General features: G+C 43.4%; 37 protein-coding genes. 17 read left to right on the top strand and 20 right to left on the bottom strand.

All coding sequences use genetic code 11. The features are described 5' to 3' along the window. Positions 1-40: 40 nt before the first annotated feature. Positions 41-265, bottom strand: coding sequence for a response regulator (locus DLD82_RS17640; protein WP_181391520.1), 225 nt, complete (start codon positions 263-265; stop codon positions 41-43). Positions 266-345: 80 nt separating this feature from the next. Next, positions 346-4,203: a methyl-accepting chemotaxis protein gene (locus tag DLD82_RS17635; RefSeq protein WP_109942448.1), complete on the bottom strand. Its 3,858-nt coding sequence runs from the start codon at positions 4,201-4,203 to the stop codon at positions 346-348. Positions 4,204-4,322: 119 nt separating this feature from the next. Between DLD82_RS17635 and DLD82_RS17630 the strand changes: the two genes are divergently transcribed. Together DLD82_RS17630 and DLD82_RS17625 are read left to right on the top strand one after the other, a co-directional pair. After that, complete coding sequence (locus DLD82_RS17630) at positions 4,323-5,816, top strand: PAS domain S-box protein (protein ID WP_109942447.1); 1,494 nt, start codon at positions 4,323-4,325, stop codon at positions 5,814-5,816. A 12-nt stretch (positions 5,817-5,828) separates the two neighbouring features. Beyond that, positions 5,829-6,344: a YkgJ family cysteine cluster protein gene (locus DLD82_RS17625; protein WP_342764581.1), complete on the top strand. Its 516-nt coding sequence runs from the start codon at positions 5,829-5,831 to the stop codon at positions 6,342-6,344. Positions 6,345-6,372: 28 nt separating this feature from the next. Here the strand turns inward: DLD82_RS17625 and DLD82_RS17620 are convergent, their stop codons facing one another. Further along, positions 6,373-7,710, bottom strand: a complete 1,338-nt coding sequence (locus DLD82_RS17620; RefSeq protein WP_109942445.1) for an MBL fold metallo-hydrolase — start codon at positions 7,708-7,710, stop codon at positions 6,373-6,375. Positions 7,711-7,849: 139 nt separating this feature from the next. Between DLD82_RS17620 and DLD82_RS17615 the strand changes: the two genes are divergently transcribed. Beyond that, positions 7,850-9,334, top strand: a complete 1,485-nt coding sequence (locus tag DLD82_RS17615; protein WP_281268024.1) for a catalase — start codon at positions 7,850-7,852, stop codon at positions 9,332-9,334. Positions 9,335-9,359: 25 nt separating this feature from the next. Here DLD82_RS17615 and DLD82_RS17610 read toward each other — a convergent pair whose 3' ends face one another. The 7 genes from DLD82_RS17610 to DLD82_RS17580 all read right to left on the bottom strand — a co-directional run bounded on the left by DLD82_RS17610 (position 9,360) and on the right by DLD82_RS17580 (position 16,327). Further along, positions 9,360-10,886, bottom strand: coding sequence for a response regulator (locus tag DLD82_RS17610; RefSeq protein ID WP_109942444.1), 1,527 nt, complete (start codon positions 10,884-10,886; stop codon positions 9,360-9,362). Between the two features lie 227 nt (positions 10,887-11,113). After that, positions 11,114-14,227, bottom strand: a complete 3,114-nt coding sequence (locus tag DLD82_RS17605) for a hypothetical protein (protein ID WP_109942443.1) — start codon at positions 14,225-14,227, stop codon at positions 11,114-11,116. Beyond that, positions 14,224-14,490 carry a hypothetical protein gene (locus DLD82_RS17600; protein ID WP_109942442.1) on the bottom strand — a complete coding sequence of 89 codons (267 nt, stop codon included), beginning with the start codon at positions 14,488-14,490 and terminating at the stop codon, positions 14,224-14,226. The genes DLD82_RS17605 and DLD82_RS17600 overlap by 4 nt, the downstream gene beginning before the upstream one ends. Beyond that, positions 14,487-14,825: a hypothetical protein gene (locus DLD82_RS17595; protein WP_109942441.1), complete on the bottom strand. Its 339-nt coding sequence runs from the start codon at positions 14,823-14,825 to the stop codon at positions 14,487-14,489. The genes DLD82_RS17600 and DLD82_RS17595 overlap by 4 nt, the downstream gene beginning before the upstream one ends. Continuing rightward, entirely contained in the window at positions 14,818-15,123 is a 306-nt protein-coding gene (locus tag DLD82_RS18775; protein WP_109942440.1) for a hypothetical protein, read from the bottom strand. Before DLD82_RS18775 ends, DLD82_RS17595 begins: the two co-directional genes overlap by 8 nt. A gap of 367 nt (positions 15,124-15,490) precedes the next feature. Continuing rightward, positions 15,491-15,817, bottom strand: a complete 327-nt coding sequence (locus DLD82_RS17585; protein WP_219968499.1) for a nucleotidyltransferase family protein — start codon at positions 15,815-15,817, stop codon at positions 15,491-15,493. Positions 15,818-15,853: 36 nt separating this feature from the next. Beyond that, a complete protein-coding gene (locus tag DLD82_RS17580; protein WP_109942439.1) occupies positions 15,854-16,327 on the bottom strand; it encodes an EVE domain-containing protein in 474 nt (157 codons plus the stop codon). A 37-nt stretch (positions 16,328-16,364) separates the two neighbouring features. On the opposite strand from DLD82_RS17580, the gene DLD82_RS17575 reads away from it, so the two are divergent. The 6 genes from DLD82_RS17575 (at position 16,365) to DLD82_RS17545 (ending at position 26,608) form a co-directional block, all read left to right on the top strand. Then, positions 16,365-17,963 (top strand): class I SAM-dependent DNA methyltransferase, encoded by a 1,599-nt coding sequence (locus tag DLD82_RS17575; RefSeq protein ID WP_109942438.1) that lies wholly within the window; start codon positions 16,365-16,367, stop codon positions 17,961-17,963. Further along, positions 17,960-19,084, top strand: coding sequence for a PDDEXK nuclease domain-containing protein (locus DLD82_RS17570; RefSeq protein ID WP_109942437.1), 1,125 nt, complete (start codon positions 17,960-17,962; stop codon positions 19,082-19,084). Before DLD82_RS17575 ends, DLD82_RS17570 begins: the two co-directional genes overlap by 4 nt. Further along, positions 19,085-20,200 (top strand): PDDEXK nuclease domain-containing protein, encoded by a 1,116-nt coding sequence (locus DLD82_RS17565; protein ID WP_109942436.1) that lies wholly within the window; start codon positions 19,085-19,087, stop codon positions 20,198-20,200. 648 nt (positions 20,201-20,848) lie between these two features. Then, a complete protein-coding gene (locus DLD82_RS17555) occupies positions 20,849-22,048 on the top strand; it encodes a restriction endonuclease subunit S (RefSeq protein WP_109942434.1) in 1,200 nt (399 codons plus the stop codon). Between the two features lies 1 nt (position 22,049). Next, positions 22,050-23,492 (top strand): ATP-binding protein, encoded by a 1,443-nt coding sequence (locus tag DLD82_RS17550; protein WP_109942433.1) that lies wholly within the window; start codon positions 22,050-22,052, stop codon positions 23,490-23,492. A gap of 5 nt (positions 23,493-23,497) precedes the next feature. After that, positions 23,498-26,608 (top strand): type I restriction endonuclease subunit R, encoded by a 3,111-nt coding sequence (locus DLD82_RS17545; RefSeq protein WP_109942432.1) that lies wholly within the window; start codon positions 23,498-23,500, stop codon positions 26,606-26,608. A gap of 582 nt (positions 26,609-27,190) precedes the next feature. Here DLD82_RS17545 and DLD82_RS17535 read toward each other — a convergent pair. Then, positions 27,191-27,421, bottom strand: a complete 231-nt coding sequence (locus DLD82_RS17535) for a type II toxin-antitoxin system HicA family toxin (RefSeq protein ID WP_109942430.1) — start codon at positions 27,419-27,421, stop codon at positions 27,191-27,193. Positions 27,422-27,426: 5 nt separating this feature from the next. Further along, a complete protein-coding gene (locus DLD82_RS17530; protein WP_109942429.1) occupies positions 27,427-27,648 on the bottom strand; it encodes a type II toxin-antitoxin system HicB family antitoxin in 222 nt (73 codons plus the stop codon). A 238-nt stretch (positions 27,649-27,886) separates the two neighbouring features. Here DLD82_RS17530 and DLD82_RS18770 point away from each other — a divergent pair, with 238 nt between their 5' ends. Further along, positions 27,887-28,240, top strand: coding sequence for a hypothetical protein (locus DLD82_RS18770; protein WP_181391519.1), 354 nt, complete (start codon positions 27,887-27,889; stop codon positions 28,238-28,240). Then, entirely contained in the window at positions 28,183-28,575 is a 393-nt protein-coding gene (locus DLD82_RS17520) for a carboxymuconolactone decarboxylase family protein (RefSeq protein ID WP_109942428.1), read from the top strand. The genes DLD82_RS18770 and DLD82_RS17520 overlap by 58 nt, the downstream gene beginning before the upstream one ends. A gap of 274 nt (positions 28,576-28,849) precedes the next feature. On the opposite strand, the gene DLD82_RS17510 is transcribed toward DLD82_RS17520, so the two are convergent. After that, a complete protein-coding gene (locus DLD82_RS17510) occupies positions 28,850-30,292 on the bottom strand; it encodes a CIA30 family protein (protein WP_109942427.1) in 1,443 nt (480 codons plus the stop codon). A 74-nt stretch (positions 30,293-30,366) separates the two neighbouring features. After that, positions 30,367-31,212: a UbiA family prenyltransferase gene (locus DLD82_RS17505; protein WP_245920498.1), complete on the bottom strand. Its 846-nt coding sequence runs from the start codon at positions 31,210-31,212 to the stop codon at positions 30,367-30,369. Between the two features lie 95 nt (positions 31,213-31,307). Between DLD82_RS17505 and DLD82_RS17500 the strand changes: the two genes are divergently transcribed. Further along, on the top strand, positions 31,308-31,826 hold the full coding sequence (locus DLD82_RS17500) for a DUF6790 family protein (protein WP_109942425.1): 519 nt from the start codon (positions 31,308-31,310) through the stop codon (positions 31,824-31,826). An 8-nt stretch (positions 31,827-31,834) separates the two neighbouring features. Here the strand turns inward: DLD82_RS17500 and DLD82_RS17495 are convergent, their stop codons facing one another. Then, positions 31,835-33,004, bottom strand: a complete 1,170-nt coding sequence (locus DLD82_RS17495) for a molybdopterin molybdotransferase MoeA (protein WP_109942424.1) — start codon at positions 33,002-33,004, stop codon at positions 31,835-31,837. A gap of 219 nt (positions 33,005-33,223) precedes the next feature. Between DLD82_RS17495 and DLD82_RS17490 the strand changes: the two genes are divergently transcribed. From DLD82_RS17490 to DLD82_RS17480, 3 genes are all read left to right on the top strand, one after another. After that, positions 33,224-33,433 (top strand): TOBE domain-containing protein, encoded by a 210-nt coding sequence (locus DLD82_RS17490; RefSeq protein WP_109942423.1) that lies wholly within the window; start codon positions 33,224-33,226, stop codon positions 33,431-33,433. 229 nt (positions 33,434-33,662) lie between these two features. Continuing rightward, a complete protein-coding gene (locus DLD82_RS17485) occupies positions 33,663-34,460 on the top strand; it encodes an ABC transporter permease (protein ID WP_109942422.1) in 798 nt (265 codons plus the stop codon). After that, complete coding sequence (locus DLD82_RS17480) at positions 34,460-35,212, top strand: sulfate/molybdate ABC transporter ATP-binding protein (protein WP_109942421.1); 753 nt, start codon at positions 34,460-34,462, stop codon at positions 35,210-35,212. The genes DLD82_RS17485 and DLD82_RS17480 overlap by 1 nt, the downstream gene beginning before the upstream one ends. Before the next feature lie 108 nt (positions 35,213-35,320). Here the strand turns inward: DLD82_RS17480 and DLD82_RS17475 are convergent, their stop codons facing one another. Then, a complete protein-coding gene (locus tag DLD82_RS17475) occupies positions 35,321-36,193 on the bottom strand; it encodes a class I SAM-dependent methyltransferase (protein WP_109942420.1) in 873 nt (290 codons plus the stop codon). A gap of 162 nt (positions 36,194-36,355) precedes the next feature. Beyond that, positions 36,356-37,417, bottom strand: a complete 1,062-nt coding sequence (locus DLD82_RS17470; protein WP_109942419.1) for an ABC transporter substrate-binding protein — start codon at positions 37,415-37,417, stop codon at positions 36,356-36,358. Between the two features lie 298 nt (positions 37,418-37,715). Here DLD82_RS17470 and DLD82_RS17460 point away from each other — a divergent pair, with 298 nt between their 5' ends. Continuing rightward, positions 37,716-38,885, top strand: a complete 1,170-nt coding sequence (locus DLD82_RS17460; RefSeq protein ID WP_109942417.1) for a molybdopterin molybdotransferase MoeA — start codon at positions 37,716-37,718, stop codon at positions 38,883-38,885. 93 nt (positions 38,886-38,978) lie between these two features. Here DLD82_RS17460 and DLD82_RS17455 read toward each other — a convergent pair whose 3' ends face one another. The 3 genes from DLD82_RS17455 to DLD82_RS17445 form a co-directional block, all read right to left on the bottom strand. After that, positions 38,979-39,683 (bottom strand): HAD family hydrolase, encoded by a 705-nt coding sequence (locus DLD82_RS17455; RefSeq protein ID WP_109942416.1) that lies wholly within the window; start codon positions 39,681-39,683, stop codon positions 38,979-38,981. A gap of 194 nt (positions 39,684-39,877) precedes the next feature. Then, positions 39,878-40,477: a nucleoside-triphosphatase gene (locus DLD82_RS17450; RefSeq protein ID WP_109942415.1), complete on the bottom strand. Its 600-nt coding sequence runs from the start codon at positions 40,475-40,477 to the stop codon at positions 39,878-39,880. 27 nt (positions 40,478-40,504) lie between these two features. Further along, the gene (locus DLD82_RS17445) at positions 40,505-42,298 is read right to left on the bottom strand and encodes a radical SAM protein (protein ID WP_109942414.1); all 1,794 of its coding nucleotides are present in this window, start codon (positions 42,296-42,298) and stop codon (positions 40,505-40,507) included. Between the two features lie 455 nt (positions 42,299-42,753). Here DLD82_RS17445 and DLD82_RS17440 point away from each other — a divergent pair, with 455 nt between their 5' ends. After that, positions 42,754-42,963 carry a TOBE domain-containing protein gene (locus DLD82_RS17440; RefSeq protein ID WP_109942413.1) on the top strand — a complete coding sequence of 70 codons (210 nt, stop codon included), beginning with the start codon at positions 42,754-42,756 and terminating at the stop codon, positions 42,961-42,963. The last annotated feature ends 96 nt before the right edge of the window (positions 42,964-43,059 follow it).

The following is a 43,059-nucleotide window of genomic DNA, read 5'->3' as shown; positions in this document are numbered from 1 at the left end:
ATATTGATCAAAATTGGAGAGGATCAAGATAACTAACCATTTAAACATGACATTGTAGAGCTATAACATCATATGAATACAATTTTAGTTTTTCTAATCCTTTCTGTGCAGATGAGACTGTATCAACCACAAATCCTTCATATCGCTCGATAAATTTCTGACTTATGTAAAGAAGGTCTTCATCATCATCGACTAAAAGAATGCGATACCCTGATCTCTGTTTTTTTTCAGCATGAGAAACCCGAATATCTTGTGATTGAAACAAAGAGGAATGAATTGACCTACTCATCATAATTAAATCTCAAAAAATTGGTAACCAGGTTCGACAGAATTTATAACTTTCAGTTAGACAACGAAATTTGCAACTGCTTTTGATACCTGGGAAGTTCCGGAATTCACCTGCTCAATAACCATTTTTAATTCATCAATTGATGCCGCAGATTCTTCTGCGATTCCGGCAATTTCCACAGCTTCTTTAGAGTTTCCATCAAGAAGATTGGATATCTCATTCACACTCGCGGTAACCTCTTCCACCCCGGAAGCCTGCTCTTCTGTCATCGCAGCAACCTGCTCGACATGCATGGAGATCCCACTAACCGATTCGGCCAGTTTTCCAAAGACCTTAAGTGTGTCACTCAATGCGATATTTCCCTCTTTTATTGCTTTTGCAGCGGTTTCCGATGAATTTCCTGCATCCTCGGATTTTTTCTGGAGTGATGTAATCATTTCAGCAATATTTTCTGCCGATATTCTCGACTCAGTTGCCAGGGCCTTTACCTCTGCTGCCACAACTGCAAATCCCCGTCCTGCTTCACCAGCCCTTGCTGCTTCAATTGCGGCATTTAATGCAAGAAGGTTTGTCTGGCTGGCAATATCAGATATAAGACGAACAATTTTACCAATTTGACCCATATCCTGCTGAATTTCTCCAATCAACCGATTCATATCATCCGCACTGATTGTGATGACCTGCATTCCATCTTCAGCTTTCTTTGCAAGAGTTGTTCCTTCTTTTGCAAGGTCATTGGCATTCCTTGAGTATTCAGATACTTCTTCAGTCTTTTTGGATACATCTGCAACGGTTATAGTCAAATCTTCCATTGCTTTGAGAATCTGTTGAACACCGGAATTGCCCTGCTCTGCATTGGTGGAAACCTGGCTGGCACTATGTGCCATCTGTCCGGCTCCCTGTACTATCTCTCCTACGTTAACATTTGCCTGATCCGCATTGAGGGAGAGATTTTTTACCTGCGAATTTATCGTTGCTATCGCTTCAGATATCTTATCCCCGATTTCATCAAGTGCTTCCCTAAATGATATCCAGTCACCCTTTATCTCCTGTTTTTTATCAAACCGGGCAGTAAAGTTATATCCGGCATATTCTTTTGCAATCCGCATCGCCTCCTTGACCGGTGTTTCTATGGATGCCTGGGTCTGGTTCATCCCCTCGATTACTTTGCGATAATCTCCCTCGTGCATTGTTTGGTCAATCCGGAATGAGAGATCACCTTCAATAGCTGCATGAGCAATCTGTGTTGAATCTCTCACAAGGCGGGCAATTGCTTCACGGGCGGTATTCACTGCCTGACTTATCCTAACAAATTGCTCTTTTGCTCCTGCAATTTCACTATCTGCATCTAATACTGTTGAGGTAAAACTGGTATTTCCATGTGAAAGAGAAGAGAGGTTCTCATACAGGTTATTGATAGATTGTTCCAGATATACCACCATCTTTTTGATAGTCGTTATATCAATATACATCATGACAATTTTTGTAACATTATTATTGACATCCAGGATGGGAATGTAGGTATAATTTAATATTCGGGTAAAAGAGCCAAGATCAACCGTAATGGTTCCGGTTCCTGATTTTTTCGTAGAGATGATTTCATTAATTGTCGTTCCTTCACGTCCGATGACATTGATATCCCGAAGACTCATCGTGGTTAACTTTGATTCTGATAACTGAATGATATCCTGAAATGCCTTGTTGGAAGAGAGTATTTTCCCATTCAGATCTGTGGTAATTATTCCGGCAGGGCTTTCATTTATCAGTGTTTCAGATTCATCCAACTTCTCGACTAAACTCGTCTGATCCAAAAAAATCTCAATAATCTTGTGAACATTGCCCCGTGGATCTTTTATTGGGATGTAAAAATAATCAACATGTCTGATACCAACGGGGAACTGGACGATCATATTCCCTCCTTCGATTTTTCCCGATTTTATGGCATCAGAAACACCCGGGCCTCCTCTTTGAATGACCTTGAAGTCCTGGAGCTTCATGGAAAGAAGTTGTTCCGGCGAATATCCACTTAATTTTGAAAATGCAGGATTAACATCCGTTATCTCTAAATCCAGATTCAAAGTAAAGATTGCATAGGGATTCTCTGAAACAAACGTTTTATTTTCTTCAATGTATGTTTTCAGATCTGTTAAATCATTATATATGCACAATACCTTCTGTATTGCATTATTAACATCCAGAACTGGAAGGTAGGTATATTCCAGAACTTTTATCCGGTCACCAAAATCCACGACCATGGAACCATGTTCTGGTCTTTTCGAAGAAAGAGCATCCGAAAACGTCGCACCTTCCCGGGATAAAAGTTTAAAGCCGGCAAGGTTCATGCTGCGTAATCTTTCCTCCGGAATCCGGGTAAGGTCCATAAATGTTTTATTGAACTGGAGGAAATTGCCATTAATATCGGTTGTAATGATACTTGTCGGGTTTTCTGAAATAAGAGTTTCTGATTCATGCAATTGCTCAATAAGACTTGTCTGATCCAAAAAAATTTCAATTATTTTGTGAACATTCCCCCGTGGATCCTTAATCGGTATGTAGAAATAATCAACATGTCTGATACCAACAGGGAATTGGACAACCATTTTTCCCCCTTCGAGTTTTCCTGATTTCACGGCATCAGACACACCAGGCCCTTCTCTTTGAATGACCTTAAAATCGGTTAATTTCATCCGGAGAAGTTCTTCAGATGTATATCCGCTCAATTTGGAAAATGCAGGATTCACGTCCGTGACTTGTAAATCCAGATTCAAGGTAAATATTGCATACGGGTTTTCTGATACAAAGGTTTTATTTTCCTCAAGGTAAGTTTTCAGGTCAGTCAAATCGTTATAGATACATATAACCTTCTGTATTGCATCATTTACATCCAGAACCGGGAGGTAGGTATATTCCAGAACTTTTATCCGGTCACCAAAATCCACGACCATCGAACCGTGTTCTGATTTTTTCGAGGAAAGAGCATCCGAAAAAGTCGAACCTTCCCGGGATAAGAGTTTGAAATCAGCAAGGTTCATAATGCGTAATCTCTCCTCCGGAATCAGGGTAAGGTTCATGAACGCTTTATTGAACTGAAGGAAATTCCCTTTAAGATCAGTGGTAATGATACTGGTAGGATTATCAGCGATAAGAGTTTCAGATTCAATGAGCCTCTCAACAATGTCTGTCAGGTCTGCAAAAACATCGTATATCTTTATTATATCCCCATGAGAATCAAAAACCGGAATGTATGAATATTCCATATGCCGGATACCGGTTGGGAATTGAACAATAATTTTTCCGGAAACTGTCTTTTTCTCTTTAATCGCTTCATCAACCGTCGGTCCGTCACGCTTGATGATAGTAAAATCTGAAAGATGCCTTGAAATCCATTCTTCACGGACGTATCCGGAAATTCTGGAAAAAGCAGGATTTACATCGGCGATGGTCAGGTCAGGGTTGAGGACTATGAGAGCATAGGGATTCCCGTTTGTTAGAGCTTCAGTTTCCTCTTTAGAAACATTTCCAGTATTGTCAACAATCGTCGCGAGAATACAGGTTTCTCCTTCATATGCGATTTTTGATAATGTTACTTTTGCCGGGAATATTTCCCCGTTCATCCGTTTATTATCCCAATAGAATGTTACATTCCCTTGCTGACTTGCAATAAATATCCATTTCTTTATTTCTTCGTTGCTGTTTTTTCCATTTCTTTGTAATGGAGGGAAAATGATTTCCGGATTTTTTCCAATTATCTGATCCGGTTTATCAATATGAAAAAGATCCATGGCTGTTTTACTACATCCAATAAAGACCCCATTTGATTTTATGAGGAATATTGCACAAGGGATCTCATCAATAATTCTCTGAAGTGTGGTAATATCATGTGACTGGATCATTGAATGTGTAATTATGGTCATTATATCAACCCTTTTTATTACAACATCCGGGTATCATTGTACTCAAATATCCTATTTATAATCTCATCTGGTGGCGCCGAGAGGCATATTTTTTTATACCCATCAATTCGTTATTTACCATGGATGTAGAACAGAAAAAAATTCTTTCTATCCTGTCTCAAACAAAAAAACCATTAATGATAAAAGATATTGCCGAATTATCCGGCATTAATCGTCATACAGTTGCAAGAAAACTTGATACATTAGAAATTCTCGGCAGAGTGAGAAAGTTTCAGATCGGAAGTGCAAAAAAATATTCTCTTACAGAAACTGTGCCGGTTTCAAGTTTAATAGATATCAGTAATGATTTAATCATCATTTTAAATGAAAAATGGCATGTGCATTATATGAATAAATCTGCACTTAACTTTTTTCACCTCTCCGATCAACCGGTGATTGGAAAGAGGATTGACTTTTTGCGTCTTGATATTTTTTCATCACCGGAAGTTATACAAGGAATAAAAGAATTTTCTTTCCAGAAGGTCACAAAAATAGAACTAGAAATACAGAAAAATGGCCTTGATCTCTGGTATGAGATAACCATAATGAATATTTCATTAAAACCAGGTTCACTTTTTATCGCCGTTACCGCCTCAAATGTTACTGAAAAAGTAATAACACAAAGAAAATTAATTGAAAACGAGGCAATATACCGATCCCTTTTTGAAAATGCTCCCATTCCGATTAATAAAGTAGATATTTCTCAGGTAAAACAGTATATAGATACATTAAAAAGATCAGGCATTGTAGATATCAGGTCTTACTTTGAACAGAATCCTGATGAAATAATTAAATGCAGTCACCTGATTAAAGTTCGAAAGATCAATAAAAAAAGCCATGATGATTACCAGGTTGTGAATGGTGATTACTCAAAAATTATGGAATTTATGACTCCTTATCTCACAAAAGAGACAATAGATAGTTTTAAAAATTTGTTTATTTCTCTCTATGAAGGGTCGAATTATTTTCAATTTCCGTCATCTTTTGTTACATCCAAAGGGATTAAACGCCATTTTTTAAATTTTGTAGCTGATGCATCTCCACAAAATGATCTCTCCAGAATTTATTTTTCTTACCTGGAAGTAACCGGCCAAAAATCCCTGCAATTACAATTACTTCAAAATAATAAAGATCTTATCGGGGTAACCGAAGAAGTAATCGCCCATGATGCTGAAATCAGGGTTCAGATTGATGAATTGAGAAATCAACGCAATGATGCTGAAAAACGTAACATTCTCCATACCCATCTTTTAGATGCCACTCATATCCCTATCATCATGTTTAATTCATCAATGGTAATTACTTGGACAAGTACTGAAATGAATTATTTATGTGGTTATGCAGATACCGGCCTGTATGGAGAAAACCTCAGGACATTATTTTCCGACAATTCTGAATTTGAACAATTTTACCTGTTTATTACACAAAATGAGTTGATTGGGAGGTATACTGAAGTATCTCTCTTGCATCAGTCTGGTAATACTCTTTCAGTCCTGTGGCATCATGTGGAAAATATTACCTTATCTGATGGAAAAAAGACCTATGCAGCGATGATTCAAAAAATTGATTCATAAGATGATACAACTATACTCTCACAAGACTATTCCGGAGGCCTGATTCTGGTTTTTGAATGTTCCCAATGTGGAGAGTGCTGTGGTCATCTTGGTCTGATGTGGGCCATTGAAAAAGAGATATCCGAATATACTTTTCGGGTCCGGAATGAATACACCGGAGAGCGATACACCGTTGAAGTTACCAAAGATCTCCGCTCTCTTTATGATGATAAAGATGTATTTACCGATCTCCCGGAAGCATGTCCATTTTTTCGTAAAGGCAGGGAGAATGACCTCTGGTACTGTACGGTTCATCTCACCCGTCCGGACGTATGCAGGGAATATGGATGCTGGAGATTTTTAATCCTGGACTCACAGGGTAAACGGGCAGGTAGAGTCATGGGAACCAGGCACCTGCATGCTGAAGATCCGAATCTACTAAAAATCTGGGATGAGAAGGTTCGCTGTCTGACAGAACCGGATGACGCTCTCTGGGATGAAAAAATGTGTGAAATTATCCGGTCTGCAGGATTTACTGTCCGGGACTGACCGGATACCCGGAAAAAAATGAACCGGTTTAGTCTGTATCCCTCGTAAGACCAATCTCCATGAAATCCTCACCGATGATGACCTCTCCCGGGAAGTCATTTTCTGCCACCAGCAAATGAGCATAGGGAGTATTTCCAGGAACGATGTGATTTAACACCAGCGTTGTCACATTACATGATTCTGCAACAGAACCGACCACATCATTCGCAGTATGCGATGTCAGCATATGTGTTTTCAGTGCATCCATCTGACTTCCGGGAACCGGAGTTCCAAATTTCAGATCTATCCAGGCCCGGTCAATTACCTCGTGGAGCAGGATGTCTGCACCGTCTGCAAGTTTCTGAAGATTTCCTTTGGTATCCGGACCGGTATCACTTGAAAATACCACCGAGCCATCCTTTGTGTTAAACCGGTACGCGATTGAGGGAAATACCTGGTGATGATCCACAAGGGTTGCAGTGACCCTGACATTATCATCCTGGTATACCTCGAAGGGATCCATTTCCGGACAGGAATCCGAATTAGGGTCAACTACAATGCCCGGAAACGGAATATCTCCCGACTCTGTCCCTCCGATTTCATGAACCTCGATAAGACTCCGGTGGTCCGGATACCCGTCATCCAGGGTAACATCATTGATTCCCTGAGCAAATGCCTGCCAGATGAGATCTGTCATCTGCCTTGTTCCGGGTGTAGGGGTAATCAGGTCCGGATTGCTACTATCGGTATAGATGACCTGACCGCCACGGGCAGAGAAGTTTGTTTTATCTGCTTCAAGTGTTCCCCGGTTAGCCGGCCCGAAGACTTTCAGGGGAACATAGACGGTTTTACCGGTGTCCGGATCCCTCTTTGTTCCAAGACCTGCTCCGGCCCCGATAAGCAGGAATGACGGATAATCAGCCGTATGATCCTGGTGCAGGTGGGTAAAGAAGAGAGCATTTGCATGTGCAAGGAACGTTGAGGATCCGGTTTCCACTCTGCCTTCCGGAGTATCCATAAAATCCCCATAATTAAGTGCTTCTGAAAGTTTTGCTGCAGATCCCTGTCCCATATCGATTATATACCATGAGTCATTCACTATCAGCACCGAAGAAGAACTTGCCCGGTCTGTTTCCGGATACCATGATATTCCTCCGGTTGTTCCAATCAACACCAGTCGTGTATCGCAATTTTTCGCTTCATCGCCGGTGATGATCCTGGCAGGTGTAACTTGGTTTAAAACCTCATTTTCCCTTGAAAAATCTTCAGGCATAGACTCATCTGTGAAGTTATGTATTCCAGAATCATCTGTATCTTCAGCGGAAACAAAAAAACCTGTTAAAGCCCAGCACACCAGTACCATCATGAATACCCGGATTATGTTCATTGTACTTCTCCTCTCATAACAGAATACAGAACTATCAGGGTTAAAGATTTCTAAACCAGAAATTGACGTTGATTTCATTCATTTTTTTGAAAGAAAAGTTTCTATTCTCATAAGTTAAATGCCGAATAATTGCTTCCAGATGACAGAGAAAGGACGGATAAAAATGGGAGAGAAAAAGAAATTAACTACTGCAGCAGGAGCTCCGGTCCCGGATAACCAGAATGCGGTAACTGCCGGTCCTCGTGGTCCAATGCTTCTTCAGGATGTATGGTACCTTGAAAAACTGGCTCATTTTGACAGAGAGGTAATTCCTGAACGCCGCATGCACGCAAAAGGTTCCGGGGCATTTGGAACATTTACCGTAACCCATGACATTACCCGGTATACACGTGCAAAACTCTTTTCAGAGATAGGAAAACAGACCGAGGTCTTTGTCAGGTTCTCTACCGTTGCAGGGGAGCGTGGCGCTGCAGATGCCGAACGAGATATTCGTGGATTTGCCATGAAATTTTACACCGAGGAGGGAAACTGGGATCTTGTTGGTAATAATACACCGGTTTTCTTCATCCGTGATGCACACAAGTTCCCGGACCTGAACCGGGCAGTAAAACGGGATCCCCGGACTAACATGCGTTCTGCAAAGAACAACTGGGACTATTGGACCAACCTTCCTGAAGCTCTCCACCAGGTAACCATCGTCATGAGTGACCGGGGTATTCCTGCCAGTTACCGCCACATGCATGGATTTGGCAGCCACACATTCAGCATGATAAATACAAAAAAAGAACGGGTATGGGTAAAATTCCATCTCCGGACACAGCAGGGAATCCAAAATCTGACAGACCAGGAAGCAGAAGCGATTATTGCAAAGGACAGGGAGAGCCATCAACGTGACCTCCTTGAGAGCATTGACCGGGGAAATTTCCCCCGCTGGAAGATGTATATCCAGGTCATGACCGAGGAAGAGGCAAAAAATATGCCATATAATCCTTTTGACCTGACAAAAGTCTGGTACAAGAGCGAGTTTCCCCTGATTGAGGTTGGTGTCCTTGAACTGAACCGGAATCCAGACAACTATTTCCAGGATGTGGAGCAGGCTGCCTTTAACCCGGCAGCGGTTGTTCCCGGAATCAGTTTCTCTCCGGATAAAATGCTTCAGGGCCGGCTGTTTTCCTACGGGGATGCCCATCGGTACAGGCTTGGCGTGAACCATCACCAGATTCCGGTCAACCGTCCAAAGTATGCAAATGCACACACCTCTCACCGTGACGGGCAGATGCGGGTAGACGGTAATGCCGGGGCTACCATCGGATATACACCGAATAGTTACGGCGAATGGGAAGAACAGCCTGAATATGAGGAACCTAAACTGGAACTCTCAGGAGCTGCAGGTCACTGGGATTTCAGGGAAGATGACGATGATTACTATACCCAGCCGGGTAAACTTTTCCGTCTCATGACCCAGGCACAACAGCAGGTGTTATGTGAGAATACAGCCAGGAACATGGGCGATGCTCCAGAGTTTATCAAGATACGTCATATCGGAAACTGTCTGAAAGCTGATCCTGCATATGGCAAAGGGGTAGCAGATGCACTGGGCATATCCCTGGATAAGGTCCAATAAATTTTTTTAGCAGGGACCGGTTTTTTTAGTAAGACATTTTTATCTGGCGGTCCGGTATATCCAGGATAAATCCTATACGCTGATTATTCTCCTCATCAAGTATGGTTCCGGCGATGATCACCGGAATTTTCTTCCCGTCTTTCCGGGTAAATTCTTTTTCACAGAGGATCTTCTGCACCCCGGGACTTGGGAGGTTTTTCATTGCCTCCTTGTCAGGATGAACGTATTCAATGGATGCTAAATCAGATACACAGATGAGACCAGCTTTTAATTCATCCCGCGTATATCCGAGCATCTCAAGGAACATATCATTTGCATCGGTTAGTATCCCATCCGGATTCCAAAACGCAATCCCGATTAGTCCGGAATCATATACCCGGCGAAGGCGGTTTTCACTCTCCTTTAAAGCGATTTCTGCTTCTTTTCTATCGGTAATGTCCTGGCAGATTCCTTCGATAATCTTATTCCCTTGTTCATCGCTGACAAGTCTGACACTAATGGATCCCCAGATGATACTCCCATCTTTCCGGAAAAAACGGGTTTCATAGGGTTTTACAAAACCTTTGGCATTAAGTATCCGAAATATCTCATCCCGGTCTTCTGAATTGACATACCTGCTCCCGATATTCGTGATAGAATGGATGAAATCCTCTTCTGAATCATATCCCAGATATTTTACCGCATAGGGATTTGCCTGGAGAAACCTCCCTTCAGGTGTAGCGGTAAAAAGTCCGATTCCGGCATTATTGTATATGTCACGATATTTTCGTTCACTCTTTTGCAACGCGGATTCCCGTTCATGTTCCTTCGCCATGCTATGGAGTGTCCCGATAACAGCAGGACGGTCCTGGTATGTCCCTATCCCAACCAACATTCTTACCGGAATTCTGGTCTTCCCATCCCGGTGAAGGAGGTTATACTCGTAGGATTCAGGGGGTGTCTGACCGGAAAGCCTGTTGTAATGTCTTTTAAGAACCAGATCCCTGTCTTCCGGGGCAATCAGGGAAGTTATTGACATCCCGCTTACCTCTTCCACGCTATACCCGAGCATGGCCGCCTGAACTTCATTAGACATGAGAAGAATGCCATCCTGTACAAGGAATACTCCGTCCTGGATGTGATCAATCAGGACACGTAACTGTTTTTCCGATTGGATGAGGGCATCTTCTGCCCGTCTTTTTTCAACGGCCATCTGGATTTTATGAGATAATTCCGCAAATAAAGAGACAGTTTCCCCACCCTTTTGAAGATAATAATCTGCCCCTTCATTTAATGCCTGAATAACGACTTCTTCACGGCCACGTCCAGTAAAAAGGATGAAGGGGATGTTATTATTAGATTTTCTCACTGTTTTTAACAGCTCTATACCATTCATTCCGGGCATTTCATAATCTGAAATGATGGCCTCGTAATTATTATGAGAACGAAGAAGTTTTAGAGCCTGTATTGCTGAATGTGTTATATCGACGGTGAATTGCCCATTCAATTCCAGGAAAGATTTTCCCAGTTCAAGTAGAGGCTTTTCATCGTCTACATAGAGGACAGATATCATGACTGATTCTTAAAAAAATTGTATGGTTCACTATTGTGTCTTAAATAAATAGTCCTTTTGATATGGTTCTGGAAAATCCGGGGGGGCACTCGTTTAAACCAGAAATAACGGACTTTTACTTCAGCTATTCCCTTATCATTCTCCGGACCCATCTTGCCAGCATAGAGTATTCCATCCAGTCATTTCCGGAAATCACCGCCGGTTTCCGGAATCGTATTCGGATATGACTACAAATGGCATCCGGATTCACCCCTAATAAGTACTGTTTCCCGTTCATAGCAGGTAGTACACAATCCGGTTTTCGTCTCCGGATCCCACCATGAGATTCCCTGCAAGTTGCAGACACTACACCGGCCATAATCAGAGTTCGTCCGTTTCATGCCGGAAATGTTGATCACACCCGGAAGAGTCCGGATTGATTCTATCTCTTTTTGAATTGTCCGGGTTTTGCAGGCGTCACAGAGGGCGATATTAGTATCCCGGACCATATGGGTGATTGTATTACCCTTGCAAAGAGCAGATGTTCCATTCATCTGGCCGGAAGTTATCGGGACAATATTCTCTCCGGTATATGAGACGGGTTTTGCAGTTGCTACACTTGCTGCATGTTCCGGCAGTTCCCGTAATGATAAATCGGACCAATTCTGCGTCACTTCAGGCTTTTGCCCATTTTCCCGAGCCATATGATCCGGACTTGCGGAAAAGGCACCTTCGGTTGCACACGGTGTTTCATTATCAGGAGTATAATCAGATGCACTCTGAATACCGGTATTGTTGCAATATATCTTAGTATTATTAGTATACAGATTATTTTCTTTTAATTCGGCTGAATCGTCACTTGTTTTCTTGCTGCAGCTGTTGCACTCATGTCGCAATTGTTGCAATCCTGTTTCTAACTCTTTGTTTCCATTGTCAGAATCATCATCTGAACCATTTTGTGATTGCACATCAGAAATCCAGCACTCATCGTTTCCGGACCAGGTCTCATACAACAGGTCATCCCAGAGGTAGGCTTTTGTTCTTCGTTTTACATCCATTCCTTCCCGTTCATCGGTTACGGTCCGGTCTATGTAGGAGAGAGCCGGACATTTTTCGAGGAGGCCGGAATAGGATACTCCCCGGCTGGTACTTCCATGGAATACTTTGTAAATGGCGTTGTAGGTAAAGCAGGTTACCCGCTGGACCTGGGCGATGGTGAATTCAAACTTTTCAAGGTTCCTGATAGCGGTAATTACATCCGCCTCTCTTCTTGTCAGTTTAGTAGTCTGTCCTCCGGTTTTTCCACTGAGTTGTTTATACAGGACTGATGCCCGGACAAAATCCTCTCTTGTTGCGGTAACACAGATTATTCCGTTTATTTCCTCTCTCTTTCGCTGGTACTGGTTCATGATGGCATGTGCCCGGATGAGATCGATGAGCATGTCCGGATTTCTCCGGTTGGATATGGAATTAAACCTGATATGATGTGCATATGGGATGACAACCCAGACCGGTGAAAAGAGAATGTCCCACATGGCCTGGCAGACCTTTAAATCCGTCCGGAGCATTGTTTCCTGACCGGGAAGTGCGGTTGCAGCGTCAAGTGTCCGGTGCAGGACTTTTTTGTCCTGTTCGGTCGAGTCATCTATCCAGGTGGTGAGCATCCGGTTTAGGACCTGGTCATCTCCGGTCCCCTCGACTTTTGCAATCCACCAGAGGCATCGTTCAGGTATCTCACAGATTTTTCCTTTCCGGTCAGTATTCACTGTAAGATACTGGAAGGGTTTTTGAAAACTACTGGTTACTCCTTTTAAAATCTCCTGCATCTGGTCTGAAAGGCTGGTATCATCGAGGGTGATGACCATCCCAGGCCGGAGGTTTTCAGCGTAAAAGAGCGCTTTATCACTTATCCGCTGGCCAAGCCGGGAAAGTTTCGGGACCTGTAAGAGCATGACATCAAAGGCATCACTTTTTCCTTTTCCGCTTATTCCGGTGACCGATACGTGCAGTCCCTTGGATTTCGGGTTTGTTATCGACCGGGATGCAAGAGAGAGGGCTAAACATTCTGCAACGGTAAGGTCTCCTTCATGATCCCTGGCAAAGGTCCCGAGTGAATAGGCAAGGGGATCGCCGGTTTTGAGTATATCCCACACTTCTTTCAGGATGTCCGGAGGATAGGCATCTTTCAGATCTCCGGAGGTATCGTCTGAATTCTCTCTATTTCCGACGGTATTATCACTATTTTTCTCCGGAGTGTATTCTTCCAAGCCATGCCGGTATCCATCCCGCTTTACTCTTCCTTTTGCCCGGTCCCGGATTCCCTGTTTTATTCGTGCTTCATAATCCCGTTTTTGCCGGGGTCCTTCGAACTGTTCCCGGAGTTCACTCCACCGCTGAGTCCCTCCGCCACAGGAGTTGTGATGGCATCCGGCAAAGATCCCGCCGTTTTCAAACTGGATTGCATATGCCCCATCCATGTGAGCAGATGAGAACGGACATGTATCAAGGAGAAAGATCCTGCCTCCGGAATAGGGTTTTTCCCGGAACAAGAGACCATGATCACAGAGCCATGCTCCAAGGTCCGTGACAGGTGAATTCCCGGCTGGTTTTGGCTCAAGATGTATTTTTTCCGGAGTTGGGAGGAGCGACGCCAGGGCTTCTAACTGGTCGGATTTGACGATTTTGAGCGCTTTTGGGATTGAGAGTGCTTGTGATCTCCGGTGAGGGCGGTTGTCTGTAGAGTCTCCTTTTCTTGACAATGTCCCGTATAATTTCCATATCCGGGATGCATTCGAGACCGAGGTATCGATGTCTGATTCTGTATCTGAGAAGAATATCGAGAGAGCGGTGAGGGTATTTTTAAGAAGGGTATTGTTCGCTGGATCATTGGGAAGGTCGATTCCATAGAGCAGATGGGATCCGTTTCCGGAGTCTGCGAGAATGGGTTCAGGCCATCCCATTTCGGTAAGAAAATCCCGGATCTTTGTGGCCTTCCGAAGTGCTTTTTCGTGTTCTTCTTCAGACGAGGAGATGCCGGAAGGCCGTTTTGGATCGATATCTATGGGGAGCCATTGCCTCCTTACGATATCCTCGTCTCCGGTGGCCTTGTCATCCCGGGAAAGCCGCATCTCCATCCGGTTTGCACGCCTGGCCAGGAGATCCGGATTTATTTTATTGAGGACGACATAGATCCCGGCGATGTCACTGGTGTTGTCCAGAACCAGGGCATCCCGAACGAGTTTTTCCTTATCGGTGTAGTATCCGGATGCCATCCCCCCGGATTTCCGAAGAGCCCGTAGTTCCATGACATCTCCCTCTGAAAAGAGAAGGGAGAGGGTCCGGAGAATTTCCTCTCCGCTCACTGGTTCTCCTCCGGGTTTTTCATAATCCAGACAAATGAACTCTTATGCACTCCCCTTTGTTCGCTCCAGGCCGGATACCGACTGTTCATGACCCTGCTGATGACACTCCTCCGGTATTCGGTTGTTATCGGATGGAGGAAGGGATAGATCTCTTTGTTTTTCAGGATCTGTTCCTCTATGCCTCTCCGGGATACGAGGGTTGAATGCTCCGGTATTGCCTCATGAGCGGCGAAGATGACTTCGTCTATCAGATGGATGTTCATACTAATCCCCCTGAGCAGGCAATGGCTCCACCGGGGAGGACCCGATACTGTTTCCATTCATGTGACTGCAGGATCCAGATCCGGATATGGATCTCTCCCGGAAAAGTTCGTTTTTGCACGATATTTCCAAGTTCTGCAACGAGCGATGAGAAATCAGATATGCCTTTTGACCGGGATGTCCGGATGACAAGGCCGATTATTTCATCATGGTTCCATGCGATGATGTCAAAGATCCGGGAGCAGCCGGTTACTTTTTCCGCAGTAAATCCGGCGGCTATGAGCAGGGACCGGGCGGTATATCCGGATACCCGCTCTCCACGTCCGGCATTATCCATGTCTGATTCCTCCCCGGATGCCGGATAAGAGGGCATTGAGATCCCTAAAGGAAAAGAAAGCTAATGAGGTTGTAGGATGATATATCCTACTTACCCCTGCTGAAATCGGCAGCCCGTCAAAGTTACTGATATGGTGGGGGTATTCTTTTTTTGGTCTGTTCAGACTCAAATGTTGTAGTTTTGCTCTAATGGTCTCACCTGCACCGACTGGTTTGGATGGTGCCCAGAAATGTCTGAAAACGAGTAGATAATTACTGACATTTCGGGTGGCCGGATCACCGAAATGTTTTAGATACATGAGAGATTTGTGCCTGCCATCTGAGCGATCGCGGAAGTCAGATGAGGAGTTATTGTCGCGCAATTTAGCCGGGGTTTTTTCGTAATAATTTTATCCTGTTGTAAAATTTTTTCGGGATTTTTGGACAATTTGTTGAAAATGATATTTCATATTAATAATGATGAAGTGATTTTTTTTGCGGCATGGTTCGGAGGGAACTGGGTTTTGAAATTGTGTAAGTGAGAGTCTGGGGAGATGTGATTGAGATGCCGCAGTGGAGGGTTCATATAGGGGCAGTTTTCCGGGTCCGGGGGGTGAGAAGGACGCATAAAATGGGACGGGAAGAGATGATGTATTGAGTTACGGGTGGAAGTTCAAAGTTCCGGGTTTATCCTGAATTGATATCCGATTTTCCGGTCAGGTCTATTGTGTCTACAGGGTGAATTTCTCTTTTTATAGCGGGATTACTTCTTTCAGAATCGAATCCGCTAACATAGGATGAAGTGCAGGTTTTGTAGTGATGTCTTTTTTTCCGGTCAGATCTTCGAGATCTTTTTTTCAGTCGTGCCAGGTCAAGGAGACTTGCATCTTCATTCATGTCAACCAGAAGATCGATATCTGAATCCGGCGTTTCTTCTTTCCTGGCAACTGAACCACAGATCCGGATATTTAATGCTTCAACAATTTCATGGGTTATGGTGGTGAAATGAATCATTTTTGTAAAATATGAGTTTGATAGGATGATGAAAAGTTATTTTCCGGCAGAGATTATTTTCCGGTAATCTTCTTCTGGTATCTCCCGCATTGCCTGTCTGAAATGCCCGGACCACATGGTCTTATTCGTCACAAACCCAAGTTCAGGAATAAGCGGTTTAATCTCCACTGGCTCTTTGAATACTTTGACTTGTTTCAGCCTGAACCGGTATGGAAACACCTCATCCCCCATTTGGGGTGGAGCGGTGAAGAGTAGTTTTGCATCTTCAAAGAGTTCGATTACTTTGAATTCTCCCATGATAGCAGAGGGAAGGACAGTATCTCCATGTGTTTCGGACCGGACATACAAGAGGATAGTATCACCAGGTTTCACCCGGGAATGAAGTCCTTTGCTCCGCTTTGGGACTCCCCAGATGTTATGTTTTTTTAGAACCTCCCAGTTCTGCCGGTTCCCGGATGCTATCCAGATTGCCATAGTATCTATGTAGACCGCACCAGTATTTGAAAACATATATCGTTTGTCACGATTAACCCTCTAATCTCTGAATATGGCCCGTGCAAAAAAGACAAAAGAAACAACGGCAGCAAATCTCGGGTTTGAAACAACCCTCTGGGCAGCGGCAGATAAACTCCGGAACAATATGGATGCGGCTGAGTATAAGCATGTCGTCCTTGGTCTCATTTTTCTGAAATATCTGTCTGATGCATTTGAAGAGAAGCACTCCTCGCTTGAGCAGGCATACTCGGATCCGAAGAGCTCCTGGTATATCGCTGAACCTGAAGTCCGGTACGGGGTGATTGAGGATCCGGATGAGTACAGGTCGGAGAATATCTTCTGGATTCCGAAAGAAGCCAGGTGGTCCTTTATCCAGCAGAATGCAAAACGGCCGGAGATTGGGAAGATCGTCGATGATGCGATGTATGCCATCGAACGGGATAATGCAGTTCTGAAAAATATCCTTCCCAAGGAGTATGCCCGTCCCGGTCTTGATAAGGAGAAACTGGGAGAACTCATCGATCTCATCGGGACACTCAACCTGAGCGACTCTGATAACCGGTCAAAGGATATCATCGGCAGAGTGTACGAGTATTTCCTCTCCGAGTTTGCGAGTGCTGAAGGAAAAAACGGGGGTCAGTTCTATACTCCCCGGTGTGTTGTTCAGACGCTTGTTGCAATGATCTCCCCCTTCAAGGGTCGGGTGTATGATCCCTGCTGCGGGTCTGGCGGGATGTTTGTCCAGAGTGAGAAGTTTGTGGAGGCTCATGGTGGTCGGATTGGTGATATCTCCATCTATGGGCAGGAGTCCAACCCGACGACCTGGAAACTGGCAAAGATGAACCTTGCCATCCGGGGGATTGATCATGATCTCGGGGCTGAACATGCGGATAGTTTCAGGCGGGATCTCCACTCAAATCTGAAAGCGGATTACATCCTTGCCAATCCTCCCTTCAATATGAAAGACTGGGGAGGGGAGAACCTCAAGGACGATGTCAGGTGGAAGTATGGGATTCCTCCGAACGGGAATGCGAACTATGCCTGGATTCAGCATTTCATTCATCATCTCTCTCCTTCAGGGATAGCCGGGTTTGTGCTGGCAAACGGATCGATGTCATCAAACCAGTCAGGAGAGGGAGAGATCAGAAAGAACCTCCTCGAAGCAGACCTCGTGGACTGTATGGTTGCCCTTCCCGGTCAGCTCTTTTACTCTACCCAGATTCCTGCCTGTCTCTGGTTTGTTGCCCGGAACAGATCAAACGGAAGATTCCGGGACCGGAGAGGTGAAGTGCTCTTCATTGATGCCCGGAAGATGGGTGTCATGCGGGATCGGACCCACCGGGAGCTGACCGACGAGGATATCGAGAGGATTTCCGGGACGTATCATGCCTGGCGGGGAGATGCCGGTGCCGGGGAATATGAGGATGTACCGGGTTTTTGTGCATCAGCGAGCCTTACCGAGATAGCAAAGCATGGGTATGTACTTACTCCCGGCCGGTATGTCGGTGCCCCAGATGCAGATGACGACGGGGAACCGTTTTCAGAGAAGATGACCCGGCTGACAAAGCAGTTATCCGGGCAGATGGAGGAAGGTGCCCGGCTCGACGAGGAGATTAGAAAGAACCTGGGGGGTTTAGGGTACACGTTATGAAGAATAGTCCATCAAAACCTGTACCTGCTAAAGTCACAACCCCAAACCAGGAAGAGGGAGTGCATCAGGATACTGGGTACTCGGTTCTTTTACATGAAATCCGTGAGATGATTTCATCAACCCGAAACCGGGTAGCATATGGAGTAAACCGGGAGACGGTTCTGTTATACTGGAATATTGGGACACGTATTTACAAGGAAGTTCTCCAGAATGACAGGGGAGAGTATGGAAAGAAAATTGTCGAGACACTGTCTGGACAATTACTCCATGAGTACGGAAGGGGATTCAGTCGGGCAAATGTATTCTCAATGGTTCGGTTTGCTGAGCTCTATCATGAACCCGCAATAGTCCAGACACTGTCTGGACAATTGAGCTGGTCACATTTTGTTGAACTCATTAAAATAGATGATGATCTACAAAGGGACTTTTACACCGAGATGTGCAGGATCGAACGATGGAGTGTTCGTCTTCTAAAAGCAAAAATCCAGGGGCTGCTCTTTGAGAGGACCGCTCTTTCAAGAAAACCTGAAGAGTTAGCCAGGCAGGAGCTCGAAGCTCTCCGGACAGAAGACCAGATGAGTCCGGACCTGGTCTTTCGTGATCCCTATTTCCTTGATTTCCTCGGGCTTTCTGATACCTACTCTGAAAAGGATATTGAATCAGGTATTATCCGGGAGATCGAGCGGTTCATTCTTGAGATGGGTTCTGATTTCTCTTTTATCGCGAGGCAGAAGAGAATCACCATCGACGCAGAGGATTATTATATTGATCTCCTGTTCTTTCACCGCCGGCTCCGGTGTCTTATTGCGATTGACCTGAAACTGGGGAGGTTTCAGGCTGCTGACAAGGGTCAGATGGAGCTCTATCTCCGGTGGCTTGACAAATACGAACGGGTTCCGGGTGAAGAGTCACCGATGGGTCTTATCTTGTGTGCCGGGAAGTCTGATGAACATGTGGAGCTGCTCGGGCTTTCGGACAGTGGGATACGGGTTGCTGAATATCTGACCGAACTGCCGCCGAGGGAACTCCTTGAGGCGAAACTGAAGAGTGCGATGGAGAGAGCACAACATCAGTTCTGCAGGCCGGATGAGGATATTGGTATGGGGAAGGGGTGTACATAAGTGAATTTCTCTGATCTTGTTAACTCCATCTCCCAATTACATGAAGAACTGACACAACAGGCTGCTAAAGCAGTAAACCGCTCTTTGACGGTGAGAAACTGGCTTATTGGATATTATATCAAAGAGTTTGAACAGAATGGTTCAGATAGGGCCTCATATGGTGATCATATACTCCAGGATCTTGCGAGCCACCTTCCCCGGCAGGATGGGTTTTCCTATCGTTCTCTCAAACTCTATCGGCAATTTTATATGGCTTACCCCAACATTAGGCAGACAGTGTTTGCCCAATGTACAACTCTTGGAATTGGGCAGACACTGTCTGCCCAATTGACAGGAACGGTTAAGGTCCTGCAAGAGGGATCAGAAGGCAATATTTCGCCGGATTTACTCTTTTTCGATGATCGGTTGATTCAATCTATTTCATTCAGCCATTTTACTCTCCTGATGCCCATTGATGATCCCCTGAAACGCCGGTTTTACGAGGTGGAATGTGTCAGAGGGAACTGGTCAGTGAGGGAGCTGAAACGACAGATCGAGAGTCTGTACTTTGAACGTTCTGCTCTCTCTCACGATAAGAAAGCATTATCTGAGCATGTTCAAGCTGGAGCACTGGCAGATTCACCCCATCTGATCATCCGCGATCCCTATGTGTTCGATTTTCTCGGGATCAAAAGCCAGGACGTGATGTACGAATCTGATCTTGAGCAGGCCCTTCTTCAAAAACTGGAGGCATTTCTGCTTGAACTCGGGTATGGATTCTGTTTTGAGGCCAGGCAGAAGAGGATTCTGATCGGTGATGAGTACTTCTTTGTGGACCTCGTGTTTTATCACCGGGTGCTGAAGTGTCATGTCCTGATTGAACTGAAGACCGGCGGGTTTTCGCATGAGGCGCTGGGGCAGCTGAATACGTATCTGAATTACTTCAAGGCTCATCTAATGACCGAAGGGGATAATCCTCCGGTCGGGCTCCTTCTGTGTACAGAAAAGAATCATGCCCTTGTGCAGTATGCCTGTGCCGGAATAGAGAATTCGGTGTTTGTCTCGAAATATCAGGTTGGACTGCCGGGGACTGAGGAGATCCGGGAGTTTGTTGAGGGGGTGATCCGGGATGAGTGAAAAGAAAGATATCTGTGAAGATTTGCAGCCGAGTTATAGGGATTATACACATGCAGGAGTAAAAGCTGGTTTATCATTCATTCCAGTAATTGGAGGTCCGATATCGGCATTTTTTTCTGATAAGGGTATTGTAACGACACTGTCACGACAATTACATGTGTCTAATTTTTTTACACTTTTTCCTTTGATGTATAAATATCAGCGGAAATTTTATTTTGAACACCATTTCTTACTCCACCCGATCCATCTCTTTATCACATTTGACCTGAAGTTGGAGAGAGATCTTGCTGCAGTTAAGAGTCAAATGGAGATATGTTCCTGGTTGCTTGATTAGTATGAACGAGTTATTGGCGAATAGTTGCCGATGGAACTGCTATGATGTACAGGGTTGATGAACATGTTGTATTGTTGGGGCAATCTGACAGTGGAATCGGGTTTACTGAGCATTTACCGATCTACCATAATGTGAATTGTTAAAGGTACAACTGAAAATTAAGTTTTGAAGGTACTAAGTGGAATAAAACCGGGAGAAGTAAAATGGGGAGAATATCATTGCTTTGGTTTTCAAGAGTTCATGGTACATATATTAGGTGAAGATATTGATTTGGAAATGCTTATAAAAAATACATTATAGAATTCATAAAAATCATGATTGAAAAAAAATATAATAAAAAACGATTAGATCACTTTGTCTCTCTTCAAAGAGGTCATGATTTAACAGAATCTGATCGAAAAAATGGTAATGTTCCTGTGATTGGTTCTGCAGGTCCAAATGGGTTTCATGATACAATAATTGTTGATAAACCGGGAGTTACTATTGGTAGAAGTGGAGCATCCTTTGGTAATGTTTTCTATTGTGATGAACCGCATTGGCCTCATAATACTGTTCTTTATGTGACTGATTATAAAGGGAATTTCCCCCTTTTTGTCTATTATGCCTTAAAAAACATAGAATTTAAACCTTTTAATTCGGGAAGTGCTCAAGCTTCACTTAATCGTAATTATATATCTCATATTGAAATACATGTCCCCTCTTTAGTTACTCAGAAAGCCATCGCCCACATCCTCGGTACCCTCGACGACAAGATTGAACTCAACCGCCGGATGAATGAAACACTCGAATCCATCGCCCGGGCCTTATTCAAGAGCTGGTTCATCGATTTCGACCCGGTCCGGGCTAAGGCCGAGACCCAGCAGCCCGAGGGGATGGATGCGGCAACGGCGGCCCTGTTTCCGAGCGAGTTTGAGACCGTGGAGGGGCAGGAGATACCGAAAGGGTGGAGAATCACTCAATTAAGCGAGATTTACTCAATATTTGATAGTAAAAGAATCCCACTTTCTGGTAGGGAGAGAGAAACCCGGAAGGGGATTTATCCATATTATGGAGCAGCTTCGGTTATGGATTTTATTGATGAATACATTTTTGATGGTATCTATGTTTTATTGGCCGAAGATGGGTCTGTAATAAATAAAGATAATTCTCCTGTTCTTCAATATGTATGGGGGAAATTTTGGGTTAATAATCATGCCCACATATTACAAGGGAAGGCAGATGTATCTACAGAATTATTGATGCAATTCTTGCAATTCATTGACATCCATCCTTATGTGACCGGTGCAGTTCAATTAAAAGTATCACAACAAAATTTGGCGAAAATCCCTAAAGTGTTGCCCCCTAAAGAGATTTGTCAGAAATATTCTTCCTTTATTCAACCTCTATATGTAAAATATCGATATAACAAAGAAAATTCACATCATTTATCCTCTATCCGTGACACACTCCTCCCCAAACTCCTCTCTGGTGAACTCTCCATAGACAACCCCGAACAATTCATTGGTGTTTCCTGATATGAACCAATCTGATCTCTCGATCCTGCTCCAGGAAGGCGAAGGCTCCATGCTCGAATACAAGGAATCTCTCTCCTCTGCCTTAGCACGGGAACTCGTAGCCTTCGCAAACACCGCCGGAGGCAAAATCCTCCTTGGAGTCCGGGACGATGGATCAGTCCGGGGCATCAAAGACACGAACGATATCAGAGCACGAATACAGGACATAGCCCGGAACTGTGACCCGCCAGTGAAGATCCTTATCACCCATATCGACACCGTCACCATCATCACCGTTCGGGAGAGCTCTGAAAAACCGGTCCAGTGTAGCGACGGATTCTTCTGGCGACAGGGAGCCGTAACCCAGAAACTCACCCGTGAAGAGATCCGGACCTTCTTCCAGAAAGAAGGAGCCATCAGGTTTGACCTCTCCATTTCCTCGAAATTCAAATATCCACAAGACTTTGACGCTGGCAAATTCACAAACTGGCTCTCAAAGAGCGGGATATCATCGAACGGAAACCGGGAAGATATTCTCGTTAATATCGAAGCAACAGAACGGTCCGGCGGAAAACTCCTCTTTAGGAATGCCGGTATCCTCTTCTTTGCAAAAGAGCCTCGGAGATTCTTCAACCAGGCATACATCACCTGCATCCTCTTTCAGGGAACGACCAATGTCCGAATTCTTGACCGGAAGGATTTCGCAGGCGGAGCAGTTGCCGATATCGAGGATAGTCTCCGCTTCATCGAGCGGAATACCCGGCTTTCGTACCGGATTGAGGGTCTGAAGAGAGAAGAGATCCCCGAGTATCCGATGGCTTCACTTCGGGAGGCAATCACGAATGCCGTCATGCACCGGGACTGGTTTATCGAAGGAGCGAACGTCTTTGTACAGATCTTCTCTGACCGGATTGAGATAATTAGTCCGGGTGGCCTTCCTCCAGGGATGCAGCAGACCGATCTCGGACATAAGAGTGTCAGGAGAAATCCAATTATTGCTGACCTCTATCACCGGATCGGGTTTATCGAAAAAGCCGGGACCGGAATCGAACGGATGCGGGAAGGAGCACGGGAATCCGGGTGCCCGGACCCGGTCTTTGATGCAGACGGGTTTTTCACCGTGACCTTCACCCCGATCCAGCCCCCTGACCGGCACCAGGATGGCACTAAGAAGGCACTAAGATGGCACCAGGATAGCACTAAGATAGCACTAAGAAGAGAGAAGATGGATCTCCTGAAAATATGCCAGATAGAGAGCAATTTGGGAGAAATACTCTCATTATTTGGACGGACTGACAGGACTAAATTCCGAAAACACATTCTCCAGCCATTAGTAGAAGATGGTCTTCTTGAGCTCACCATTCCGGACAGACCAACAAGCAAAAATCAGAAGTACCGGATAACCCCTGCTGGAAAAGAAGTATTACACGAATATCTCTCTGAAATCACTGCCGACAAACGGTAAAGATCATGACAACAACGGGATTATGTGAATCTGACGTAGAAGAAACGGCACTTGACATCTTTCGTGACCTTGAGTACGAGGTCCTCTATGGGTATGAGGTCGCACCCGGAGAACGAAATCAAATCCGGACCTCGTTTGAAGAATATCTCCTGGTATCCAGACTTGAAGATGCCATCTTCCGGCTCAACAAGACTCTCCCCCGAGACGCCCATGAAGCAGCACTGAAGATCCTCACCAATCCCGGTCATACCACCCTTATCCAGAATAATAAGACCGTTCATGAGATGTTCTCCGGGGGAATCACGGTAGAATACCGGCGGAAGGATGGATCCGTTGGTGGAGATCAGGTCAGGCTAATCGACTTTGAACACCCTGAAAACAACGAATTCCTTGTCGTCAACCAGTTCACCATTCAGGAAGGAAAAAACCACCGAAGGCCTGATATCGTCCTCTTCATCAACGGTATTCCGGTCATCATCTTTGAACTCAAAAACCCCACCGATGAACGGGCTACCCTGACCATTGCCCATAACCAGCTTCAGACCTACATGCAGGAGATCCCCTCATTCTTTTCATACAATACCATGGCGGTCATCTCCGACGGAATACAGACTAGGATTGGAACCCTCTCCGCATCACTCGAGCGGTTCTCCCGGTGGAGAACAATTGACGGAGCACAGGAAGCCCCAAACCATATCCCGGAGATCGAAGTTCTGATCCGGGGAGTCTGTGACAAGAAGCGGCTTCTTGACCTTATCCGGTTCTTCATCGTTTTTGAAGAGGATGAACGGGGAAACACCATCAAGAAACTGGCCGGATACCACCAGTACCATGCCGTAAACCTCGCAGTCAGATCTACAGAAACAGCAATCAGCGACGCCGGAGACCGCCGGTGTGGGGTTGTCTGGCATACCCAGGGGTCAGGAAAAAGTCTCACCATGGTCTTTTACTCCGGAAAGATCATCCAGACACCATCACTCCAGAACCCGACGATCCTGGTCATCACCGACCGGAATGATCTTGACGATCAACTCTTCGGAACCTTCTCCCGATGCAGAAAACTCCTCCGGCAGACACCCATCCAGGCAGAGGGCCGGGACCATCTGAAGACATTACTCAGTGTCGCCTCAGGTGGTGTCGTCTTCACCACCATTCAGAAGTTCTTCCCCGAAGATGAGAACAAGGAGACCTATCCCCTCCTCTCTGACCGGAAGAACATCATTGTGATCGCTGATGAGGCACACCGGAGCCAGTACGGGATGCATGGGAAGGTGAGCAAAAAAGGAGAGATTAGTTACGGATTTGCCAAGTATATCCGTGATGCACTCCCGAACGCCTCATTTATCGGGTTTACCGGGACACCCATCGACCTTCAGGATAAAGTGACAAGGAACGTCTTTGGTGAATACATCAGTGTCTATGATATTCAGCAGGCCATCAAAGACAAGGCAACCGTTCCTATCTATTACGAAAGCCGTATAGTCGATATCAGGATGAATGAGCAGATAAAACCGCTCATTGACCAGGAGTTTGAAGAAGTCACCGAGAACGAAGAGGTCATCAGAAAAGAGAAACTCCGGACAAAATGGGCGGCACTCGAAGCCATCGTCGGAGATGAGAAGCGAATCAATGAGGTTGCTGATGACCTCATCAGCCATTTTGAACAGCGCTCAGATGCCATCGAAGGGAAAGCGATGATCGTCTGCATGAGCAGGCGGATCTGTGTGGAACTCTATAAGGCACTGGTTGAGAGGCGTCCGGACTGGGATTCTGATTCAGACAATGACGGGTTCCTGAAGGTGGTCATGACCGGTTCAGCAGGCGATGAAAAAGATTTCCAGAAACATATCAGGCCAAAATCAGGCCGGGAACTCCTTGCAAAACGATTCAAGGATCCGGAAGATCCATTCAAAATCGCAATTGTCCGTGATATGTGGCTGACCGGATTTGATGTTCCTTGTCTGCATACCATGTATATCGACAAGCCCATGAAGGGTCACACCCTTATGCAGGCAATCGCCAGGGTAAACCGGGTATGGAAGGATAAACCCGGCGGACTCATTGTAGACTACATCGGTCTTGCCGAAGAACTGAAAAAAGCCCTGGTCACCTACACGGAGAGTAAAGGCAAGGGAGATCCCGTGTTTGACCAGGAGAGGATCGTTGATAAGATGATGGAGAAGTACGAGGTTTGTTGTCATCTCTTCCATGGGTTTGACTGGTCAGGCTGGCGGGGAGCTCCGGCAGCAACCCGACTCTCCATCCTTCAGGCAGGATTCAACTATGTCCTTTATTATCCCGAGCGGAAATCAGACTTTATGCAGCATGTGCTTGAACTCTCCCAGGCATTTGCCCTTGCTCTCCCCCATGAAAAAGCCATTGAGATCCGGGAAGATGTCGCGTATTTCCAGGCCGTTCGGGCACAACTCATAAAAACATCAGAAGGAGCAGGAAGATCAGAGTATGAACTCAATCTTGCGGTAAAACAGATCGTTTCAAAATCAATTGTTCCCCTTGGCATCGTCGATATCTTCAAGGAGATGGGGAAGGATGTCGGAGATATCTCAGTCCTCTCCGAAGAGTTCCTCAATGACCTCCTGAAATACAAGAACCAGAATGTGGCAGTCGCTGCCATGACCCGGCTGCTGAATGACCAGATCCGGGCACGAACCCGGAAAAACACCACCGAAGCCCGCAAGTTTTCTGAGATGCTTGAGCAGACGATAAATAAATACAACAACCGGAAAGTAACAACCCAGGAGATCCTGAAAGAATTATCTGAAATCGCGAGGGAGATCCGGGAGGCTCAGCAGAGAGGAGAGGATCTGGGACTAACCGAGGCAGAACTGGCCTTTTATGACGCTCTTGGCGTGAATGATAGTGCGGTGGTGATTCTGGGTGATGAAATTCTCAAGAAAATCGCCCAGGATCTGGTAAAGACGATCAAGGAAAATGTTACGATTGACTGGTCATCACGTAAATCAGTCCGGGCAAAGATGAGAGTTGCGATAAAAAGAATACTACGGGCGAACGGGTATCCTCCGGACAAACAGGAGAATGCCATTCAGACAGTGATGCAACAGGCTGAGTTACTCTGTTCGGCAGTTACTGGGTGAGGAAAATATTTCATCTTCGGCGATGTGGTGCCGATTTATCGCTTTTTTATAGCGGTGATTCACGATCTAAATTTATTTTTTGGAAAACGGCCTTTCGTTTGCCTTCACAATAGATTCACTTTACGTTCGCGGTCGTAAAACAAAACCCGGATACGTTCGCGGTCGTAAGTGGACGTAATTCCGGTCGTATTATTTTTTCTTCTTTAGAGAGAATGTTCTCTTTTAATCTTCTCTTTCAGTATTTCCGGACAGGAAAAATATTGGGATAAACGATGGTGTTCCGATAGGCCAGAAAATAATGCAACTGCATATCCCTATCATCCCCAGGTATTCCGGGGCACGGTAGGTCCGAAAAGCAAAGTCCGGGGAGTGATTCCAGGAAAATTGAAGTATTGATAATAACAATGAAATTCGAAAAGCATTAGATGATTTTTTGAATCCTGTTCTAAAGCAGGAGGTGATAAGAACTATGGTGCAGATGTATGGATCGTTATCTAACCTTTCTTATATAGTATAATTATTTCGTATTTACCAGTCTTTTTTCAGGTTTACACGAGTGAACGGTTTAAATATAAAAATCTCTTATTGTGATAGAAGAACTGATAGTAACTCTTCGATATCTATACCAGATTGTTTCAAAATTGCTTTTAAAGTCCCTCGGTCCAGTTCACTATGATCCGGTATTACTATAGTTCGTTGTCCATCATTTTTTTTAAGCACAACATGGCTGCCTTTCTGATGATCTATGCAGTACCCCAAACGGATCATTGCATTTATAACTTTCCGGGCAGGAAGGAGGGGAAATTTACTCATTACTATCAGACATTAACCTGAACTTCTCTAACACAAACCTGACTTGCCCGGAGAGTGATTTGATGGTTCGGATTTGATTCGAGATAAGCCTCAATTGCCTCTTTGGCATTTTTTGTCGCTTCGTCTATTGTTTTTCCTTGTGTTATACAACCAGGAAGGCCTGGTACGGTCACAACAAACCATCCGTCTTCTCCGGGTTCAATAACAACATTGAATTTTTGAAACATGGATCCCCTGTCTAACAGATTATTCTACAAAATTTTTAAACCCTGAAAATATGACTCCTCATTTGAAGTAACCTTTTCAGATCTTTGGATAATATTGATCAAATCAATCACTCATATTATATCGTGTGTTCATTAATTTATTACCCTCTCAAGATGTATCAATTCCGGGCAGGTAATTTCAGGTGCATTTGATACCATTATCTCAACAATCGTTTCAAATACCGCACTGGCATCTGCCATGGGTGGGACCGGGTCACATGACAGTTCAGAGGACGGGTGTAGTGTAATACTCAAATATCACACCGATACCGGAGAACTCTACAATGTCGGGTTTAAACGTGAGAAGATAACGGTCTCCAGCGATGAAGCGGATAGTATTCTGACCACCATTGAGACCTGGGCTGATACTGTGAACCGGCCTGAAACCAATCTCTTTTTTCCGGAGATGTTTACGACTGATTCCCCGCCGGAAGATGGTGAATATCACCTGCACAAAAAAGGCAGATTTATGGGTTCTGACCCTGATGTGGTACTATGCAGGATAAGAATGAACAAATCGTTGCAGATTTTTTACAGCATCGTGAAGAATTAGGCGATGATATCATGGCTGATGTTGAAAATATGCTTGGAGTTAAACCATTTATCTTTTCCGCCATGAGAGAGAGACCCGATACCTTTGTTCTCTCCAGTCTTGCCGATTATAAAACCGGAAGGCCTGATTCCCTCTCACCAAAAACTGCAGAACTTATCGCTATTGCAGCCGCTGCAGGAGCTGGTGCAGACAATTGTCTGAAAGTTCATATCCGGGCTGCACAAAAGGAAGGGGCAACACGGGACGAAATCCTTGATACCATCATGATCGCTGCTATGATGGGGAAGACAAAAATACTTGCATCCGCTCTCCGGCTCCTGCCAGAAGATAAGTAATAATAATAAATATCATTCGGCAGGAATTATTTTCCGAGAATTTTTGTCTGTGGCAAACCTGCTATCGGTATACAGTTCCTTGGATGCTGTGCATCGGCTGTATGTGAAGACCATGCAGAACGATATATACTCTCCCTTGCCCCCGGTGAGAGATTGAAATCCGGGTCTTGTACCTTTGTCAGGTATTCTTTGGATGAAATATCCGGGAATGAAAAATAGAGAACTATCCTGCTCCCCCTTCTCCCCTGTTCTTCATCCCGGAAGGGAGGAATTTTTATTCGGTCAGTGCCAGGTCACTGATACAAATCCTCATCGGTTCTCCATCTCCACTTTCAAATGAAAAGAAAAGCCCTTTTGCAACTCTCGGATTAAAACTACCATCCCCTTCCAGGGGTGAAAATTCCTGCCAGGGGATACTAACAAATTCCCCGGAACCGGCACTATCAGGACCGGTTATTTTAGCGACTGAATACCCGGTCTTTTCTTCCGGACCTTCTGCAGCATAGAGAACCAGTGAATAGGGTATTCCTTCGCGGTCTGCAGAAAGGGTATACGATATACCTGAAAACCCGGACCAGTCAGATGGCTCATCAGACAAGGTCTCTACCGTTGCCCATCCTCCCGGAATTACTGTTGTTTCCACACAGAAAGATGATGATGTATCAGCAGAAAGGGAGATAGAGGACTCTCCGTCATCATAGGTTGCCCAGTCACCTCCAATCTCCCCAATTGCCGATTTTTCCATTATCGAAGAGGAACTCACCGGTTCAACGTTCAATTCCTCTGAAGCAGAAGAGTCCGGGGCCTCTGTGGTTGTAGTCAGTTCCGGAGTTTCTGTTGTAATCCGGGGAGCATTGTCCCCGTTTATCCACCGATTGTAGTAATAATTGAGCAGAGGAACAAATTCTCGGGTTGCCTTGATATTTCCTGCCTGGGATGGATGAGGATCATCAGTCGGGTAGGCAAGAGTATTTCCATGTCCGGGGGTGTAGACAAGGGTATCACCTTCAGCGGTGTGATGATTATCCGGGCTGCTCAGAACGGCATGGAGGTCAAATACTCCGACATTTGTTCCCGGATAAGAAGAAAGCCAGTCTTCCACCATCCATGTACTGAAGGCTTGTGCTGAATCTCCATATTCAGGGGAGATTTCTGGAGGAGGAGTGATTGCAATAAACAGTTTTTCCGGATGCTCTTCAAAGTAATCAAGCAGTTCGTTATAGACATATTTTGCTCCCCCAACCGTCATATCCGGACCATCAGCGACCGGATCGTCCGGATTTCCGGCAAGGTTTGAATTGGGATAACAGGATTTAAAGACAATAATCTGGTTTTCTCCACCGGGATCAGCCATAGGGCGGTTATAATAATCATAGCCTGCAGCATCATCATCAAATTCTGAATAAACTGCTTCCATGTACCTGTCCCGGTCAGGTCCGGTAAACCATTCCGGCCAGTTGATTATGTCAGTCCGATCACCGATTGCATCCGGACCCCAGCCGTAATAGGTATCACTGACAAAGTAATTGTTATCCCCAAGGGCCCTTCCAAGTCCTCCGTTATCATCAGAGAGCCAATTTTCACCCACTGAATGATGGATGAAGATAAGTTTAACCGGATGGTCCGGCGGAATGGTGTCAGCAAAAGAAATCTGTGCTGCCAGAATAAAAGTAAGGAGGATCAGAAGTGTCATCCTGATATGTGAATTTTTTTTCATGTGTTGTCAATCATCCCCCAACATCATGAAGATATCGCATTATTGGAATGATTAAGGTGCCACTTATTACATTCTTATAGAATTCTGCTAAAGGCAAATACGAAAACAAACAAACCCCAGGTGAGATAGAGTCTTCTGATCTGAACACGTCCTTTATCTGTTGTTTCATTTCTCATCAGTTTTATCACACAAATAATCATCCATAGATCCATGATAAGAGCAAGAATCAGGTAATCATACCACAGCCAGCCCATAAGGAATGGAATGAGAGTTAGCAGAAAGAAAACCACGAACATCAATCCGGAGACTACCATTGCCTTATCCTTCCCCCATCGTTTTGCAATGCTCTTTGATGACCGGATTTCATCACCTTTTACATCCATTACATCACTTGCAACCTCTTCTCCCAGATCAAAGAAGAATGCCAGCCCGGCAAAGGTCAGAATTACTCCGTTTATTGTTCCGGCAAGTATTCCCGCGAGAATAAAGATCATTCCAAGGCAGAAGGCAACGATAAAGTTGCCAAAAAACCCACATTCCTTAAATTTCATATTGTAGAAAAATGCAATTCCCCAGAGGAGAAAAACCAGTATCAGCACCTCCGGACCGAGTAGGCTTGCGGTAACAAACCCGAGAATGGTAAAAAGTGAAAAGAAGGCCCATAGTTCTCGGATAGTTATCCAGCCGGACGGGAGAGGGCGGCTCGGCAGATTAATTTTGTCCACTTCCCGGTCAAAATAATCATTTGAAATATTTGCTGAACCTGAAATAAAAAAAAGGGTAAGAAATCCGAGTATCACCTGTTGTATGGGAGGAAGACCGCCGGTTACAAGAATTTCTCCGGCAACAAGAAAAAAACCTGCACCAATGGCAAGATCCATCCGGATAAGATCAGCACATGCAAACAGTTTAACTTGCATAAAAGACTTCATCTTCCTTCCTCTGGTTTATTCTGTTAAAAAAAATATTTCTTCCTGTTCCTCACCTATTATATATTTCCTGTCGTTTTTTATATATGGCATTCGTGGATCTTCTCCCCCTGATTTTTATTCTCATTGCGCTCATTGGTGCAGGAGTGGAGATGAACAAGAGAAAAAGGAAAATCTCTGCCTCACAACGGATTGAGATTCTCCTCAGTTGGATATTCCTGGTAATTATCGGATTTGGAGGTATATGGGCATTTATCGGACACACATTTTTTGCTGACCAGGTAGCGAATAGTATCGGATGGCCGACTGGAAATCCGTTTCAGCAGGAGGTTGCCTTGGCCAACCTTGCAATCGGAGTGCTGGGTCTAATCTCTTTCAGGGTCACGGGATCATTCAGAATAGCAACCATTATCGCCTATAGTATATTCATATTCGGAGCAGGTGTCGGCCATATCTGGCAGATTATCTCTGCAGGAAACATGGCTGTTAATAATGCAGGCCCCATATTATGGATAGATCTCCTGCTCCCGCCTCTCATTATTCTTCTCTATCTTCTCAATAAGCACCTGGAGCATAAAGAGGCAAATCCCTCATTGAAACGCTGAAATCCAGATTACCTGATAAGTATAACCTGGACTCTTTCACCTTTTCTAAACCCGTTACTCCATCGGGGAAGATGAAGGATTCCATCTGCCGCCATACCGGTCATATGTCCAAATGCCCATTCCAGTGGAAAAATGCTGATCTTTCCATCTGAATATCTTGTAGAAACCAAATGGAAGATATCAAACTGGTTACATGGGTTAATGTCTTCGGTTATCTCCCCGATAACATGTTTTTTTGCAGGGATTGGAACACCCCATGATTTTAGCATCGGAAATACCAGATTAAAAAAGGTAATGAGACTTGCAATAGCCTGTCCGGGCATTCCAAATACAGGTGTATCCTTGACAGATCCACATGAAACAGATGTACCCGGGAACATAGCCACCCCGTGAAAGAGTACTGACCCGCTTTTTTCAATGGCTTTTACGGTATAATCCTTCGAACCGCCGGATGAACCTCCAAAGACTAGAACCATATCACAATTTTCACATGCGGATGTTATCTGTTTTGCAATAAGGTCCGGATCATCAGGAGTGATTGGATAGAGTTCAGTGAGAACTTTATACTCCCTGATGTATTCGGATATCATGATGGTATTAGTATCGGTAATCTGTCCGGGAAGGGGATCTTTTTTCAGGGGAACTATCTCGTCTCCGGTAGCGATAAGTCCGATCTTCCATTTTTTTACCTTTACATTCCGGACACCAAAATGCGAAAGCGTGGCAATGTCATAGGGGATGATATATTGGTCTTTTTGGATAACCATCTGACCTTTCATTGCATCCGAACCTTTTTTTATGACATTATAATGGGGAAATACAACGGATGAGATAACCCAATGATCCGGCCCTTTAACCTGAATTTCTTTATCCGGGACAACTGCATCATATCCTTCCGGCATTGGAAGCCCTACATTAACTTTTATGCCATCAATCTGAAGTGGGCATTTTTCTGAGGCACCTTTCGTCTCTTTGCTCCTGATTGCAATACCGTCAATTCCTGCCAGAGGCAGGGGTGGTATTGTACGCTGGGAGAACACCGGTTCGGCAAGGATGTATCCTTTGGCATCTTTTACCGGGATGATTCTGGTTTGTGGGGTATGGTGAAATGAAGATAATATGATCTTTTGAGCCTCTTTCATGGAGATAAGAATATCTGTATTAAAGGATCCGGGCATGGTTTTTCACAAAATTAGATATACTTGTTTAACAAAGATAAAAAGCTAACTACATCACTCAATAATTGATCTCCGGGGAAATATTTTACGCTTATCTGGTTGTTTTCATATATATAGTATGATCTTACAAAAAATGAATCATTCCGGTTGTTGGAAACACATTAATTCGTTTACTATTCTCTTACGGATCGCCACAGTACAAGAGATGGAGAAATTATCATGAAAATTAGTGCAAGAAATACTCTCAAGGGAACTATCAAATCTATTATTAAGGGCCCTGTTAATGGTGAAGTTGTCATTGATATTGGTGGTGGAAATCTTATCACTTCGATAATCACTACACAGTCCATTGATAATATGGACCTTAAAGTGGGAAAATTGGTTTATGCCATAGTTAAAGCAAATGAAGTACTGGTAGCCGTGGATTAAAAGGCCATTCCAGAAGAAATATAAATTGTGGTTCTCAAAAAATATCTCAATGATGATGTGCAAAATGGATTATCAGTATTAAATTTAACTTCCTTTCATTTTCGTCAAACCAAACCAGATAGTATCACAGTATGATAATAAATTAAACCGATATATGCATTCATGAATGGCACTCCAGAAAAGTCTTAACTTTGTTTTTTTAGGCGATAATTTCATACAGGCAGTATAAATGAGTTCAAAAAAGATAAAAACTAAATTTGCAATTGCGATATTTAGCCTTATCATCATCATCACCATTCTTTTCTTTACTTTGCCGCTACTCTCTCTCCTTTTCAGGATTTCACCCGAAGACTTTGTTACCGCTATCCTGGATCCGGATGTCAACAGTGCCATAGTGCTCTCTCTTATAACGGCAGGAATGGCAACCGTGATTATTGTACTCCTTGGAACTCCAATTGCATATCTGAATGCAAGACATGAATATCGTGGACGAAATTTTGTTGAAACACTGCTTGACCTGCCAATTGTTCTTCCACCGTCCGTTGCTGGTCTGGCATTGCTGGTTCTCTTTGGCAGACGCGGACTGATTGGGGGATTTCTGGATGATATCGGGATTACCATCATTTTTACCACATTTGCAGTCATACTGGCCCAAGTCTTTGTTGCAGGCCCGCTCTACATCAGACAGGCAAAGACTGCATTTGCAATGGTAGACCAGGTATACGAATCTGCAGCCCGGACTCTGGGTGCCGGCCCATTTGTAACGTTTGTTAAAGTTACCATTCCTCTAGCATGGACGGGACTAGTTTCAGGGATAATTTTGGGCTTTGCCCGGGGAATAGGAGAATTCGGAGCGACCATCATGGTTGCCGGGAATTTACCCGGGAAAACACAGACCATGCCACTTGCAATTTACGGGATGATGCAAAGTGATCTTACTGCTTCCATTGCCCTTTCACTAGTTCTTATTGTGATGTCGTGTATAATTCTGATACTCATCAGAATGATTTCCGGGAGGTCGTCCTGATGCTTTACGCACGTCTGGTAAAAAAATTACGGGATTTTCTGCTGGATGTTGAATTAACCGTCAATCCTGGAGAAGTATTGGTCCTTCTCGGAGAAAATGGATCCGGAAAATCAACGGTTTTAAATCTTCTTTCCGGGCTCCTTGGACCGGATGAAGGAAAAATCATTCTAAATAATAGTGAATTATTTTCAAGTGAGAAGGGGATCTTTTTCCCACCAGAAGAGCGCAATATAGGATATGTTTTTCAAAATTACGCCCTCTTTCCTCACATGACCGTATTTGAAAACATTTCGTTCGGGCTTAAGATGCGGAAAATTCCTAAAAACCAGTTTAATGGAGAAGTGGATCGATTCCTGGAGAATCTGGGGATTGAACATGTAAAAAACGAACGGGTTACTAATCTTTCCGGAGGACAACGTCAACGGGTTGCTCTTGCACGTGCTTTGATTGTTAAGCCTCATATGCTATTACTTGATGAACCTCTTACGGCTTTAGACCAGTCAGCCAGGGATAAGATACGGCTTGAACTTCGGGAACACCTGGTAAATAGTAAGCAACCGTCGATTCTGGTTACTCATTCACTTAAAGATGCAAAAATTATCGGTGATAAGGTCATGATGCTCGAAAAAGGAAAGGTTGTTTGGAGCGGAAAAGCCAACGACCTGAAATCATTATCAAATATTCCGGACGAATCACCGGTTCATGTCGTATCAGAAGAGTATATCAGTTTTTCTGGAATTGCAATTGATTAATCATCTTAAACGTAAATCTTTTTTAAAAACAGGGAAAATCCTGCTGAATTTTTCTAAATTAGTTTTTCTAAAGAATTAGGCACATATTATTGATTTACTTAAAAAGATTTAAACCTGATTTTTGTATTTTTCAATAGACCAGATCATCATTCCCTTGTATGTATCAGAATGAATGTAGTATACATTATTTTCAGAGATACTTTTGTAATATTCTTTGATTTTCTCTCTGCTTTCATCGGAGAGTTCATGTTTCATCTCTAAATATCCAATCGTATTGTCAGCTGCTTCGTCACAATTCTGACTGCTATCTTCTGCTTTATGATCAAGTTTTACAATCGGGTGATAGCCCAGGGTATAAAGATACATGAACGGGTAAAAAAAACCTGCAGCAAAGAATTCATTTTCAGGAGTTGTTTTCAAAATATGGATATATATATCGCTCGGAATTTTTACAGGATCTCTCCGGATAAAGTTACTGTAATAACAATATTTTTTTGAACAGGCAATCATCCGGTCAAATGTTTCAACATCCCTTATTCCCGGTGTAAATGATGCAATGACCAGATCAAATGCGTTTCGAAATCCTAAAGAATCGATATCGGCGGTCCACCATGAACATTCGATAGGATTTACAGAGAGATTTTCGTTTTCCGCTGTTTCTTTTAATCTCTCAAGCATTTTGGTAGAGATATCAAGTGATGTTACTTTTGCCCCGGCTCTTGCAAGAGGTAAGGTTAGTGTTCCAGGACCACATCCGATGTCCAGAACAGTTGCACCTTCCGGATTGAAACCTGCGTCACCCAGTAGTTTAAAAAAATCAGCATCTTTCTTGTTTTTTCTTTTTCCGTCCAGATCTTTTCCAAATGTTTCAGCCCTTTTATTCCATCGTTCTGCCTGCATATCATCTGAAAAGAAATTAATTGTTTCTGCGGTGGAATTCCAGCAATTAATCCAGCATTGAATATTCTCATCCTGGCTCATTGTTTCTAATGGTTACCATTATTGAGGTATAAATTAATTGAAATGATTATTACTTTAATTAGTTAACCATTATTATTAATCATTACATCCGATGAAGAGCCTTTGAGTGTTTTGAAAAAAAGAATAATGATTGTCCGGAGAATTGAAGGATTATTTCTGATTTTACTTAAGACCAGAACTGGTAATGATTGTATTGACCTCATCATCAGTCAAATCATAGTGTAAGAAATTGGAATAAAACTCCTTAATTAGTGCCGGCAGATCAATATCAGTAAATAAGTCCGGATAGAAAACTTTGGCCAGCCATGGGATACCAATGATACGGTTAACTCCCGGTGGCCGGTCAATCCACCCAAATGGCTGGTTTGGAATCAGGTAGACTTTTTTATTCTTCACTGCATTGATATCCTTCCAATTAGGGTCAGAGAGGACTGAATTGTAAAATTTGCTGTCACCGGCGAGTATAAGGTCTGGATTCCATGCAAGAACTTGTTCCATTGAGACTGGTGTCATCCCGCCACCACTCTTCTCCGGAACATCCGCTACATTATTACCGCCACAAATTTTTATGAGTTGGGCATGAGCTGATTCTTCAGGTTCTGTCTTCAGGCCATCCGGACCTTCGGCATAGTATACACGGACTTTCTGCTCATCAGGAATAGTAGCAACCTTAGAGTTCACCGTTTGGTACACGTTGTCATAAAATATATTCAGATCATCAGCCTCTTCCTCTGCGTTGAGAAGTTCTCCCAGGAATTCAATCTCACGTCCATAATCTTCTGCATTCGTTGAATCTTCAACACCAACCACCGGAATAGGAGCGAGTTTTGTCTGGATACTTTCAATCTGGTCTGATACATCAGTCCCTACTGTGGCTCCATAGAGGACAATATCAGGGTTCATCGAGAGAAATGTTTCATAATTAAGAGTATTTCCCATCTGTTGACCACCAACATTCGGGAGGTTTGTATACTTTGATGAGACATATTTTGAGGTGTTAAATGCAAAATTGAGTCCAATCAGAACATCGGGATCTATCATGTAGACCGCTTCAGTAGTAGGAGGCGCTGTACCAAGAACAGAATCTATTACCACCGGGATAATAACCGTTCTTCCGGTCATGTCAGTAATCGTTCTGGTTTCTTCAGCGAATACTGCGCAAAAACCAGATGCGTTTACAATGAGAAAAATGCTTATCAGGCATCTAAATAACTGATTGTTCATAATTTTCCTTCCGAATTTCAGTACACTTAAGATGAAATCATTCGTACTGGACGTATCTGGTTTTACACTAGTTGATTATAAAGGTAATTATTTAAATTTTCTTCAAAAGTTAATATTTATACACTATTCACTTGTAATCTTCATTCAAAAAACGGTAATTTATTCACTTTTTCAGGATATGCAGATAATTTTGCTAAATTTTTTTTATCGATTGTATCTTGTGAGATCCATGATGAATAAGCAAAACCAGCTATTTTTTAACAAATATTGATCAAATATAAATAACCTGGAGAAACCCATGCCACGAATTTTGCCACATGAACAATTGATATCGATGAAGGAAGCACAAAAAATCATTTTGTCATCATTTCAGTACCTACCAAAAAGCCGAAATGTTCCTATCCATGAGGCTGTCGGACAAATTCTTGCAGAGTCAGTTATTTCACCACGAACCATGCCTCCGGTCCATCTTGCAGGTCCGGACGGTATTGCAGTTAGAAGTGAAGATACAAAAGCAGCCTCTCCTGAAAATCCAATTGAAGTTCAGGGGATTCGTGTCAATACCGGACTTCCTATGCCGGCAGGATATGATGCAGTGATTCCGGTTGAGGAAGTCGAAAAGGTTGATGATGAGAGATTTATTATCAAAGGATCTGTTTCTTCCAATCAGAATATGATACTTGCAGGAACGGATGTTATTACCGGGCAGACCATTGTTGAATCAGGTCATTATTTTACCCCATATGATGCTGCAGCACTTACCAGTTATGGAATCAGAGATATTTCAGCAAAGAGTTGGAAAGTAGGTATAATTCCAACTGGAGATGAGATAATTCCGTCAGCAAAGGAACCGGTGCCCGGACAGATTGTTGATACGAATTCGATGATGATATCAGGATATCTGAATAGATACGGTGTATTATCAGAGATATATCCCATTACTCCTGATGATCCGGAAAAGATGTCCTCGAAAATCAGTACTGCCTGTAAGGATTGTGATATGGTTATTCTGTTTGGGGGATCATCTGCAGGATCAAAGGACTATACCGTTGATGCCATTGAAAAGAGTGGGGATCTTCTCTTTCACGGAGTGGCGATGGGGCCAGGAAAACCTGTTTCATGTGGGCTTGTTGATGGAAAACCGGTCTTTGGAATGCCCGGGCCATCAGTATCATGTCTGGTGACATTTTATCAACTTGTGCTCCCTCTTCTAAAATCCTGGGGAGTTCCAATTCCTCCAAAAAAAGTGGTAATGGGTGAGATAACCAATGATGTTTTACCATTTCAGGGATGGGATGTCTTCTATCTTGTCCAGGTTAAAAATAACGATGGAAAAATTATCATTAATCCGGTAGAAAGAAGATTTGGTCCGAAGGTGGGGATCCAAGCTGATGCGATTCTTCATATTCCCCGGGGGAGTGATGGGTGTAAGAAAGGAGAGAGAGTTCAGGTTTCTATGATCCGGTAAAACCGGATCGTTTTTTTATTTCATCCACCATTGGATGATAAATTCCGGTTTAAAGAATCTGAACACGGTTTTTTGCTAAAAACAACTACAATCTCATATAATTTTTTTGAGTTCCTCTGGATGATTCAGTATCCGATAAGGGGATACTTCACCTAGTTCTTCTTTATTTCCATAACCCCAGAGAACACCTATTGATTTGAGACCATTTTCATGAGCTGCCTGAATGTCAACTGCACGGTCACCAATCATTATGGCAGTTTTATCAATAATCTTATTTTCAACGAGGAGCCGGAGCTGATTGGTTTTTTGTATCCCAATATCCCCTCCGCTGATAAATGAAAAAAAGGGATCTAATTGAAATAGTTTTAGAATTTTCTCTGCGAAATCAACTCTCTTTGAGGTACAGATCCCCATAGGAATATTTTTTGCCATGAGATATTGGAGGCCCTCATATATCCCAGGATAGAGCGTATTTTCTGCATACCCTATCCGGTTGTAATAATCCCGATAATGACGAATAATATGTGAAATAAGTTCACTGGAATCAGAATTCGTGATTTTTCTCATTATAATGTCTAGAGGTGGCCCGATATATTGAGCAACAGTATTCTCATCCATTTCCGGATATCCAAACATATGTAATGCGTAATTTAATGAATGAGTAATGCCGGTTAAGGGATCACTGATGGTTCCATCCAGATCAAGAACGAGGAAATGGTTTATTCCATTGAAATAGTCCACTTCTCTCTGCAAAACCACTCCCGGAAGGAACTGAATTGTAACTCTTTCAACGTTCATAAGTTTTATTCTGTATCTCGTTTATTCAGATATGTAATGGTTCTTTTCAAAGTATATTATGCCAATGAATCGGATTTTCATTCTTACGATGATGAGAACTGGAAATTCTTTATCCTCATCCGATTATTCAAAAAACCCGTCATGGATAGATCCTTTTTGAAAGGTAGCATGAAAAATATCCTTAAGTAATCAGTCTATTTACATTTTAAGGGCGAAATTGATCTGAATTGCCTTATCTCATGTAAAATTTCCGGGATTACATCTGACTGGGGAACAGAATTAATCTCCACAATAACACTTTTTGGATACGGCCATCTCTTTAACACAGCATCAACAAAACACCTCCTTACTGTCCAGATCATCGGAGGATGATTCATTTCATACAGGAGGTCGATACATCCGGCCCACATCACTCCATTGAGTTCAAACCTTCCTACTTCATCAATTACTACAAGATCTGTTTTTCCTATTTTTAATGGATTGAGAATTGCATTACATCCAAAAGAAATACCAGAGTTCATGAAATAATATCTGCCATATAATTCAGAATCAGGAGTTTTTACTATGGAACAGAGTTCTGTTGACTTTCCGGTAGCAATATCAATCAGATCAAATCCTGAACGAAGACCATCCTGGAAATATCCGGGAGCTGCAATGCCACTCATCCGGATATCCTCATTTGAGAGTTTATCAAGGATCTGTTTAAGATAGGTAGTTTTTCCTTCTCCCTGTTCTCCGGTAATGATAAATAAAGGCGAACTCCGGCCGGAAATCTCTGATATGTCTTTACTCATTTTTAGAATTACCTGGTTTTAATGAAATTAAAACGCTGTATCCGCTGATTGATCTGGAATAAGAATGCAATTATCGGCACATGAGTCTGATGCTGAAAGGAAACTCTCAAATAGATTATTTAACCGTTCTTCCTCGTCCGGAAGAGAATACTGAAATAGTTCCGGATGCAGAATATTTGCAATCTCCATAAGGCCGATGATCCAGGGCGGACTGGTGGGCATATACTTTTTATTCAGGGCATATACCTGTGTTTTCGATATCGCTTCAGCAGTAATACCAGTCTTCCTGCATGTACTGATAAAATCCGTGACTGGGGTTGAGAAATGGCTGGATATAAAGATAATCTCCGGATTAAGGGCACTGAATTCAGATGCCGTATATTCTGCATGTTCCGTCTCATTATAGTTAATCTCCCGGTTCAGACTTATCCCCCCGGCAATTTCTACCAGGCTGTTATCAAATCTATCAGCATAGAGGGGGAATAACGGATGACTCAGGACGGTGATGACACGAGGTTTTTGAGCATGTGAAACCTTATGGGTGATATCTGAAATGACCGATTGGATATAATTCACAAAATAAGAACCCTGAGTTATCCGACCGGACAAGTGGGCAAGATAGGTAACCATCTCGCAGTATGTGTCCGGAGTACTTTTTTGTTCCTGATGGGAGTGAAGATATCCGTTCGCAATTACCGTATTGCAATACGAATCGATCAATATTTTTTCAGTAATTCCCAGTATTCCAAGTATCTCTGCAATAAACCTGACACCCATAATTGAACGATATCCACCGAGAACTTCTATTTCGTCCTTTTGAACCGGGGTGATATCTCCCGTATATGGGAACACATACCCACAGGAACACACTCCGTCCTGTTCACAGGATAAAACCCTGGCTGCCATTGGACCAAAGAAAACACGATGAATTATGACATTACCGCAGATAGGACAGAGTGAATCAAGCATGGTTGTAGCAACGGTGTTAAATAGATACACATGGTGAAGATACTCCCGTAACCGGCCACAAAGACCTTCTCCATCTTCTCGTGAAGGCTCCAAAAATCCGAGTTTTTCCCGGTCAGGTGCCATAAAACGCATGACCTGAAATGGTATGTCCGGACAGATACTTTTTATATGTTCTGCCGCCTGGATTACTTCCATTTCCCGTCCGTTCAGGTACATGATAGAGAGTTCCACCGCTATTCCGGCATCGTAAAACAGCCGGACATTGCGAAATACCGGTGAGGCTGAAGTAGCACCACATTCCAGGTATCTTTCATCTGAATATCCCTTCAGTCCGATGTTAATATAATCAAGATATGGAATGAGAATATTTACCGTATCTTGTGTCATATATCCGTTACTTGAACATCCGACAAGAAATCCGGCCTCTTTGGCTGCTTTTGCAACCCGGAGAAATGTAGGCAGGGAAACAGTCGGTTCATTCAGACAAAAGGCAATTCCCCGGCAGTTTCCTTTCCGTGCGATATCCAGTATCTCCTCCGGGGTATGCCTTATCAGCGTCTCCGATACCGTTTTATTTCCATATGATTGAAATTCAGATATACACCCTTCACAAGCGAAGTTACAACCGATTGTACTGATAAGAAGGAACCTGCTATTCGGATAAAAATGAAGGAGGGGGATGGATTCAGTAGTAACAGGATAAATATTGAGATAACAATCAGGATATATCTCAATTATCTGCCCGTTTTCATGCCTGTACATTAAACATTTTCCGGTCATGTGTTCCGAGATCTGACACCTGCATTCACAATAATTACATTGTATTGATATTTCTGGCTCTGATTTTGTCATGAAAAAAACTCCTGCATTTACACAAATGTTAAAAATATTAAGGGAATTTTGGAAAATACCATAATGTATAGGTTATGAGTCCTTGATTACAAAAGAATGTGATACCTAACAGCTCGTTTAATTTTATCTATCATCTGTTCCTGGCAAATTCGTTCGTTATTGATATTGTTGGTCACGCAGGTAAATAATAATTTTTGTTTAATTCTTACTCATAATTAATATAATCCTCATTTTAGAGACGATTTCTAACATGGGTGTTATCAAAGTAATTATTAAAAAAAGAGAGAACCCGAAATAATATTTGAATTTTTTTAGAAAATAGATAGAAATTTCGCTCCGTTTATCTCATATGTAACGCACCAACTAATGTGTTCATGGTTCAATTAAAAAATTTTTATTACATAGTACAGTGAATAAGGTGTTGCCACAGTAATGGCAACAGAGGAGAGTAGAGAATGAAAGTCAGTGCAAGAAACTGTCTCAAAGGCACAATTAAATCAGTTACAAAGGGACCGATTATGGCAGAGATTGTCATTGATATTGGAAATGGTGTTACGGTCACTTCAGTAATAACCGCTCACGCGGCAGAAAACCTTGGGCTTAAGGAAGGTAAAACTGCATATGCTGTGATGAAATCTAGTGAAGTTATGGTTGCTGTAGATTAATTTCCCTGTTTTTTATCCAATAAATTATCCTGACTCTTTTTCCATGAAAAACCGGATCCATTAAGAGGGTAAAACCCTCAAATCGGATCAGGATCT

Origin of the sequence: Methanospirillum stamsii, from assembly GCF_003173335.1 — an archaeon.
In the GTDB taxonomy this organism is placed as follows: Archaea; Halobacteriota; Methanomicrobia; order Methanomicrobiales; family Methanospirillaceae; genus Methanospirillum; species Methanospirillum stamsii.
This window is presented reverse-complemented; position numbering and strand designations above follow the sequence as displayed.

Excerpts from the sequence above, each read along its gene's own strand:
- DLD82_RS17445 (WP_109942414.1), bottom strand. The coding sequence starts at position 42,298 with ATGACAAAATCAGAGCCAGAAATATCAATACAATGTAATTATTGTGAA.
- DLD82_RS17500 (WP_109942425.1), top strand. The coding sequence starts at position 31,308 with ATGGCATTCGTGGATCTTCTCCCCCTGATTTTTATTCTCATTGCGCTC.
- DLD82_RS17570 (WP_109942437.1), top strand. The coding sequence starts at position 17,960 with ATGAAGAATAGTCCATCAAAACCTGTACCTGCTAAAGTCACAACCCCA.
- DLD82_RS17550 (WP_109942433.1), top strand. The coding sequence starts at position 22,050 with ATGAACCAATCTGATCTCTCGATCCTGCTCCAGGAAGGCGAAGGCTCC.
- DLD82_RS17615 (WP_281268024.1), top strand. The coding sequence starts at position 7,850 with ATGACAGAGAAAGGACGGATAAAAATGGGAGAGAAAAAGAAATTAACT.
- DLD82_RS17580 (WP_109942439.1), bottom strand. The coding sequence starts at position 16,327 with ATGTTTTCAAATACTGGTGCGGTCTACATAGATACTATGGCAATCTGG.
- DLD82_RS17555 (WP_109942434.1), top strand. The coding sequence starts at position 20,849 with ATGATTGAAAAAAAATATAATAAAAAACGATTAGATCACTTTGTCTCT.
- DLD82_RS17480 (WP_109942421.1), top strand. The coding sequence starts at position 34,460 with ATGCTTTACGCACGTCTGGTAAAAAAATTACGGGATTTTCTGCTGGAT.
- DLD82_RS17530 (WP_109942429.1), bottom strand. The coding sequence starts at position 27,648 with ATGTTTCAAAAATTCAATGTTGTTATTGAACCCGGAGAAGACGGATGG.
- DLD82_RS17505 (WP_245920498.1), bottom strand. The coding sequence starts at position 31,212 with ATGCAAGTTAAACTGTTTGCATGTGCTGATCTTATCCGGATGGATCTT.
- DLD82_RS17440 (WP_109942413.1), top strand. The coding sequence starts at position 42,754 with ATGAAAGTCAGTGCAAGAAACTGTCTCAAAGGCACAATTAAATCAGTT.
- DLD82_RS17455 (WP_109942416.1), bottom strand. The coding sequence starts at position 39,683 with ATGAACGTTGAAAGAGTTACAATTCAGTTCCTTCCGGGAGTGGTTTTG.
- DLD82_RS17475 (WP_109942420.1), bottom strand. The coding sequence starts at position 36,193 with ATGAGCCAGGATGAGAATATTCAATGCTGGATTAATTGCTGGAATTCC.
- DLD82_RS17635 (WP_109942448.1), bottom strand. The coding sequence starts at position 4,203 with ATGACCATAATTACACATTCAATGATCCAGTCACATGATATTACCACA.
- DLD82_RS17545 (WP_109942432.1), top strand. The coding sequence starts at position 23,498 with ATGACAACAACGGGATTATGTGAATCTGACGTAGAAGAAACGGCACTT.
- DLD82_RS17620 (WP_109942445.1), bottom strand. The coding sequence starts at position 7,710 with ATGAACATAATCCGGGTATTCATGATGGTACTGGTGTGCTGGGCTTTA.
- DLD82_RS17595 (WP_109942441.1), bottom strand. The coding sequence starts at position 14,825 with ATGGATAATGCCGGACGTGGAGAGCGGGTATCCGGATATACCGCCCGG.
- DLD82_RS17450 (WP_109942415.1), bottom strand. The coding sequence starts at position 40,477 with ATGAGTAAAGACATATCAGAGATTTCCGGCCGGAGTTCGCCTTTATTT.
- DLD82_RS18770 (WP_181391519.1), top strand. The coding sequence starts at position 27,887 with ATGGGTGGGACCGGGTCACATGACAGTTCAGAGGACGGGTGTAGTGTA.
- DLD82_RS17495 (WP_109942424.1), bottom strand. The coding sequence starts at position 33,004 with ATGCCCGGATCCTTTAATACAGATATTCTTATCTCCATGAAAGAGGCT.
- DLD82_RS17575 (WP_109942438.1), top strand. The coding sequence starts at position 16,365 with ATGGCCCGTGCAAAAAAGACAAAAGAAACAACGGCAGCAAATCTCGGG.
- DLD82_RS18775 (WP_109942440.1), bottom strand. The coding sequence starts at position 15,123 with ATGTATCTAAAACATTTCGGTGATCCGGCCACCCGAAATGTCAGTAAT.
- DLD82_RS17460 (WP_109942417.1), top strand. The coding sequence starts at position 37,716 with ATGCCACGAATTTTGCCACATGAACAATTGATATCGATGAAGGAAGCA.
- DLD82_RS17535 (WP_109942430.1), bottom strand. The coding sequence starts at position 27,421 with ATGAGTAAATTTCCCCTCCTTCCTGCCCGGAAAGTTATAAATGCAATG.
- DLD82_RS17610 (WP_109942444.1), bottom strand. The coding sequence starts at position 10,886 with ATGATATCTGTCCTCTATGTAGACGATGAAAAGCCTCTACTTGAACTG.
- DLD82_RS17470 (WP_109942419.1), bottom strand. The coding sequence starts at position 37,417 with ATGAACAATCAGTTATTTAGATGCCTGATAAGCATTTTTCTCATTGTA.
- DLD82_RS17520 (WP_109942428.1), top strand. The coding sequence starts at position 28,183 with ATGCAGGATAAGAATGAACAAATCGTTGCAGATTTTTTACAGCATCGT.
- DLD82_RS17585 (WP_219968499.1), bottom strand. The coding sequence starts at position 15,817 with ATGATTCATTTCACCACCATAACCCATGAAATTGTTGAAGCATTAAAT.
- DLD82_RS17600 (WP_109942442.1), bottom strand. The coding sequence starts at position 14,490 with ATGAACATCCATCTGATAGACGAAGTCATCTTCGCCGCTCATGAGGCA.
- DLD82_RS17485 (WP_109942422.1), top strand. The coding sequence starts at position 33,663 with ATGAGTTCAAAAAAGATAAAAACTAAATTTGCAATTGCGATATTTAGC.
- DLD82_RS17630 (WP_109942447.1), top strand. The coding sequence starts at position 4,323 with ATGGATGTAGAACAGAAAAAAATTCTTTCTATCCTGTCTCAAACAAAA.
- DLD82_RS17490 (WP_109942423.1), top strand. The coding sequence starts at position 33,224 with ATGAAAATTAGTGCAAGAAATACTCTCAAGGGAACTATCAAATCTATT.
- DLD82_RS17510 (WP_109942427.1), bottom strand. The coding sequence starts at position 30,292 with ATGAAAAAAAATTCACATATCAGGATGACACTTCTGATCCTCCTTACT.